The organism is Actinacidiphila paucisporea (assembly GCF_900142575.1).
GTDB lineage: Bacteria > Actinomycetota > Actinomycetes > Streptomycetales > Streptomycetaceae > Actinacidiphila > Actinacidiphila paucisporea.
The window spans coordinates 1-57,671 of sequence record NZ_FRBI01000025.1 but is presented as its reverse complement, the minus strand read 5'-3'; the positions used below and the strand labels follow the sequence as shown (position 1 = coordinate 57,671).

Here is a 57,671-nt window from a genome sequence, read left to right as displayed (position 1 = left end):
CGCCCGTCGACATGGGTGTAGGCCTCGGCGAAGGTGCGCACCCGACCGCCGAACAACGCGTGCAGCGGGGCCCCGAGGCGCTTGGCCTTGAGGTCCCACAGGGCGACGTCGACACCGCCGAGCGCATTGCCGGTGATCGAACCACCGCGCCAGTAGGCGCTGTTGAGCAGCAGCCGGTGGATGTCCTCGATGTCGTCGGGGTCCCGCCCGACCAGCAGCGGGGCGACGTAGTCGTCGAGGACCGAGCGGACGGCGAGCGTACGCTGGGGGTCGCTCGCGCAGCCGAGGCCGTAGAGTCCCGGGTCGTCGGTCTCGACGCGGACGATGAGGTGGGGACAGCCGTGCGGGGCTGTCAGGAACGTGCGGACGGCCGTGATGCGGAGGGTGGCACCGCGCTCCTCGACCCAGGGTGCGGGCGCGAGCGGCGCGAGACCGGCATCAGGCAAAGCCATGCGTGACTCCCACGTACAGATAGCAGTATGGCGTACTGACTCCTGAACGTAAGGAGGCCGGTCCGAGTTTGTCAACGCATATGACAAACCAGGACCGGCCGGGGGAACGGGACGTCAGGTCAGTGCTGTCCGAGGCGTTTGAGCAGGGTGCTCAGACTGTGGGCGGCCTCGGTGACGGCCTGCGCGACCTCCTCGACCCGGGCGTCGTCCATCCGGCTCTTGGGCGCCGAGCAGCTGATCGCGTCCATGCCCTGGCCACCGCCGAGCGCCACCGCCACGCAGCGGATGTCGACCGAGTTCTCCCCGTCGTCCACCGCCCAGCCGCGCAGCCGGGTCTCGGCGAGCTGGGCGAGGAAGGCGTCGGGGTCGGTCACCGTGCTCGGGGTCAGCCGCTCCAGCGGCCAGTCGAGCCGGCGCTGCACCTCGGCGGGGTCGAACTGCGAGAGCACCGCCTTGCCCAGTCCCGTGGCATGTGCCGGCAGCCGGCGGCCGACCGCCGAATACATCCGAAGGGCGTGCCGCGACTCGCGTTTGGCCAGGTAGACGACGTGCGTACCGTCCAGCCTGCCCAGGTGGACGGCCTCGCCCGTCTCCTCGGCGAGCGCGTCGAGCACGGGCCCCGCGAGGCTCGTGACGTCGTCGCCCTCCAGGTAGGCGGTACCCGTCAGCAGGGCCTTGAGCCCGATGCCGTACCGCGTGCCCGAAGGGTCCAGATCGACCCATCTGCGGGCCTCCATGGTCCGCAGGATCGCGTGCAGGCTGCTCTTGGGCACGGCCATGGCCGCGGCCATCTCCGCGAGCGAGAGCCGGGCGCCCTGTACGCCCAGCAGTTCGAGCACCTCCAGGACCCGAGCCGCGGACTTGACCTCTTCGGGCTTCCGCCCGCGCGCCGCTTCTGCCACCGATTCCACTGATCCTCCGCTCCCCGCGCCTCGCCCACACGGCCGCGCTGCGCCCATCTCACCTCAGCGCGCGTCTTGACGCTATACCAAACGCGACCCTAAGTTCAGTCACTCCAACGTCATTCGGTCTTCTGAACGACCGAAGCCTAGGTAGGGGCCCATGCGCACACCATTCGCACGTTTTACCCCGAAAACCAGATTTGCCGCCGCGGCCGTGGTGACGGTCCTGTCGCTGAGCCCGCTGGCTGCCTGCGGCGGAGGCTCCTCGGGCTCGGGGGACGCCAAGTCGCTGACGATGTGGACCTTCAAGCAGTCGCACGTCGCGGCGCTGAAGAACGCCGCGGCCGAGTTCAAGAAGCAGACCGGCATCACGGTCACCGTGCAGGCCTACGGCCCCGACGACGCGTACACCACCAAGGTCCAGGCGGCGGCGAAGACCCACGACCTGCCGGACGTGCTCGAAGTCCACTCCGACGGCGAGGACTTCGCACTGGGCGCCACCGGCATCGCCCGCGACATAGCGAAGGACGTCGGCGCCGACTGGAGCGGCCTGTACCAGAAGGGCGTCCAGGCCTCCGGCACGGTGACCCCCGCGCACTACAAGGAGTCCATCCCCTCCGACTCCAAGTCGCACGGCGTCAAGCAGGGCCAGCGCTTCAGCGTGCCGCTGACCTCGGGCACCTTCGGCATCGTGATGGGCAACAAGAAGGCGCTGGCGGCGGCGGGCGTCACCAAGCCCCCGGCGAGCTACGAGGAATTCCTCGCCGACCTCAAGGCGACCACCGCCAAGGACCCGAAGAACGGCGGCGTCAGCCTCGGCCTGAAGGTCAAGGCGACCGGGCTGACCTGGGGGCTCCAGCCGCTGGCCTTCGGCGAGCTGGGCAAGGAGAAGTACCAGGCGCTGTGGGGCCAGGACGCCTCCACCGACTTCGCCTCGCCCGACGGCCAGAAGGTGCTCGGCCTCTACTCGAAGATGCAGCCGTACTGGATGCCCGGCACCCAGACGCTGGACATCGACACCGCCGACCAGGCCTTCGCCCAGGGCAAGTCCGCCTGGGACATCGGCGGCACCTTCACGCTGGCCTTCCTCCAGCAGAACGGCATGAACCCCGACGACGTCATGGCCTTCGGCTTCCCCGGCCCGGCGGCCGGCGCGGTGCCCAAGCCGGCCCTCGCCCCGCTGGCGCTCACCGGCCTGGCCGTCTCCTCGACCAGCGCGCACCCGGAGAACGCCGAGAAGTGGATGAAGTTCCTGGCGCAGCCGGGCGTGGCCTCGAAGTTCGCCAAGGACGCCACCGAGGTGCCCTCCACCGAACTGGGCGCGGACGCCGCCTCGGTGATGGGCGCGACGCTGGCCGACATGACCAAGGCCTTCACCGGCACCCCGGAGAACACCTACGACCCGAGCGTCAACGACTTCCGCCCCGCGAGCTACGACCAGGACTCGATGGCGGAGATCCTGGCCGACCTCACCCCGCTGGGGCAGAAGGACGTGGCTGCCACCGGCAAGGCCCTGGCCAAGCTCGACAACTCCTTCTGGGCGACCTCCAAGTGACCACCGCACCCCGTCCCGCGCTGACGGAGACGGCCGCCGCCGGCCGGGGACCCGCTCCCCGGCCGGCGGGAACGGCCGACCCCGACGGCGGCCGGCGCGTCCTGCGCCGCCGCACCTACGAGGCAGTCTCCGGCTATCTCTTCGTCGCCCCCGCCGTGATCCTCTTCGCGGTCATGGGCCTGTACACGGTCGGCTACGGCTTCCTGCTGAGCTTCGCCCGGTGGAACGGCTTCGCGCCGCACTGGGACTGGGTGGGCCTGCGGAACTACAAGGACCTGCTCTGGCAGAACCCGGCCTACGCCCCCCGGCTGCACCACGCGGCGATCCACACCCTCTACGTGATGATCGCCGTCCCGCTGCTCACCGTGCTGGTGTCCTTCCCGCTCGCGGTCCTGCTCAACTCGGCCAGGCGGATGCAGGGCGTGCTGCGCTCGGTCTACTTCGTGCCGTACGTGACCAGCGGCATCGCGGTCTTCTTCGCCTGGCAGTACATCCTGCAGCCGGACGGCGCGGTCAACAGCGTGCTCGGCAGCCTCGGCATGGGCTCGCTGGCGCAGCCGCAGGGCTGGCTCGGCAATCCGAGCACCGCGCTGCCCACCATGATCGTGGTCACCGTGTGGGGTGCGGTGCCGGTGGCGATGCTGCTGTACCTCACGGGCCTGCAGGGCATCGACCGCAGCGTGCTGGAGGCCTCGCAGCTGGACGGCGCCGGCTGGTGGCGCACCAACGTCTCGGTGGTGTGGCCGCTGGTACGGCCGATCACCTCGATCGTGGTGCTGCTGAACCTGCGCGACTCGCTGCAGGGCTTCCAGACCTTCCTGGTCATGACCAACGGCGGCCCCGGCGACCACACCAACGTGCTGGGCCTCGAGGCCTACCGGCTGGCCTTCCTCAAGGACCTGGCGCCGACCCTCGGGCTCGCCAGCGCGCTCGGCTGGATCCTCTTCGCCGCCGCGCTGGTCATCGCGCTGATCAACCTGCGAGTCATGCGGAGCAAGACATGACAACGATTCCCCTCGCCTCGCGGCGCCCCCGCACCCCCGGCCCAACGGGCACCGGAGCGGTACGCGCCCGCCGGATCAGCGCCCGGGTGCTGGTCGGCGCCCTGCTCGCGCTCTACGGCGTGATCAGCGTCTACCCCTTCCTGTGGATGGTCTCGGCGGCCTTCAAGAACCAGATCGAGGTGGTGCGCGGCGGGCATCTGATCCCGCACCACCCGACCTTCGACACGCTGGCCACCACCTGGAACCAGCTGCACTTCTTCCGGTACTTCCTGAACAGCCTGGAGGTCAGCGCGCTGACCGTGGTGCTGACGCTGGTGGTCTACGCGGCCGCCGGCTACGCCTTCGCGGTGCTGGACTTCCCCGGCCGCGGAGCGCTGCAGAAGCTCTTCGTGGCGCTGCTCTTCGTCCCCGGTGTCACGGTCATGCTGCCGATCGTGCTGCTGGAGGACAAGATGGGCGTCCTGGGCACCCATATCGGCCTGGTGCTGCCCTTCGTCAACGGCGGGGCGCCGCTGTCGGTGCTGCTGATGACCGGTGCCTTCTCCTCCGTGCCGAAGGAGCTGCGGGAGTCGGCGCGGGTGGACGGCGCGAACGAATTCCACATCTTCACCCGCATCTACCTGCCGCTGACCCGGCCGGCGCTGATCACCGTGGCGCTGATCACCGCGATCCCCACCTGGAACGAGTACCTGCTGACCCGGGTGTCGCTGAACGACGAGAGCACGTACACGCTGCCGCTGGGCCTGCAGACCCTCGCGTCGGAGAACGTGCCGCACTACAACAACCTGATGGCCGGCGCGCTGATCGTGGTGGTGCCGGTGATCCTGCTCTTCCTGAGCCTCCAGCGCTACTTCGTCAACGGCCTGGTCGGGGCGGTGAAGGGCTGATGCGGATCCTGGTGACGGGAGCCGCCGGGCACATCGGCGGCCATGTCACGCACGAGCTGTCCGCGGCCGGACACGAGCTGGTGCTGACCGACCTGGTGACGGTCGAGGAACCGCGCGCGGTGCGGGTGCACACCGGCGACCTGCGGGACCGCGACCTGGTGCGCGCGGCGATGGACGGCGTCGAGGCGGTGGTGCACCTGGGGGCGATCCCGCACCCCAACGTGGACGACCCCAGCGCGATGTTCGCCGCCAACTGCCACACCGCGCACCGGGTCTTCGACGAGGCGGGCGCGGCGGGCGTACGCCGGGTGGTGGCCGCCTCCAGCATGGCGGCGGCCGGCCTGGCCTGGTCGCCGGTGCCGGTCTCGCCGGCGTACGTACCGCTGGACGAGGCGCATCCGAGCCTGGTCCGCGATCCCTACGGGCTGTCCAAGGTGGTGCTGGAGGAGATCGCGGCCGCCGCCCACCGGCGCTGGGGGCTCGACGCGGTGTGCATGCGCTTCCCCTTCACCGGCGCCGGCGACCGCCTCGACCACTTCCTCGCCGCCTGCGCCGCCGACCCGGCGGGACAGCGGCACGACCTGTGGGGCTGGCTCCACAGTCTCGACGCGGCGCGGGCGATCCGGCTGGCCGTCGAGCGCGACATCCGCGGCTGCCACATCGTCAACGTCACCGCCGCCGACACCACCTCGGCCGTACCGTCCGCCGACCTGATGGCCGCCCACCACCCCGGCGTGACCGTACCGGCGTCCGTCACCGGGCACGGCAGCCTGTTCGACACGACCGTCTGTACCGATCTGCTGGGGTTCGTCCCCCGGCGCACCTGGCGCACGAGCTAGGGCCTGTCGTGTGGATCTCCGTGGAGGAAGGAGCGGTGTTCGGTGCGTGCAGCTGCAAGGCGGAGGAGGGAGGCGACGCGGAGCCGCCGTCGACTGACGACAACGCGGCAGATGTGCGTGCCGGGCGCCGCGACGCCGCGGAGATCCACCCGACAGGCCCCAGCAGACCATCCAGCAGAAAGAGCACACCAGTGCATGACGACCGGCACATCGTCGAAGAGCGGATCACCAAATTCCTGGCGCAGGCGGTCAGGCCGGCCCTCTACTCGGCAACCGCGGACCTCGACCTCGCCGCCTGGCACGTCCCCGGCGAACCCGTCCCGGTGGCCGACGCCCTGGCGGCGGTCTACGAACCCGTGGCGCTCGGCGACACCTGGGGCGGCCCCTGGTCGACCAGCTGGCTCAAGGCCACCGCGAGCATCCCGCGGGAGTGGGCGGGGCGGCGCGTCGAGGCGGTCTTCGACCTGGGCTTCGACCCGGCCCTGGGTCCCGGCGGCCAGGCCGAGGGCTTCGTGCACGATGCCGCCGGCTCCCCGATCCAGGGCCTGCACCCGCACCACCGCAGCGTGCTGCTCGCCCGGTGCGCGGCCGGCGGCGAGCCGGTGGACCTGCTGGTGGAGCTGGCCGCCAACCCGATGATCGAGGGCGCCAAGTCGGTCGGCACCCACTTCGGGTCCAAGGAGACCGCGGGCACCGCCCACCTCTACCAGTTGCGGGAGGCGCACCTGGCGGTCCGCGAGGACGCGGTGTGGCACCTGCTGCACGACATGGAAGTGCTCGACGAGCTGATGCGGCAGCTGCCGGTCGGCGGTTCGCGCCGGCACGAGATCCTGCGGGCGCTGGCCCACGCGATCGACGCGGTCGACGTCAAGGACGTCGCCGGCACCGCGCAGGCCGCCCGCGACCGGCTCGCCGACGTCCTGTCCAGGCCCGCGTACGCCTCCGCGCACACCGTCACGGCGGTGGGCCACGCGCACATCGACTCGGCGTGGCTGTGGCCGATCCGGGAGACGGTGCGCAAGTGCGCCCGCACCTTCACCAACATGACGACGCTGGCCGAGGAGTATCCGGAGCTGGTCTTCGCCTGCTCCTCCGCGCAGCAGTACGCCTGGATCAAGGAGCGCCGCCCCGAGGTCTTCGAGCGGATCAAGAAGGCGGTGAGCGACGGCAACTGGGCGCCGGTCGGCGGCATGTGGGTGGAGGCCGACGGCAACCTGCCAGGCGGCGAGGCGCTCGCCCGGCAGCTGGTCTACGGACGGCGCTTCTTCGCCGAGGAGTTCGGTATCGCGCAGGAGGGGGTGTGGCTGCCGGACTCCTTCGGCTACACCGCGGCCTACCCGCAGCTGGCGAAGCTGGCCGGGGCGAGCTGGTTCCTCACCCAGAAGCTGTCGTGGAACGAGACCAACCGGCTGCCGCACCACACCTTCGACTGGGAGGGCATCGACGGCACCCGGATCTTCACCCACTTCCCGCCGGTCGACACCTACAACGCCGCCTTGACCGGCGCCGAACTGGCGCACGCCGAGAGCAACTTCGCCGACAAGGGCGCCGCCACCCGCTCACTGGCCCCGTTCGGCTTCGGCGACGGCGGCGGCGGGCCCACCCGGGAGATGCTGGAGAAGGCCCGCAGGCTGCGCAACCTGGAGGGCTCCACCCGCGTCGAGGTCGGCGACCCCGGGGACTTCTTCGCGGCGGCCCGCGCCGAATACGACCGGCTGCCGGTCTGGCGCGGCGAGCTGTACCTGGAGAACCACCGCGGCACGTACACCAGCCAGGCACGCACCAAGCGCGGCAACCGGCGGGCCGAGGCGCTGCTGCGGGAGGCCGAGCTGTGGTCGGTGGCCGCGGCCGTGCGCGGCGGGGCGCCCTACCCCTACGAGCGGCTGGAGTCGATCTGGCAGCGGGTGCTGCTGCACCAGTTCCACGACATCCTGCCCGGCTCGTCGATCGCCTGGGTCCACCAGGAGGCCGAGGCGGTGCACGCGCAGCTCCAGGCCGAGCTGGCCGAGGTGATCGGTACGGCGCTGGCCGGCGGCGAGGGCCTGGCCTTCTTCAACGCGGGGCCCTACGCCCGGCGCGAGGTGGCCGTGCTGCCGGCCGGGGCGGTCCGCGAGGGCGGGCAGCCGCTGCGCGACGGGCGGCAGGCCGTCCTGGTGGAGGCGCCGGCGCTCGGCAGCGGCCGGGCGGTGCCCGCCGGAGCGCTGCCGCCGGTCACCGCGGGCACCGAGGACGGCACGGCCGTGCTGGACAACGGGGTGCTGCGGGTGGTGATCGACGCGGACGGCCTGGTCCGCTCGGCCTACGACCTGCGGGCCCGCCGGGAGGCCATCGCGCCCGGCAGCGCCGGCAATCTGCTGCAACTGCACCCGGACGACCCGAACCTGTGGAGTGCCTGGAACATCGACGGCTACTACCGCGACACCGTCCGCGACCTCACCGACGCGGTGTCGGTGGAGCTCGCGGAGTCCGGGCCGCTGCTTGCCTCGGTGCGGGTGGAGCGGGCCTTCGGCGCCTCGCACCTGGTGCAGCACCTGGAACTGACCGCGGGCAGCGACCGGCTCACCGTCAGGACCGATATCGACTGGCAGGAGCGCGACACCCTGCTCAAGGCCGCGTGGCCGGTCAACGTGCACGCGGACACCGAGAGCGCGGAGATCCAGTTCGGGCACGTGCGCCGCCCCACGCACGAGAACACCAGCTGGGACGCGGCCCGTTTCGAGCTGTGGGCGCACCGCTGGGTGCACCTCGGCGAGCACGGCTGGGGCGCGGCGGTCGTCAACGACTCCACCTACGGCCACGACGTGTCCCGGCGGACCCGCGAGGACGGCGGCACCACGACCACCCTGCGGCTGTCGCTGCTGCGCTCCCCGCACAGCCCCGACCCGCAGGCCGACCGCGGCCGGCACCGGTTCTCGTACGCCCTGGTGGTCGGCGCCGGCATCGGCGACGCGATCGCGGCGGGCTACGCGGTCAACCTGCCGCTGCGGCCCGCGGGCGCGGCACCGGCCGGCGGCGCCCCGCTGATAGACGTCGACAACCCGGACATCACCGTGGAGACCGTCAAGCTCGCCGACGACCGGTCGGGCGACGTCGTGGTGCGGCTGTACGAGTCGCGCGGCGGCACGGCACGCGGCGCGCTGCGCGCCGGCTTCGCGGTGGCCGGCGCCGAGATCACCGATCTGCTGGAGGACCCGGTGCGGCGTCTCGACCCCGGAGCCGACGGCTCGCTGCCGCTCGACCTGCGCCCCTTCCAGATCCTCACGCTCCGACTGCGCCGGACCTGACAGCCCGCGCGGCCGGAACCGCCCGCCCCTGCCCTCGCGGGCGGGGGCGGTGCGGCCCGCACGCCTGCCCCCGTCCGGCGGGCGTCCCCTCTCGCACGACCCCTGACCCGCACGCCCCATCGTGACCATCGGAGGTTGTCCGTGCCACCCAGACGTCTACGTATCCGCGCGCTGCTGCGCGCGCCCGCAATCCTGCTGCTCGCCGCCGTGGCCCTGCTGCTGCCGGCCTCGCTGCCCGCGTCGGCCGCGGCGCCCACGCTCTACCCGCTGGGAGTCGGCGCCGACCTCGGCCCCCGGCCCTTCACGCTCGGCCTCACCGCGACCGCCGGTGACGACGCGTCGGGCCTGCGGACCGGCACGCAGGACGGCACGCCGTACTGGCGTACCGATGTCGCGGCCGGCACCGGCTACCTCGCCTTCGACCTCGACCAGGAGTACACCGACACGGTGACGGCGGACCGGCTGACCGTCGCCGTCACCTACCTGGACACCGGCAGCGGCACCCTGCGGCTGACCCGCGGCGCCGGCGACGTGCTGGGCAGCGCCGCGCTGGGCGACTCGGGCACCTTCAGGACCGAGGCGTTCACCATTCCCGCGGACTTCTCCGCGGGCCGGCAGCTGCGGCTGTCCGGCGTCCAGGGCGACGCACCTGCGGACGTCACGGTCTCCGCGGTCCGGGTGGCCGCGGGCCTGTCGGTCGACCTCGGCACCGCCGTCGCCTCGCACGGCATCTCCCCGCGGGCCGGCGACAACGACACCCACCTGGTCACCGGCGTGCAGGACGGCCGCGGCTACTGGGGCACCGACCAGAGCCACCCCGGCGCCGAGACCGGCTTCTTCTACATGAACGCCGACGACGGCACGCTCTACGACAACCGTGACCCGGTCGCCGTCACCGTCGACTACTTCGACCAGGGCAACGGCTCCATCCAGCTCGAATACGACTCCCCGGGCGACACCATCCCGCAGATGTTCAAGAAGTCGCCGCTGTTCACCTACGGCGACTCGGGGACCTGGAAGACCCACACCTTCCTGCTGGACGACGCGATCCTCACCAACCGCTCCAACGGCTCGGACTTCCGCATCACCACCGGCGGCGGCGCCGCGGAACTGAAGGCCGCCCGGGTCTCGGTGACCGCGCTGCCGGCCGTGCTCGACCCGACCACCGGCCTGAAGCAGCTGGTCGCGCAGGCCGACACCGCCTATGCCGCGGCCCGCGAGGGCACCCGGGACGGGCAGTACCCGGCGGGCGCCAAGGACACGCTCAAGGCCGCCGCCGACACGGCCCGCACGGTGGCGAACGGCACCGGCGTGACCGATGCCCAGGCGCGTACCGCCTTCACGGCGCTGGCCGCCGCGATCGGCGCCTTCCACGCCACCGTCGTGGACACCGACCTGGCGCATCTGGGCACCGCCACCGCCTCGTCCACCGCCCCCGGGTCCACCCCGGCCGCCGCGATCGACGGCGACGGCGGCACCGCCTGGGTCAGCGGCGACGCGGGCAAGGGCGAGACCCTCACCGTCGACCTGGGCGCGGTCACGCACCTGTCGCAGGTCAAGGCGGTCTGGGGCGGCGCCTTCGCCCCCGACTACACCGTGCGGCTCTCCACCGACGGCACGCACTTCACCGACGCAGGGCGCACCGGCGCCACCGGCCCCGGCGACGTCTTCGCCACCGCCTTCCCCGCGACGACCGCGCGCTACGTACGGCTGGACGTCCACGGCTACGCGGCCGGGGTGACCCGGGTCGAGCTGGCGCAGCTCAAGGTCTACGACCAGCGGGTCGTCACCGCGCACCCGAAGCTGGTCGCCACCCGCTACCCGGCCGCGAGCCCGGTCGTCGCGGACTTCGACGTCCGCGACCACGGCGCCGACGCCACCGGGCGCCAGGACGCGACCGCCGCCGTGCAGGCCACGCTCTACGACTGCCAGGACGCGGGCGGCGGCACGGTGTGGATGGCCGCGGGCACCTACCGGATCACCGGCACCGTGGAGGTCCCGGCCTTCTGCTCGCTGCGCGGCGACCGGCGGGACCCCGACCACGGCAAGGGCGACTACGGCACGGTGATCCGCGCGGACCTGCCGCCCGGCTCCGACGGCCCGGTGCTCTTCCGGGTCGGCGGCAGCGCCTCCGTCCAGGGCCTGACCACCTACTACCCGAACCAGAGCGCCGCCCACCCGGTGCCGTACAACTACACCTTCGAGATTCCGGGCTCGGCGTGGGCGAGCGACGAGAACTTCATGATGAGCACGGTCGAGCACGTCACCATGCTCAACTCGTACAAGGGTGTGGGGGTCTCCACCATGCCCGACGAGCGCGGCCGTCCCGCGGTGCAGGGCCAGGTCCACGAGTCGGCGACGCTCGACGACATCAAGGGCACGGCGCTGTCCGCGGGAGCCGTCGCCTACAACGGCTCCGACGTCGGCACCTGGAACGACATCACCTTCTCCAACTCCTACTGGGCGGACGCCCCTGCCGCCTACCGGCCGCCGCAGCGGGCGGACCTCGACCGCTGGACGCGGGGCAACGCCACCGGGCTCGTGCTCGGTGACCTGGAGTGGGACCAGTTCTCCCGGATCAGCCTGTCCGACTACCGCACCGGCATCCAGATCGTGAAGGGCCAGCGGGCCACCTTCACCGGCGCCTTCGTGCAGGCCCGGGTGCTGCGGACCGACGTCGCCCTCCAGGTGGACGACCTCGACTCCCGCTGGGGCATGACCTTCGCCGACAGCACCCTGCAGGGCAGCACCGCCTCGGTGCGCAACACCACCGCGGGCTACGTCAAGGTCACCGGCACCACCCTGACCGGCCCGGCCGCCGGCACCGTGATCACCCTGCCGGGCAGCCTGCCCGCCTACCACGCCCCGGCAGCCGACCCCCGGCCGAAGCGGAACGTGCTGTACGTCGCGAGCGGCGTGCCGCACGGCGTCGGCTACGAACCGGCCGCCGACGCGACAGCGGCCCTCCAGCGGGTGCTCGACCGGGCCGGCGCCCAGGGCGGCGGCCTGGTCTACCTGCCGGCCGGGTGGTACCGGGTCGGCGGCCACCTGCGCGTCCCGGCAGGGGTGGAACTGCGCGGCGCGGCCGCCTCGCCGAACCGCGACGAGAGCCAGAACAGCGGCGGCACCGTGCTGCTGTCCTACGCCGGGCGCGACAGCGCCGACGCGGCGACGGCCACCGCGACGGTCACCCTGGACGGCGCCGGCGCCGGAGTGCGCGGGCTGCGGGTCTTCCACCCGGAGAACAACCCGGCCGTCGGCTACGTCCCCTACCCCTACGACATCCGCGGCGCGGGCCGCGGCAGCTACGTCGTCGACGTCGGCCTGACCAACGCCTGGAACGGCGTCGACATGGCCTCGGACCGTGGCTTCGTGGTCCACAAGCTGACCGGCGTCTTCCTCAACCGGGGCGTCAACGTCGGCGCCGCGGACGGCGGCAGCATCGACGGCGTCCTCAGCAACGGCAACGGGGTCGCCAGGGTCGGCTACGGCGTCCCGAACTGGGGCCTCGGCAGCAACCTCTTCCCGCAGACCATCGACGGCTACACCCGCAAGAACACCGACCTGGTGCACGTCGACGGCGCCCGCGACCTGAACGTCGTGGACGTCTTCGGCTACGGCATGCACAACGGCCTGGTCGTCGACTCCGGCGACGTCCACGCCTTCAACCTGGGCACGGACAACCTCGGCGACGGCGGCTACACAGTCAAGGCCGGCGCGGGCGCCGAGGTCGCCGTGGTCAACGTGATGCGCTACAACGGCACGACGTCGACAGGACCGGCGAAGCTCTACGGCATCATGGTGATCAACATGGTGGACCGGTCCGTGACGGCCGCCGCGGACCCGGCGACCGGCGGCACGGTCCGTGTCACCGGCAATGCCACCGCACCGGGCCGCTACGAGAAGGGCGACACGGTGACCGCAACGGCCGTGCCCGCGGCCGGCTTCCGGCTGCTCGGCTGGACGCTGGACGGCACCGACCTCGGCAGCACCGCCGTCTCGGTCAGCGTCCCGGTGACTGGCGACCGCACGGTCGTCGCCAGATTCGGCCCGGCCTCGGCGGGCTGAGCCGAGCGCGGGCCCGGGAGACCACCGCGGTCGCCCGGGCCCGCGTCACAGCGGCGTCACCGGCAGCACGTCGGGCGACAGCGCCCCGGCGCCCGCGGTCGCGCTGGTCATCCGGCGCCGGTGGTGGCGGCGGCACAGCACCTCGTAGCCCACCTCGGCGGACCGGCCGTCCACATCCCCGATCACCACCTGCGCGCCCTCCACGACCATCACCCCGCCGACCGTCCTGGCGTTGTGGGTGGCCCGCGCCCCGCACCAGCACAGCGCCTCGACCTGCAACGCCTCGACGCGGTCGGCGAGTTCGATCAGCCGCTGCGAGCCGGGGAAGAGCCGGGTGCGGAAGTCGGTGGTGATGCCGAAGGCGTAGACGTCCAGGTCCAGGTCGTCCACCGCCCTGGCCAGCTGGTCGATCTGGTCAGGCGCCAGGAACTGCGCCTCGTCCACGACCGCGTAGTCCACCCGGCCGCCGCGGCTTATGTGCGCCACCAGGTGGGCGAAGAGGTCCATGCCGTCGGTGACCTCGACCGCGTCGGTGACCAGGCCGAGCCGCGACGACAGCTTGCCCTCGCCCGCACGGTCGTCCTTGGTGAAGATCACCGCCTGCAGTCCGCGGGAGGTGCGGTTGTGGACGATCTGCAGGGCGAGCGTGCTCTTGCCGCAGTCCATCGTTCCTGAGAAGAAGACCAGCTCGGGCATGGGTGGGACGGCGGCCTTTCGATCGGGGAGGAATCGGCGAGGAAGGGGACGTACGACGTTCAGGAGCGTACTTCGAGCAGCGGCACGAGCTGCTCCACGGGAGTCATCGAGCCGTGCAGGCCGGTCATCCTGGACTCCCCCGGCTCGGTGCGGGTGGCGGTGATCGCGATGTCGTCGCACGCGGCGGCGACCACGTCGCCGATCCTGCCGAGCACCCGCGGCTCGGGGTCGGGACCGAACCAGCCGGCCGCCACCGCCTCCGCCCGGGTCGCCACCCACATCCGCTCCCCCAGCACCTCGCTCCACACCGCGTGCACGTCGGCCGCGGCGCCCGGCACCGCGTAGACGTGCCGCGCCCGGCCCTCGCCGCCGAGCACCGCGACACCGGCCCGCAGCTCCCAGTCCTCGTCGAAGTCGATCCGCGAGTCCTCGTCGAAGGGGATGTCGATCATGCCGTGGTCGGCGGTCACGTACAGCACCGCCCGCGGCGGCAGCTGCTCGGCCAGTTGCTGCGCCAGCCGGTCCACCATCATCAGCTGCCCGCGCCAGGCGTCGGAGTCCACCCCGTGCCGGTGGCCCATCGCGTCCAGCTCGCTGTAGTAGGTGTAGACCAGCGTCCGGTCGGCCGCGCCCAGCCGGTCCGCGGCCAGGTCCATCCGCTCCTCGCCGGTCAGCCGCCCGTGGAAGACCCCACCGGACAGCGCCACCTTGGTCAGCGGGGTCTGCTGGAAGGTCGGCGAGGACACCTGGCAGGTCGCGATCCCGGCGGCCTCGGCCAGCTGGAAGACCGTCGGGTAGGGCTGCCAGGCCGACGGCGACGTCCAGGGCTGCCAGCGCAGCTGGTTCATCAGCTCGCCGGTCCCCGGATTGAGCGTGGTGTAGCCGGCCAGGCCGTGCGCGCCGGGCGGCAGCCCGGTGCCGATCGAGGCCAGCGAGGTCGCGGTCGTGGCCGGGAAGCCCGCGGTCAGCGGGCGGCCCGTGCCGCCCAGCGACGACGGCAGCAGCGAGTTCAGGTACGGCGCCTCCTCCGGGTGCCGCCCGATCAGCTCCCAGCCGAGGCCGTCCACCAGGAAGACGCACACCCGGTCGGCCGGCGCGAGGTCGAGACCAGTCGCGGGCATGCCGGGAATGCCGAAGGCCGCCACGGCCGCGGGGATCACGTCGCACAGCGCGGCCTTGCCGTAGCCGGGCGCGGGAGCCGTCAGGGGGTCGAGCGGCAGCGGGTCGGGGCCGCCGTGGAACGGATGGCCCATCAGTCGACGGCCGCGGTCGCCTCGGAGAGCGCCTGCGCGAAGGCCAACGTCTGCCGTACGGTGTCGGGCCCGTCGCCCGCCTCGCTCACCCGCAGCGACAGGTCGTCGGCGGTGGACGAGCCGGTGTAGCCGTGGTCGGCCTCGCAGTCCGGGTCACCGCACGCCGCCGGTTCCAGGTCGAGACGCGACACCGCGCCCCAGCCGATCGTCAGCACGACCTCGCGCGGCAGCGTGCCCGGGGTGTACGACTCGGGGTTGGCCACCACCCGGCTCACCACGACCGACGAGATCCGGCCGATCTTCACCGACTCCGTCGAGGTCGTCGCATACGGCGTCGGCGAGGTGTCGTCCGCGGCCTGCTCGTCGGTGTGGCTGACGATGAAGCGGCCCTCGGTGAGCACCAGCACGGTGACGTGCCGCCGCACCTCGTTCGCGTCGAACGTCGTCTCCTGGTGGACCAGATACGACGCGACCGGCTCCTGCCCGACCGCGGCCTCCACGGCCTCCGACACGAGCGTCGGGTAGTAGCCACTGCGCTCGATCGCCGTCCGCAGTCCCTGCGTCGTCGTCCCGGTCTTCGCCATGCGCCCATCCTAGACGCGTCCCCTCCCCTTACCGGCCTGCGCGGACCCGGGACCTTCCCCCGGCGGGGCGCGGCCGGGAGGGTCAGAAGGAGGAGAGGGCGCGCGGACCGAGGTCGGTGCGGACGGGCGGCGGGGCCAGCCGGACCGCGGCGCCGAGGACGGTGAGCCCGTGCGGCGCGACCACGACCGGGTCGAGCGAGACCGCCACCACCTCCGGGAGGTCGTCGGCGAGCAGCGAGACCCGCAGCAGCAGTTCCTCGAGCGCCGCGGTGTCGACCGGCTCGGCCCCGCGCCAGCCGAAGAGCAGCGGCGCGGCCCTGATGGAGCGGATCAGCTCCGCGACGTCCCGGTCGGTGGCCGGGACGAGGCGGTGGGCGATGTCGCCGAGCAGCTCGGACGGCGGCCCGGCGAGGCCGAAGGACAGGACGGCCCCGGCGGCGGGGTCCATGCCGGCGCGTACGACCGTGTCGACGCCGCGCGGCGCCATCGCCTGGACGACCGGCCGCAGCTCGGCGGGGCCGCCGAGCCGTGCGGTGAGCTCGTCGTAGGCCCGCCGCAGGTCGCCCTCGCCGGCGAGGTCGAGGCGGACCCCGCCGAGGTCGGCGCGGTGCCGCAGGTGCGGGGCGGTGGTCTTGAGCGCGACGGGATAGCCGAGCGACGCGGCCGCGGCGACGGCGGCGTCGGGGTCCGGTGCGGGCAGGGCGCGGCGGACGGTGATGCCGTAGCGCCCGAGCAGCGCCGCCGCGTCCTGGTCGGACAGGGTGAGCCCGTCGGGCGGCGCACCGTCGGGCAGCAGCCGCCGTACGTCGGCCGCGGCCGCCGCCTCCTGGATGTCGTCGAACTGCGGTACGCGCCCCGGCTCGGCCGCCCCGGCCCGCCAGGCGGCGTACCCGGCGGCTTCGGCGAGCGGGCGCACCGCCCGGTCGGGCGCGCGGTAGGCGGGGATGCGGGCACCTGCGCCGCCGGGCGCACCGAGCCGGTCGGCCAGCCCGTCCAGCGCGAGATGGACCACGACGACGGGCTTCCCGCCGTCCGCGGCCCGCCGCAGGGCGTCGCTCAGCGCCGGATCGTCACCGGCCTGCGGCCCGCCGTCGAGGCCGGGCCGGCCGCCGAGCCCCGGGCCCGCGCCCGCCCCGTCCGCCGGCTCCTCGGTGCCGACGCGAGGGATGGCGGTGACCACGACCGCGTCCGTGGCCGGGTCCGCCAGCGCGTGCGCCAGTGCGGTGGCGAAGTCGGCGGGGCTCGCGGCGGTGGTGAGGTCGAGGGGCGGGGCGGGGCGCAGGCCCGCGGTGAGGGCGGCGTCGTAGGTGAGCAGGCCGAGGGACTCGGAATTGCCGAGGATGGCGAGGCGGTCGCCGGCGGGGAGGGGCTGGAGGGCGAGGAAGAGGCCGGTGTCGAGGAGTTCGGTGACGGTGTCGACGCGGATCACGCCGGCCTGGCGGAAGAGCGCGTTGACGGTGCTGTCGGGGATGCGGGCGGACACGCTGTGGCCGGCGGGGACCGAGCCGCTGTGCAGCGCGCCCTTGACGACCACGACGGGCTTGGCCGCGGCGGTGCGGCGGGCGAGCCGGGTGAATTTGCGCGGGTTGCCGAAGGACTCCAGGTACATCAGCACCGCGTCGGTGTCCGGGTCGTCCTGCCAGAACTGGAGCAGGTCGTTGCCGGAGACGTCGGCCCGGTTGCCGGCCGACACGAAGGTCGAGGGTCCGGCGCCCCGCCGGTGCAGCCCGGAGAGCAGGGCGATGCCGATCGAGCCGGACTGGGTGAAGAGGCCGAGCCGGCCGCGCAGCGGCATCTCGGGCGACAGCGACGCGTTGAGCCGCACGCCGGGCGCGGTGTTGAGCACGCCGAAGGCGTTCGGCCCGATGACCCGCATCCCGTGGCGGCGGGCCTGCCGCACCAGCTCGCGCTGGCGCTCCCTGCCCTCGGGGCCGGTCTCGGAGTAGCCGGCCGCCACGACGACCAGGCCGCGTACGCCCGCCTCCCCGCAGTCGGCGACGGCCTGCGGCACCCGCTCGGCGGGCACCGCGATCACCGCCAGGTCGACGCTGTCGCCGCGGTCGGCGATCTCGCGGACCGAGCGGTGCCCGGGGACGCCGTCGAGGTCGGTGCCGCCGGGTGGGAAGGAGTGGTTGACGGCGTAGAGCCGGCCGGTGAAGCCGCCCGCGGCGATGTTGCGCAGCAGGGTGCGGCCCACCCCGCCGGGGCGGCGCCCGGTGCCGACGACGGCGACGGATTCCGGGCGCAGCAGCCGCTGCACCGAGCGGGCCTCGGCCCGGTGCTCCCTGGACCGCATGACCTGCACGGACTCGGTGGTGGGCTCCAGGTCCAGGTCGAGGTGGACGACGCCGTCGGCGAAGCTGCGCTGCTGGGTGTAGCCGGCGTCGGTGAAGACCTTGACCATCTTGCGGTTGGCGGGCAGGACCTCCGCGGTGAAGTGCAGGATGCCGCGCTCGCGGGCGACGGCCGCGATGTGTTCGAGCAGCGCGGAGGCGACCCCGCGGCCCTGGTGGGCGTCCTGGACCAGGAAGGCGACCTCGGCGCGGGTGCCGGTCCGGCCGGCGACCGACCGGCCGGCCCCGTCGGTGCGGTCGTAGCGGACGGTGGCGATGAACTCGCCGCCGACGGTGGCCGCCAGGCCGACCCGGTCGTCGTAGTCGTGGTGGGTGAAGCGGTGCACGTCCCGGTCGGACAGCCGGGGGTAGGGCGCGAAGAAGCGGTAGTACTTCGACTCGTCGGAGACCTGCTCGTAGAAGTCGACGAGCCGTCCCGCGTCGTCGGGACCGATCGGCCGGATGTGGGCGACGCCGCCGTCCCGCAGCACGACGTCGGCCTCCCAGTGGACGGGGTAGGGCCGGGTCGCGGGGTCGTGCGGGTCCTGCGGGTCGGTCATGTCCCCAGCGTATGCGGCGTGCCCGGCTAGCGGCGGGCAGGCGCAGGGGGCAGTCTTGGCGGTGCGCACCGGCGTGCCGGAGCAGCACTCCCGTCGTGCAAAAATGGTCTAGACAACTTGAAGGCCTGACACACATTGAGGGGCAACACCATGGTTGAGCGCCGCGTCAACGTCGGCTGGGCGGAAGGCCTGCACGCCCGCCCCGCATCCATCTTCGTCCGCGCGGCGACCGCCGCGGGAGTGCCGGTGACCATCGCCAAGCTGGACGGGAACCCGGTCAACGCCGCCTCCATGCTGGCGGTGCTGAGCCTGGGCGCGCAGGGCGGCGAGGAGATCGTGCTCGCCTCGGACGCCGAGGACGCCGAGCAGGCGGCCGCCGCCCTCGACCGGCTGGCGAAGCTGGTCGCGGAAGGCCTCGAAGAGCTTCCCGAGACCGTCTGACGGCCTTTTCGCGGGCCTCACCACAGGCCTCACCGCCGGTTTTGCCGCCGCGCGCACGCGAAATTCAAGCGGGTCCCGCAGTCCTCACGGAATGCCGGGGCCCGCTTTTCGCAATTGCCGGCGGCGATACCCGGTCGGCAATTCACGACTCTTGTATACGGTGCGATTGTTAATTGCGGCGGCGCCCTGCGTTTACGCGGTGTTTCAGGGTCCTCACCGCTGCGGCGTGCTCGACATGGACGGCGGCGAGCCTGCGGGCCCGCTCGGCGTCACCGCGGGCGACCGCGTCCACGATCGCGGCGTGCTCCTCCCACGCCTCCGCCGCCCGGGCCGAGCCGCCGTCGGCGTAGACCCAGGAGATCTTGTGCCGCAGCTGGATCAGCAGCGCGGCCAGAGTCGGGCTGCCCGACGCCTGCGCCAGCGTCTCGTGGAACCAGCCGCTCAGCGACGGCAGGTCCGACAACTGGCCCTGCACCGCCCGCTCCTGACCCAGCCGGACCAGCCCCCGCAGCACCTTCAGGTGCGCGTCGGTACGCCGCTGGGCGGCCCGCGCGGTGCCCAGCGGCTCCAGCAGCCCGCGGATGTCCAGCAGGTCGGCGGCCTCCTGCTCGGTGGGCTCCGCGACCGACGCGCCGGCGTGCTTGCGGGTGCGGACGAAGCCCTCGGACTCCAGGGTGCGCAGCGCCTCGCGCACCGGCACCCGGGACACCCCGTAGCGCTGTGCGAGCAGTTCCTCGGTCAGCCGGCTGCCCGGCAGGAAGTAACCGGCGACGATGTCGTCGCGGATGGCCGTACACACCACCTCGGCGGAGATACGCCTGGCCGTGCCTTCCGTCCCGTTCACGTCCGATTCCGCATCGCAGGACTCCGTTCTTTCCCCGTTATTCTGCAGTGACTCTATTCCAGCACGGAAGGAAAAGGGAATGCGGCCTCGGAATCGGCCCCGTACGCACGGAACCCCGGCGCCTGCGACGGCGCCGGGGTTCCGGATCGTGCGGTGCTGCCGGGCGGGGCTCAGCCGGTGACGCGCACCGGGCCGATCCCCAGCGCCCGGACCGGCTCGGCGATCACCGAGGCGTCGCCGACCAGGACCACCACCAGGCGGTCGAGCGGGAAGGCGCTCACCGCGGCCGCGGTGGCCTCCACGGTCCCGGTGGCCGCGAGGCGGGCGTACAACCGGGCCTGGAAGTCGTCGGGCAGCTCCTGCTCGACCTGGTCGGTGAGGGTGCCCGCCACCGCGGCGGCCGTCTCGTAGCGCAGCGGCGCCACCCCGACCAGGTTCTGCACCGCGACGTCGCGCTCCTCGTCGGTCAGGCCGCCCTCGGCGAGGGTGCGGATGACCTGCCGCAGGTCGGCGAGCGCCGCGCCGGTGACCTCGGTGGCCACCGAGCCGCTGATCGCCAGCAGCGCCGCGCCCGTACCGTCGGCGGAGCCCAGCAGCACCTGGCCGAAGGCCCGCACCCCGTAGGTGTAGCCCTTCTCCTCGCGCAGCACCCGGTCCAGCCGGGAGGTCAGGGTGCCCCCGAGGCAGTAGGTGCCGATCACCTGCGCGGCCCACACCGGGTCGTGCCGGTCGGCGCCGGTGCGGCCGATGAGCAGCTGGGTCTGCACCGCACCGGGGCGGTCCACGATGACCACCCGGGCGGTGTCGTCCGCGGTGATCGCCGGGCGGGGGCGCGGCTCTGCCTTGGAGCCGGTCCAGCGGCCCAGCGTGTCGTCCAGCAGCGCGGGCAGGTCGATGCCGGTCAGGTCGCCGACCACGACGGCGGTGGACGTGGCGGGCCGCACATGCGCGGTGTAGAAGGCGCGCACCGCGTCCGCGTCGATCCTGCGGACCGTCTCCTCGGTGCCCTGCCGCGGGCGGGAGCAGCGCAGCGTGGCGGGGAACAGCTCCTCGGACAGCGCCATCGCGGCCCGCCGCCCCGGGTTGGCCAGCTCGTGCGGGATCTCGTCCAGGCGGTTGGCGACCAGCCGCTTGATCTCGTCGTCGGGGAAGGCCGGCGCCCGCAGCGCCTCGGCCAGCAGCGCCAGCGCCCGGTCGAGACGGGAGGCGGGCACTTCGAGCGAGACCCGCACCCCGGGGTGGTCGGCGTGCGCGTCCAGGGTGGCGCCGCAGCGCTCCAGCTCGGCCGCGAACTCCTCCGCGGTGTGCTGGTCGGTGCCCTCCGACAGCGCCCTGGCCATGATGGTCGCGACACCGTCCAGGCCCTCGGGCTCGGCGTCCAGCGGCGCCGCGAGCAGCACCTCGACCGCGACGACCTGCTGTCCCGGGCGGTGGCTGGTCAGCAGCGTCACGCCGTTGGCGAGCGCGCCGCGCTCGGGGGCCGGGAAGGCCCACGGCTTGGGCTCGCCGCCCTGCGGCCGCGGGTGGAACGTCATGACGGCAGCGGTGTCGCTCACAGCTCGCCCTCTTCCTCGTCCTCGGTGTGGTCCTGGTCGTCCTGCTGGCCGCCGCCGGTGGGCTCGTAGACCAGCACGGCCCTGTTGTCGGGGCGCAGCCGGGCCGCGGCGACCTCCCTGACCTCCTCGGCGGTGATCGACAGCACCCGCTGCACCGCGGTCAGCGCCAGCTGCGGGTCGCCGAACAGCACGGCGAAGCGGCACAGTTCGTCCGCCCGCCCGTTGACGGTGGCGAGCCGGTCGAGCCACTCGCGCTCCAGCTGGGCCTGCGCCCGCTCCATCTCCTCGGGGGTGGGGCCCTCCGCCGCGAAGCGGGCCAGCTCCTCGTCCACCGCGGTCTCGATGGCACTCAGCTCGACCCCGCTGGACGCCTTGACGTCCAGCCAGCCCAGCGACGGCGCCCCGGCCAGCCGCAGCAGCCCGAAGCCCGCGGTCACCGCCGTACGGTCGCGGCGCACCAGCCGGTTGTGCAGCCGGGACGACTCGCCGCCGCCCAGCGCGGTGAGCGCCAGATCGGCGGCGTCGCCGGCGCGGGTGCCGTCCTCGGGCAGCCGGTAGGCCGCCATCAGGGCGCGCGAGGGCACGTCCTCCTCGATGACCTCGCGCAGCTGACCGCCCATCACGTCGGGCAGCGAGCCGTCGCGCGGGGCGGGCTTGCCGTCGTGCGCGGGGATGCTGCCGAAGTACTTCTCCACCCAGACCAGCGTCTGCTCGGGGTCGATGTCGCCGACGACGGCGAGCACCGCGTTCCCCGGCGCGTAATACGTGCGGAAGAAGGCCCTGGCGTCCTCCAGCGAGGCCGCGTCCAGGTCGGCCATCGAGCCGATCGGGGTGTGGTGGTAGGGGTGGCCGTCGGGGTAGGCCAGCGCGGTGAGCCGCTCGAAGGCGGTGCCGTAGGGCACGTTGTCGTAGCGCTGGCGGCGCTCGTTCTTCACCACGTCCCGCTGGTTGTCCAGGCTCTCCTGGTCCAGGGCGTCCAGCAGGCTGCCCATCCGGTCGGCCTCCAGCCACAGGGCCAGTTCCACCTGGTGGGCGGGCATCGTCTCGAAGTAGTTGGTGCGCTCGAAGCTGGTGGTGCCGTTGAGGGAGCCGCCCGCGCCCTGGACCAGTTCGAAGTGGCCGTTGCCCTTCACGCTCCCCGAGCCCTGGAACATCAGGTGCTCGAAGAGGTGGGCGAGACCGGTACGGCCCTTGACCTCGTGCCGCGAACCGACGTCGTACCACAGGCAGACGGCGGCGACCGGGGTGAGGTGGTCCTCGGAGAGCACCACCCGCAGGCCGTTCGCCAGGCGGTGCTCGGTGGCTGTCAGGCCGCTGGAGTGTGCCTCCGGCGTGGCCGTGTGACCCATGGGCAAGCTGTCCTTCCGGTCGCGTGCTCGTGACTGCGTAGAGTGCTGCCACTCTAGGCAAGCGAGTCGGCGGGCGGCGAAGTTCCCGGTCGCGGGCGCGCTCGTGCCGGGTCCGTGGTCGGCGTTGTCCGTGCCGCGGTCCACAATGGTCCGCGTCAGTTCACCGGTCCAGCCGATCGACCTTCCGGTCCAGACGAAGGAGCGCCGCCGAGATGGCCCGCCGCACGACGAAAGCCCCGCCGCCCGACGACGGTTTCGAGGAGCGCATCCTCGACATCGACGTGGTGGACGAGATGCAGGCCTCGTATCTTGAGTACGCCTACTCGGTGATCTACTCGCGCGCTCTGCCCGACGCCCGTGACGGCATGAAACCGGTGCACCGCCGCATCGTCTACCAGATGAACGAGATGGGCCTGCGCCCCGACCGGGGCTTCGTCAAGTGCGCCCGGGTCGTCGGCGAGGTGATGGGCAAGCTGCACCCGCACGGCGACGCGTCGATCTACGACGCCATGGTGCGGATGGCGCAGCCCTTCTCGCAGCGCCTCCCGCTGGTCGACGGGCACGGCAACTTCGGCTCGCTGGACGACATGCCTGCCGCGATGCGGTACACCGAGGCCCGGATGTCGGGTCCCGCCCAGCTGATGGTCGAGTCGATCGACGAGGACACCGTCGACTTCGCGCCCAACTACGACGGGCAGGAGCAGGAGCCCGCCGTCCTGCCGTCGGCGTACCCCAACCTGCTGGTCAACGGGGCGTCCGGGATCGCGGTCGGCATGGCCACCAACATGCCGCCGCACAACCTGGGCGAGGTCATCGCCGCCGCCCGGCACCTGATCCGCTACCCGAACGCGGACCTGGACGCCCTGATGCGGCACATCCCCGGCCCCGACCTGCCGACCGGCGGCCGCATCATCGGCCTGACCGGCATCAGGGACGCCTACGAGTCGGGCCGCGGCACCTTCAAGATCCGCGCGACCGTCTCCGTGGAGGACGTCACCGCGCGCCGCAAGGGCCTGGTCGTCACCGAACTGCCCTTCACCGTCGGCCCCGAGAAGGTCATCGCCAAGATCAAGGACATGGTCGGCGCGAAGAAGCTCCAGGGCATCGCCGACGTCAAGGACCTCACCGACCGCGAGCACGGCCTGCGGCTGGTCATCGAGATCAAGAACGGCTTCAACCCCGAGGCCGTGCTCGAGCAGCTCTACAAGCTGACGCCGATGGAGGACTCCTTCGGCATCAACAACGTGGCCCTGGTGGACGGCCAGCCGCTGACCCTGGGCCTGCGCGAGCTGCTCCAGGTCTACGTCGACCACCGCTTCGAGGTCGTGCGGCGGCGCAGCGAGTTCCGCCGCACCAAGCGCCGCGACCGGCTGCACCTGGTCGACGGCCTGCTGATCGCACTGGTCGACATCGACGAGGTCATCGCGATCATCCGGGCCAGCGACAACGCGGCGCAGGCCAAGCAGCGCCTGATGGAGCGCTTCGGCCTGTCCGAGATCCAGACGCAGTACATCCTGGACACCCCGCTGCGCCGGCTGACCCGCTTCGACCGCATCGAGCTGGAGTCCGAGCGCGACCGGCTCACCGCCGAGATCGCCGAGCTGACCCGGATCCTCGACTCCGACGCCGAGCTGCGCAAGCTGGTGTCGGGCGAACTGGCCGCGGTGGCCAAGCAGTACGGCACCGAGCGCCGCACGGTGCTGCTGGAGTCGGCGGGCGCGCCGGTCTCCGCGGTGCCGCTGGAGGTCGCTGACGACCCGTGCCGGGTGCTGCTGTCCTCGACCGGGCTGCTGGCCCGCACCTCCGGCGGCGAGCCCGACGACGGCGGGGGTCGGCGGGCCAAGCACGACGTGATCGTCTCCGCGGTGCCCTCCACGGCCCGCGCCGACATCGGCGCGGTCACCACCTTCGGGCGGCTGCTGCGGCTGACGGTGATCGACCTGCCGATGCTGCCGGACACCGCGGGGGCGCCCTCGCTGGCCGGCGGCGCGCCGCTGACGGAGTTCCTCTCGCTCCAGGAGGGCGAGCGGGTGCTGTGCCTGACCACGCTCGACGAGTCCTCGCCGGGCCTGGCGCTGGGCACCGAGCAGGGCGTGGTCAAGCGGGTGGTGCCCGACTACCCGCCGAACAAGGACGACCTGGAGGTCATCGGCCTCAGGGACGGCGACACGGTGGTCGGCGCGGTCGAGCTGCGCACCGGCGAGGAGGACCTGGTCTTCATCACCGACGACGCCCAGCTGCTGCGCTACCCGGCCTCGCAGGTGCGCCCGCAGGGCCGCCCGGCCGGCGGCATGGCGGGCGTCAAGCTCGCCGACGGGGCCAAGGTGATCTCCTTCACCGCGGTGGACCCGGCGGTCGACGCGGTGGTCTTCACCGTCGCCCGGGCCGACGACACGCTGGACGGGGCCGAGGGCACCGCGAAGCTGACACCGTTCGAGCAGTACCCGCGCAAGGGCCGGGCCACCGGCGGGGTGCGCTGCCAGCGCTTCCTGCGCGGCGAGACGGGTCTGCTGCTGGCCTGGGCGGGCGCCGCCCCGGCCCGCGCGGCGACCGCGACCGGCGCCCCGGCCGAACTCCCCCCGAAGGACCCGCGCCGCGACGGCTCGGGCGTCCCGCTGGCCAAGCCGGTGGCGGTGGTGGCCGGTCCGGTGTGATCCCGGGCGGTCGGCCGCCCGCCTCGGGCCCCGTCCGGGGCGGGCCGCGGCGGCGGCTAGGCTCGCCGGTGTGACTACGTGCACGACGGCGTCGGCGGAGCTGGGTGAGCCGGTGGGCGCCACCGCCGCCACCGCCAGGACGTGGCTGCTGATCGAGCAGCCGGGCCCGTGGGGGCGCAAGGCGCTGACCGGGAGCCGGCTCGACCCGGCGGTGGGGCGGGCGCTGGACCGGGCCGCAGACGGCACCGGTGTGCGGGTCGCACTGATCCGCAGGCCGGGGCGGCACGCCGACCTGCCCACGGCGGCCGGGCACCGCGTCTACCTGGCGCACACCGCGCCGGGCGACTCCTGGGTCCGTACCGACACGCTCGCGGACCCGGCGGAGCTGGCGGAGCTGGACTTCGCGGCGCTGGGCACGGGATCGCACGGCGGCTTCGGTACGGCCCGCGTGGGGCCGCCGCTGGCGCTGGTGTGCACCAACGGCAGGCGGGACCGCTGCTGCGCGGTGCGCGGGCGCCCGCTGGCCGCCGAACTGGCCGCGGGCGGCCACGCCGACGTCTGGGAGGTCACCCACCTGGGCGGCCACCGCTTCTCCCCCACCATGCTGGTGCTGCCCTACGGCTACGCCTACGGCCGGGTGGACGGCCGGCTCGCCAAGGACGTGCTGGAGGCGGCCCGCGGCGGCCGGGTCGTCCTGGAGGGCTGCCGCGGCCGGTCCGCCTGGGACCGCCCGGGCCAGGCCGCCGACCTGGCCGTACGCGCCCTGGCCGGTGTGGACGGGGAGGGCGCGCTGACGGTACGGCGTACGGTCGCCGGGCCGGGCGGCGACACCTGGTCGGTGCTGGTCGCCCACACCGACGCGCGGGCCTGGGAGGTGGCCGTGACGCGGAGCGCCGCGCGGCCGCCGCGCCCGGAGAGCTGCGACGGCCCGCTCGGCACCCCGGCCTGCCTGGCGGCGACCGGTATCACCGCGGTCACCTGACGTTCTTGACGAACTCCGTGGTGTAGGTCTGGCCCAGGTCCACGGTGGCGTTCCGCAGGTTCGGGTTGAAGGCCTTGAGTACCCGCTCCACGGTCGCCGGGCCGTCGGCCGGCATCACACCGTCGGCGGTGAACATCGGCAGCGTCGCCTTGATCGACGCGGCGTAGAGCTGGGCGCCGCCCTGCGCGTAGTCCGCCGGCATCTTCGCGGCGATCTCCTCGGGGGTGTGGGTGGACATCCAGTTCAGGGTCTTCACGAAGGCGTTGGCCAGCTTCTGGACGGTGTCCTTGTGGCCGTTCACCCAGGCGGTGTTCATGTACAGGCTGGAGGACGGGTAGAGCCCGCCGAGCGCCTGCCGCGAGCCGTCGGGCGTGCGCATGTCGTAGAGCACCTTGCCCGCGCCCTTGTCCAGGATCTGCGCGACGGTCGGGTCGGTGGTCATACCGGCCTGGATGGAGCCGTGCTGGAGCGCGGCGATGAAGGTCGCGCCCGCCCCGACCGCGACCGGGGTGATGTCGCTGACCTTGAGGCCGCCCTGCACCGCGAGGTATTTGGTGAGGAAGTCGGTGGAGGAGCCCAGGCCCGTGATGCCGAGGTGCTTGCCCTTGAAGTCCTTGGCCGAGGCGATGTCGCCGGCCGCCTTGGTGGAGACCACCTCGACCTCGCCGGGGGCCTGCGAGAACTGCACGACGGACTCCACGTGCTTGCCCTTGGTCTGCAGGTCGAGGGTGTGGTCGTAGAAGCCGACCGCGCCCTGCACCTGTCCGGCGACCAGGGCGGTGGTGGCGTCCACGCCGGCCGGCTCGCTCAGCAGCGTCACGTCCAGGCCCTCGGCCTTGAAGTAGCCGAGCCGCTGGGACAGCATCGCCGGCATGTAGATGACCTTGTCCAGGCCGCCGACCATGATCTTGACCTTGGTGGCCTTGCCTGCGGGCGCGCCGGAGCCCGCCGTCGTCCCGGACCCCGCGGCGTCGTCGGAGCCGGCGGAGCCGCCCGAGGAGGCCGCGTCGTTGGCGCAGGCGGTGAGGGTGGTCAGGGCAAGGGCCCCGGCGAGCGCCAGTGCCGGGATGCGGATGTTCTTACGCATGGTCACGTCCTTGTGAGCGGAAAAGGGCAAGGGGTACGAGCAGGGGATACGGGCAGGGGGTGCGGGACGGCGGCGGCACGCGGCTCAGCGCTCGGCGCCGGGCTGTACCGGCTTCCAGCGAAAGAGCCGCTTCTCCACGAGCGTCAGGAGTCCCTCGGCGGCCAGCGCCACGACGGCGAGGATCACCATGGCCGCGTACACACCGGCGGAGTTGAGGGTGCCCTGCGAGTTGGCGACGAGCAGGCCGATGCCCTGGGTCGCGCCGATGTACTCGCCGACGATCGCGCCGATCAGCGAGAAGCCGAAGCTGACGTGCAGGCTGGTGAAAATCCACGCGGTCGCCGAGGGGATGACCACCTGGAAGGTGACCTGCCGGTTGCTCGCGCCCAGGATGCGGGCGTTGGCGACCAGGTTGCGGTCCACCTCGCGGGCGCCCTGGAAGGCGTTGAAGAAGACCGGGAAGAAGACCAGCACGACCGCGGAGGCGATCTTGGAGGCCGGCCCGAGGCCGAACCAGATCAGGAAGATCGGCGCGAGCACGATCCGCGGCATCGCGTTGAGCACCTTCACGTAGGGCCCGAAGACGTCGGCGAGGAAGCGCACCCGGCCCAGGGCGATGCCCAGCAGCACGCCGGCCGTGACCCCGATCAGCCAGCCGTACAGCGCCTCGTAGAGGGTGGCCCAGACCTGCGCGCCGAGCGAGCCCTGGGCGGTGCCGTGCGTCGTCCAGGTCCAGATCTGGTCCCCGATTCTGCTGGGCATGGAGAAGTTGAACGGGTCGATGACCCCGGTGCGGGCGAACCACTCCCACAGCCCGAGCACCGCGGCGAGCACCAGCAGCCGGCAGCCCTGGACCAGCAGGGTGCGGTTGCGTACGGCGCGGGCACGGGCCGCCGTGCGGTCGGTGGGCTTGGCCGGCTGCTGTGGCAGGGTGGCGGACTCAGGCAGCATTCCCGGTGCCCCTTTCGCGGGTGATGCGGACCTCTTCGCCGAGCGAGGACCAGATCTCCCGGTAGATCTCGATGAAGCGGGGTTCGAGCCGGACCTCCTCGACCTTGCGCGGGCGGGGCAGGTCGATGGTGAAGACCTGCTTGACGGTGGCCGGGCCCGCGGTCATTACCACGACCTTGTCGGCGAGCGCGATGGACTCCTCCAGGTCGTGCGTGACGAAGACCACCGAGGAGCCGGTGCCCGCCCACAGGTCGAGCAGCTGGTCCGACATCAGCGCCCTGGTCTGCACGTCGAGCGCGGAGAACGGCTCGTCCATGAGCAGGATCGACGGGTCGTTGACGAAGGTGGCGGCGAGCGCGACGCGCTTGCGCTGGCCGCCGGAGAGCTGGTGCGGGTAGCGGTCCTCGAACGCCGACAGGCCCACCCGGGCCAGCCAGTCCCTGGCCCGCTCGCGCGCCTCGGCCTTCGCCGCGCCGCGGAAGCGCGGGCCGGCCATGACGTTGGACAGCACGGTCCGCCAGGGGAAGACGGCGTCCTGCTGGAAGACGAAGCCGACGTCGGTGCCGATGCCGCGCACCGGCTCGCCGCCGACCAGCACCTCGCCCTCAGTGGGCTCCTCAAGGCCGCTGACCAGGGTCAGCGTGGTGGATTTGCCGCAGCCGGTGGGGCCGACGACCGCGACGAACTCGCCGCGGCCCACGGTCAGGTCCAGTTCCCTTACGGCGGTGTGCAGGGCGCCGGACGGGGTCCTGAACGCTTTGCCCGCCCCCCGCAGCTCGATGGCGGGGCTCGTGTCGTGGGTCATGGCGGTGGACGCTACGAGCGCCCGCCGGACGCCGACAGCCTTGTGAGCGCAAGCCCTGCTTGTGCCCACAAGCAGGGCTTCTGCTCGTTTTGCGCACCGCTGGACAACGAATGCGAAACGGAGTCTGCCCTTCCGGGCGTGCAGCGTTTACCTTGCGTTGACGACACGGACGTCGGCGGATGCCGGCAGTACGGGGGATGCGGAGCCGGAGGAGCTGATGATGCGGATCGGATGGCCGCGCCGTGTCTCGGCGCAGGTGCTGCTGATACAGGTGCTGATCACCGGCGGGGTGACCGCGCTGGCCATCGGGCTCTTCCTGGCGCCGCTCAGCCGCCAGCTCGACGAGCAGTCGATGCACCGGGCGCTGGCCATCGCGCAGACGGTGGCCGCGGAACCCCAGGTCGCGCAGGCGCTGCTGACCACCCCGCCGACGCCGGACGGCCCGGTGCAGGCCGAGGCGGAGCGCATCAGGACCGCCACCGACGCCAGGTACATCGTGGTGATGGACACCCATGGCACCCGCTGGTCGCACACCGACACCGCACGGATCGGCGAGCACGTCTCGACCGACCCCAGCGTTGCGCTCGGCGGCCGCGACGTCATGCAGATCGAGAGCGGCACGCTGGGGCGCAGCGCGCGGGGCAAGGTGCCGCTGCGGGACGCGCACGGGCGGATCGTCGGGGCGGTATCGGTCGGTTTCGCCTACACCGGGGTGCGGGCCCGGCTGCTGGCCGTGGTGCCGCTGCTGCGGTACGCCGGCGCGGCACTCGCCGTGGGCGTGCTCGCGGCGCTGTGGGCCGCGCGGCGGTTGCAGCGGGCCACCCACGGGCTCGCCTTCGCCGACATCTCGGCGCTGCTCGACGAGCGGGAGGCGATGCTGCACGGCATCCGCGAGGGCGTGGTGGCACTCGACCCGCACGGCAGGATCCGGCTGGTCAACGACGAGGCGCAGCGGCTGCTCGGGCTGGACGGGCAGGCGGCGGGCCGCCCGCTGGACGAGGCGCTGCCGCCGGGGCGGACCACCGACGTGCTGGCGGGGCGGGCCGAGGGCAAGGACCTGCTGACCGTCAGCGGCGGGCGGGTGCTGGTCGCCAACCGGATGCCGACCGAGGGCGGCGGCGCGGTGGTCACCCTGCGGGACCGCACCGAACTGGAGCTGCTGGGCCGCGAGCTGGACTCCACCCACGGGCTGCTCGACGCGCTGCGGGCCCAGGACCACGAGCACGCCAACCGGCTGCACACCCTGCTGGGGCTGCTCGAACTCGGCCTGCACGAGGCCGCGGTGGACTACGTGGCCGAGGTCGCCGACACGCACCGGGCGTCGGCGGAGGAGGTCTCCGACCGGGTGCACGACCCGCTGGTGGCGGCGCTGCTGGTGGGGAAGGCCGCGATCGCGGCGGAGCGCGGGGTGACGTTGCGGATCGCGCCGGGCACGCTGCTGCCCGACCGGGTGGTGGACCCGCGCGACCTGGTGACGGTGCTGGGCAATCTGGTCGACAACGCACTGGACGCGGCCGTCTCGGAGGTCGAGGTGGAGCTGCGCCCCGAGCGGGCCACGGTGCTGCTGCGGGTGGGCGACGACGGTCCCGGCGTGCCGCCGGAGTTGCGCGGCCGGATCTTCGACGAGGGCTGGACCACGAAGGAGTCGCCGGCGCACCGCGGCCGGGGCCTCGGCCTCGCCCTGGTGCGCCGGCTCGCGGAACGCTACGGCGGCACCGCCCGCGTCACCGCCCGGGCGGGCGGCGGCGCCGTCTTCACCGTCGTCCTGCCCGAGGCGCTCGCGGACGAGGACCTGGCCGACCGCGGCGCCGCCGCCCCCGCTCTCACCGGAGGTGCCCGATGATCGATGTGCTGGTCGTGGACGACGACTTCCGGGTCGCCGAGATCAACTCCGCCTACGTCGGCAAGGTCCCCGGCTTCCGGGTGGCGGCCCGGGCGCACACCGCGGCGCAGGCACTCGCCACCCTGGAGCGCCACCGGATCGACCTGGTGCTGCTCGACCACTACCTGCCGGACGAGACCGGGCTGACGCTGGTCCGCCGGATGCGGCAGCTGGGCCACCACGCCGACGTGATCATGGTGACGGCCGCCAGGGACGTGGCGACCGTGCAGGCCGCGATGCGCTTCGGCGTGCTGCAGTATCTGGTCAAGCCGTTCGGCTTCGCGGGCCTGCGGGCCAAGCTCGACGCGTACGCCGCACTGCGCCGCACCCTGGACGGCGTCGTCGGGGGCGGCGGCGGTGAGGCCGGGCAGGAGCAGGTCGACCGGATATTCGGCGCGCTGCGCACCGCGTCGGCGGCGCCCGCCGCCCTGCCCAAGGGCCAATCGGCGCCCACCGCCGACCTGATCCGCCGGGTGCTCAGGGCGGCGCCGCACCCGCTGTCCGCCCACGAGGTGGCCGAACGCGCCGGACTGAGCCGGTCCACCGCCCAGCGCTACCTCAAGCACCTGGAGCAGGCCGGCCGGCTGCGCCTCACCCTGAAGTACGGCGACACCGGCCGCCCCGAGCACCGCTACGCCTGGGCCCGGACCGACTGACCGGCCGGCTCAGCCCCGGTTCTAGACCGCCCCCGCCCCGGTGAGGGACCGGACCTCCGTCTCGGCGTACCGGCCCGGGTCGGCGGGCTCGGGCGAGAGCACCGTGCCGAGCCATCCCGCCAGGAAGCCCAGCGGGATCGAGATCAGGCCCGGATTCTGCAGCGGGAAGACGTGGAAGTCGACCCCGGGGAAGAGCGCGTCCGGCCGGCCCGACACCACCGGCGACAGCACGACGAGCAGCAGCGCGGGCACCAGCCCGCCGTAGACCGCCCACACCGAGCCCCGGGTGGTGAAACGCCGCCAGAACAGCGAGTACAGCAGCGCCGGCAGGTTCGCGGACGCCGCCACCGCGAAGGCCAGGCCGACAAGGAAGGCGATGTTCTGGTCCTGCGCCAGCAGGCTCAGCGCGATGGCCACCGCACCGATGCCCACCGCCGCGAAGCGCGCCACCCGCACCTCGTCCTCCTCCATCGCGGCCTCGGCCGGATCGCGCCGCCCGTGCCTGGCCGCGGGCCGGCGCAGCGCGGTGTAGAGGTCGTGGGCCACCGAGGCGGACGACGCCAGGGTGATACCGGCCACCACCGCGAGGATGGTCGCGAAGGCCACCGCGCCGACCACCGCGAAGAGCACCGTCCCCCACGTCGACCCCGACCCGCCGCCGAGCGCCTCGGCCAGCAGCGGCACCGCGGTGTTGCCCGCCGCGTTCGACTCCCGCACGGTGCCCGACCCGACGACCGCCGCGGCGCCGAAGCCGAGCACGATCGTCATCAGGTAGAAGGACCCGATCAGCCCGATCGCCCACACCACCGACCGCCGCGCCGACCGGGCGGTCGGCACCGTGTAGAAGCGCGACAGGATGTGCGGCAGCCCCGCCGTGCCCAGGACCAGCGCGAGGCCGAGGCTGATGAAGTCCAGCCGCGACGTCCAGCTCCCGCCGTACTTCAGCCCCGGCGCCAGGAACGCCTCCCCGTGCCCGCTGCCGGTGGCCGCCGAGTGCAGCAGGTCGTCGACATTGCCGTGGAAGCGCACCAGCACCATCACGGTGAGCATCACCGTGCCGCCGATCAGCAGCACCGTCTTCACGATCTGGATCCAGGTGGTGGCCCGCATCCCGCCGAAGGACACGTAGAAGACCATCAGCGCCCCGACGCCGATCACCGCCCACGTCCTGGCCGCCGCCCCCTCGCCGCCGATCAGCAGCCCGACCAGGCTGCCCGCGCCGACCATCTGCGCCACCAGGTAGAGCACCGACACCACCACCGACGAGGTGCCCGCCGCGACCCGCACCGGCCGCTGCCGCATCCTCGCCGACAGTACGTCGGCCAGGGTGTAGCGCCCGCAGTTGCGGACCAGCTCCGCCACCAGCATGAGCACCACCAGCCACGCCACCAGGAATCCCACCGAGTAGAGCAGCCCGTCGTAGCCGAACAGCGCGATCAGCCCCGAGATGCCGAGGAAGGACGCCGCCGACATGTAGTCGCCGGCGATCGCGAAGCCGTTCTCCATCGGGGAGAACATCCGCCCGCCGGTGAAGAACTCCTCCGACGAGCTGCGCCGCCGCCCCGCCCACGCGGTGATCGCCAGCGTCACCGACACGAACACCGTGAACAGCACCACCGCCAGGCCCTGGTGCTCCCCCGCCGAATCGGCCAGATACAGGCCGGCCGCCATCCGCCCGCCGCTCACCGCACCCGCTCCTGTCCGGTCCTGGTCGCCAGCGTCCACCGCAGATCCAGCGCCGCCCGGTCCCTGCGCAGCCTCGCGTGTCTGACATACGCCCAGGTCAGCAGGAACGTCGTGGCGAACTGCGCCAGCCCGGCGACCATCGCCACGTTCACCTCCCCCGCGACCTGGCGTCCCATCAGCCCCGGTGCGGTGGTGGCCAGCACGAGGTAGAGCAGATACCAGGCCACGAAGGCCGCCGCGACAGGGAACACGAACCCGCGATAGCGGTCCCGCACCTCCTGGAAGGCCGCGCTGTGCTGCACCTCCACGAAGACCCCCTCCCGGTCCCCCGCCTCAGCCGGCGGCACCGCGACCGGTGGCGCGGCGGGCACCCCCTGGTCGGGCACCCAGAGCCCTGCTCCTTCGGCGTCCCGCCACGGGTCGTCCACCCGCAGCCCCAGAGGGTCGCCACCGTCGTGCTTGTCCACCGAACTCTCCTCGTTCCACAGCCGGATGGGCCGTGTGCCCAATCATGGACAGAGCGGGAAGATCCTGGTCCAACAACCCGAAACGTTCACCCCATCAGGTGATGCCCTCCCGGCAGGCGTATCCGGCCGCCCGGGCACGGTCGCGCACCCGGTCTTCGCGAGGAGATCGTCGATGTACGTCGTCACCGCGGCCGTGCTCGCCCGCGGCCGCCCGCTCACCGCTCCGTACCCGGTGACGCCCGTTCACCCGCCCCGCACGGCGCCCCGCCGTAGGCTGCGCGGGTGGAGGCGTACGCGTATCTGGCTCTGCTGCGGGCGGGGCGGGCCCCGGAAGCCGACGCGGACCTGCTGCTGCGCACGCTCGCCCTCCTGGAGCGCGCGCGGCCGGGTGAGGAGCCGGCGCGGACGCACCGGGTCGCCCTTCTCGCGGAGCTGGCCCGGGTGGCCCTGAACGCCTTCCAACGGCGGGGCGGCGCCGACATGCTGCGGGTGTCCGTCGCGGCCGGGCGGGCGGCGCTCGCCTGCGGACCCACCGGGCCGCTGCGATTCGCCACGTCGAACAACCTCGCCCTCGCCCTCAAGGCCGTCGCGGAGGGCACCGGTGACGCCGGTGACCTCGAAGGCGCCGTCGAGGCCGCGCGGGAGGCCGCTCGCACGGTGCCCCTCGATGATCCCGACCGGTGCGCGGTGCTGCTCAACCACGCCGTCCTGGTGCACCGCCGCGGCCTGGGCAGCGGGAGCGGCGCCGATCTGGAGGACGCGGTACGGCTCGGCCGCGCGGCACTCGCGGCGGCGCCGCAGAACAGCCCGCACCTGGCGACGATACGGTCGAGCCTGGCCGCCTTCGAGCGGAACCTGGCCTCCCGCGCGGCCGCGAGCGGGGCCGATCACGACCGCCTCCTCGGCGAACTGCGCCAGGCCCTGCGGGAGATGCCGCGGGAGCACCCGGACCGGGCCCTGACCCAGTGGCGGCTGGCCGCCGCGCTGGGTGACCTGCACCGCACAGGCGGCGACACCGCGGCGCTGCGCGAGGCGGTCGGCATCCTGCGTACGGCGCTGCCGCTGCTGCCGGACGACCATCCCGACCGGGCAAGGATCGCGGGCGAGTTGGCCGTACTCCTGGTCGAGCACCACCGGGCGGGAGCGGACGACGCGGCACTCGACGAGGCCGTCACCCTGACGCAGGCGGCGGCCACCGCACTCGACGGCCATCCCGCGCTCTTCGGCGCCGCGGCGAACCTGGGCGCGGCCCTGCACGAGCGGTACCGCAGGCACGGGCGCCGCCCCGATCTCACGGCGGCCGGGCGATGGTGCTCCACGGCCGTGCGCCTGGCGAGGGAGGGTGATCCGGGCCGGGCGCCCGCGCTGGTCAACCTGGCCGCCGTACAGGTCAGCGAGTCGGTGCTCGGCGCGGATCCCGAGCTGCTGGGCACGGCCGTGGTCCAGCTGCGGGCCGCCGTCGCGTCGGCGGCCACCGACGCGGTCCGCGCCGACGCCCGAGCCGGGCTCGCCCTCGCCCTGCAGCGCGTCTTCCTGGCGAGCGGACGCTCGCGCGACCTGGCGGCGGCGCTGGTCGCCGCCCGCCGGGCGGTCCGGTCGGCGGCGCCGGGCAGCCCCCGCCGCGCCCGCTTCCTCGGCATCCTGTGCTCGCTGCTGCGCACCCGCTACGAGACGGCGGGGCGCGAGGCGGACCTGGCCCGGGCGGTGGAACTGGCCGACGAGGCGCTCGCCGCCTCGCGGCCCGGCAGCCGGGAGGCGGCACGGCACGCGTCACTGCTCGGCCTGGCGCTGATGCGCCGCTTCGACCGGAACGGCGCCGAGGAGGACCTCACCGCGGCGGTGGCCCTCGCGCGCGAGGCCGCCCGGTCGACCCCGGAAGGCGCCACCGACAGGCCCGGGCTGCTGCACAACCTCGCCAACGCGCTGCGGGTCCGTTTCGAGAGCGACCGTGAACTGGCCGACCTCGACCAGGCGGTGACGCTGGCCCGCGCGGTCGCGGGACCGACCGGGGACGTGCGGCGGCCCAGGCGGCTGGCCAATCTCGGCGCCCTGCTGGTCCGCAGGTTCGAGGCGACCGGCGACCGGCGCGACATCGACGAGGCGATCGAGGTCAACCGGCAGGCGGTGGAGGCCTCGACCGGCACCCCGCTGACCCTGCCCGGCTACCTCTCCGATCTGGCGCTGAGCTACTTCCGTCGCTACGAACTGCTCGAAGAGCCGGGCGATCTGGCCGCCGCCGTCGACACCGGGCGCGTGTGCCTGTCGGCGGCGGCAGCGGCCGGGGCGACGGCGGCCGACCTGGCGGGCTTCCGGTCGAACACGGTCGCCCCGCTGCTCGCCCTGCACGCCTCGCAGGGCCGCGACGAGGATCTGGCGGAGGCCCTGCGGCTGGGGCAGGCGGCAGTCGACGGGGTGCCGGCAGGCCACCCGGGCCGCGCCCCTTTCCTGCTGAATCTGGCCCGCGCCCTGGACCGGGCGGCGGCCGGCCTGCCGCACGGACCGATGGCCGAACGCGCGGTGCGGGCGTACGCCCAGTGCGCGGCCGCCGAGACCGCGACCCCGCTGTGGCGGGCCGCGGCCGCCCAGTCGCAGGCCGCCTGCGAAGTGCGCCGGGACCGCTGGCAGGCCGCGGACGCCGCGCTGTCCGGCGCGGTCGGGCTGCTGCCGCGGGTCGCCCACCGGGCACTCGCCCGCGTCAGCGGCCAGGCGCAGCTGCGCCGGCTGGCGGGCCTCGGCTCGGACGCCGCTGCCGTCGCGGTGGAGTTGGGCGATCCGCCGCGGGCGCTCGCGCTGCTGGAGCAGGCCCGCGGTGTGCTCCTCGGCCAGGGCCTGGACTACCGCACCGAGCCCGGTGCGTACCCGGCGGCGGTGGCCGACGAGTTGGACCGGTTGCGCAGGGTCCTGAGCATCGACGTGCCGCCGGCCGGATCCTCCGGCGACGAACCCGGTGCGGGCCTCCCCCTCGCCGACCCGCTGGCCCCCCGCCGGGACGCGGCCCGTGCCTGGGAGGCGCTGACCGGCGGCCGCCCGCGGGTCGCCGCGGCGGTTCCGGTCGCCGACGGCGCCGGGGTGCTGGTCGCCGTCAACGTCTCCCGGCACCGGTGCGACGCGCTGATGGCCCGCGGCACGGACGTACGCGCGCTGCCGCTGCCGGACCTCGACTTCGCCAAGGCGGCGGGCTGGGCGACCGCGGTGCTCGACGCGGTGCGGGACGACGACTGGACCACGGCCGGGCGGCTGCGCACCGTACTGGCGGAGTTGTGGGAGGACGTCACCGAGCCGGTGCTGCGCGCTCTCGGCCTGACCGGGCCGCCGCCTCCCGGGCAGCCGTGGCCGCGGATCACCTGGATGCCCACCGGCCCGCTGGCCCTGCTGCCGCTGCACGCCGCGGGCCACCACGACGGACCGGCTGACGCCGGCAGCTCCGTGATGGACCGCGCGGTCTCGTCGTACACACCCACCGCGCGGATCCTCCGGTACGCGGACGGCCGCCCCGCCGCCGGCGGTGGCCGCCTGCTCGCCGTGGGGGTGACGCAGGCGCCCGGCGCCCGCCGCCTGGAGCACGCGGTGCCCGAGGCCCATGCGGTCCACCGGCTGCTGGGCAGGCCCGGCAGCCCCTGCGCGGACCGCGACGCGACCCGGGCGGCGGTGCTCGCGGCGCTCCCGGGAAGCGACTGGGCCCACTTCGCCTGCCACTCGGTGACCGACCCGGCCGACCCCTCCGCCGGGGCGCTGCTGCTGCACGACGGACCCCTGCGGATACGCGACCTGGCCGACGGCGACCTGACGGGCGCGCACCTGGCCTACCTGTCCTCGTGCAGCAGTGCCTTCGGCGGCGCCGGACTGCCCGACGAGTCCCTGCACATCGCGGCGGCCTTCCAGCTCATCGGATTCCGGCACGTCATCGGGACGCTGTGGCCGGTGGGCGACCAGTGGTCGCTGGAGGTCGCGGAGCGGCTCTACCCGCTGCTCGCCGACGACCGCCGCACTCCCGCCGACGCCCTGCACCGCGCGGTGCGCGAGCTGCGTCGGCGCTATCCGGCGAATCCCCGGCTGTGGGCGTCGCACCTGCACTTCGGCAGATGAGGGCCGGGCCGGACGGCCGGGTGCGGGACGGACCGCGTGCGTGCGCGGGCGCCGCACGATCCCGCACATTGCCGTACGCCCCCTCGCCTTGCCGGTGGTCGGAACGGCTGGCCAGCATCGGAACAGCTCCATCGCGACGCGCCCCGGGACGCGGGCGCGACGCCGAGCCTGACCAGTCTTCAGGGGGAGACGATGACCACGCACCACGTAACCGACCAGCCGCCCGCCACCAAACCCGCCACCGCCCCCGCCACCCTCCAGGACCCGGCGCCGGCGGACTCCGTCCTCCTGCTCGACCCCGACGAGAGGTCGGCGCTCGCCGCGGCGACGCAGGCCCTCACGGCCGACCCCCGCACCGAGCCGCTGCGCTTCTGCCGGCAGGCGCGGCATGCCGCCGCCGCCGTACCGCCCCGCGTCAGGGACCGCCTGGCGGCCTTCTCCTGGGGCACGGTGGACAACGGGCACCTGCTGATCGCCGGGCTGCCCCTGCCGCCGCACATACCGCCGACCCCGCCGGACAACCGGAACTGCGTCGCCGGGACCACCGTGACCAGCCGGGCGCAGGCGCTGCTGAACGAGTGCGTGGGCCACACCCTGGCCTACGAGGCCGAGGGGCACGGCTGGCTCTTCCAGGACATGGTGCCCAGCCGGGCGCTGGCGACGTCCCAGACCAGCCAGAGCTCGGCCGCGGAACTCGAACTCCACACCGAGCAGGCGTTCAGCCCGCTGCTCCCCGACTGGATCAGCCTGGCCTGCCTGCGCGGTCAGCCCGACGCGCTGACCTACCTGCTGCCGGCGCGCGAATTGTGCGCGGCGCTGACCGCGGACGAGCGCCGGGCGCTGCGCGAGCAGCGGTGGACGACGACCGTGGACGCGTCGTTCCTGACCGACGGGCACGCCTTCGCGCTGGGCACGCGGCGCGGACCGCTGGCCATCCTGCACGGGGCCGAGGACGACCCCTTCGTCGTCTTCGACCACGACCTGATGCGGGGGACGTCGGCACTCGCCGAGTTGCTGCGCGAACGCATCCAGGAGATCTACCAGGCCCGCAGGATCGGCCTGTCCCTGCGCCCCGGCCACATGCTGCTGGTGGACAACCGGCGTGCCATGCACGGCCGTTCGGTCTTCACCCCGCGCTACGACGGAACGGACCGCTTCGTCAGCCGCAGCTTCGTCACCGCCGATCCGGCGCGCACCCGGCACGCCCGGCCTGGCAACGGGCGCACCGTGTCGGCGGCCTTCTCCTGACCCTCCGCTCCGCGTGGCGGCCGCCCGCGGATCCCGCCACCGGCCGCCACGCCACCCCCACCCGCACTCCCCCGAGGACACCGTGTTCCCCATGTACAGCTCCACCCGCGTCGTCTTCCCCGACCGCTGCTCCGAGGCGACCGCCCGCATCCTGGACGTCCGGCGGCTGCCGCCGTCCGCACCTGCTCCCTCGGACACGGACGGGCCGTCCGGCGTGCCGGCCGGCGCCTGGTGGGTGATCGCCGACCTGACGCCCTTTCACCCGGTCGACCACACCTGGCCCGACCAGCCGGGCGACAGCGGCCACCTGGAAGTCGGCGGTGTCCGCCTGCCGGTGGCGGACTGCCTGACCGCGGCCCGCTCGGTCGACGGCGGACCGGTCCACGTGGGCCGGGACATCCCGGTGCGCCGGGGCGGGGAGGGGCACCACTGGTACGCCGCGCACGTGCTGGACGCGGAGCTGGACGACGGGGAGGCCCGCGATCTGATCGGGGAGCGGGCCGAGTTGCGGGTGGACGTACCCCGGCGGCAGGCACTCAGCGCGGCCCACAGTGCCTGCCACCTGGTCGGTCTGGGTCTCAACGCGGCGCTGCGCGACCTGTGGCGCAAGCCGGTCGCCGTCGACGGCCTGGGCCGGCCGGACTTCGACGGCATGGCGATCGCCTCGTCACGGCTCACCGAGAGCGGCAGCACCGACGTCCACCGGCTCGGCTCTTCGCTGCGCCGGCGCGGCTTCGTCGCGACCGACCTCGGCGAACGGCTCGCGGACGTACAGGCGGAGGTCTCCGCCACCGTGTCCGGCTGGCTCGCCGCCGACGCGCCCATCGCGGTCGGCACGAACGGCGACCGCCTGGAGGACCGCCGCACCTGGGAGTGCACGCTGCCCGAAGGCACCCACCGCACGTGGTGCGGCGGCACCCACCCGGAGCGGACGGGCGACGTCGAGGTGACCGCCGTAGCCCTGGCCCTGGCCGAGGACGCCAAGACCCTGACGGTCACGACGCGGACGTCCGTGCGGGGCGGAAAACCGTGGCAATAGCCGACCCGGCGTGGGCCCGCGCCCGCGTGTGCTGCCCGGCGTGGCAGCGGCTGTACGAATCGGCCTTCGCCGAGCTGGAGGACACGCTGTCCCACACCAGGGTGCGGCTGCTCGCCGCCCAGCACGGACACCGCCTCGACGCGGCGCTGGCCGTGATGGCGCAGTGGCGGGCGCTGCTGGAACGGCGGCTGCGCGACGGCCGGGAGCCGGACCGGCCGGCCGCGGAGCCGCTGCCGGCCGCCGGAGGATGTGCGGCCGCGATCACGGCGGCCACCGTTTGCCTCGCGCCCGAGGTGCCCGCCGACCACTGGTACTGGACGTCCCCGAACGCCGAGTCCGTACTGGTCGACGCCGGGGCGGGTGTCGTGGCGTACGAGCGTGGCGTACGGGCCCAGGTGCGGCGCCGCCCCGGGGAGGCGGCCGACTGGTGGCGGTGCGCCGCGGCCACCCACCACCCGTCCGCTGCCTTCGAGATGGCCGCCCGGTCCCGCGCCCGCAACGACGTGACGCAGACGCGCCGCTGGTGGGACCGGACGGCGGCGACCGGCAGCGGGGCCCCGTTCGGGGTGCCTGCCGCCCTGCTGCCACCGGCATGACGACGACCGGTGCCTGCCGGCCTGCTGCCGCCGGCATGACGACGACCGGTGCCTGCCGGCCTGCTGCCACCGGCACGACGGCGACCGCGGACCTCCGCTGAGGGGGCGCCGGCGCTTCCACCCGGCGCGGGGCCGGCGCGTGTGCGGCAGTCGCCGGTGCCCGCGACGAATCCGCCCGCTCGGGACGCAGCCGAGTCCGCGGTCCCGCCCGGCCAGGGACGGCGGCGGAGTCCGCGACGAATCCCCCCGCCCGCGGACGGCAGCCGAGTCCGCCGTCCCGCGGACAGCGGCAGTGCCCGCGACCAATCCACCCTGCCCGGACGGCATTGGACCCTGCGACGAATCCCCCCCCGCCCGGGGACAGCAGCCGAGTCCGCCGTCCCGCCCGGCCCGGGACGGCGGCGGAGCCGCGGCCAATCCACCCCGCCGGGACGGCACCGGAGTCTGCGGCGAATCCACCCGCCCTGGGACGGCGGCGGGCTACGCTGATGAAATCTTACGAATGCGCCGACTTCGCCCCTGTGGACCCTCATGACACCCATGCCCGCCCTCCGGCGGCGCCTCCCGGCCACGGGGCCCGCGTCGCGGGGTTCGCTGTGACAGTGCCCGGCGCCCGGGGCGGCCCACCGCCGCCCGATCCCCGCAGGATCGCCACCCGGCGCGAGTTCGGCCGCGAGCTGACCTTGCTGCGGCTCGGCGCGCGGCTGAGCGTGCGGAGTCTGGCGAAGGCCGCCGGCATGCCGGCGAGCACCCTGAACGGCTACCTGTCGGGGACGAATCTGCCCGGCCTGGCTCCCGAGGACCAGCTCCGCCGCATTCTGCGAGCCGCGGGCGTCACCCGCGCCGGCGAGGTGCAGGCGTGGGAAGAGGCGTACTGGCGGGTGAAGGGCACGGTCGGCGAACCGCCCGCCGGGCAGGCCCCGCGGCCCGGCGAGCCCGGCGCCGTCCTCTCCGCGGCCGGCGCCGCGCGGCTCACCGTGTCGACCAGGCCCCCTGTCGGGCGGCTGGACCACGAGCCGGCCCTGCGCGGCCGGGACGCGCTCGTCCACCGGCTGGGGGCGGCGGCCGCGGGCCCGCGCCTTCCCGGGGAGCCGGGGGTGCACGTCCTGCACGGCCTCGGCGGGTGCGGCAAGAGCACGGTGGCGCTGAGCGTGGCCCGGCAGGTCGGCGGGCAGGGCGTACGCACCTGGTGGGTGGCCGCGGACTCACCGTCCGCGGTCACCGCGGGCATGCTGGCGCTGGCACTCGAACTGGGCGCGTCCGCGGACGAGTTACGACTCGGCAGCCTTCCCGACGTCCTGGCGGGACGGCTGCGGGGCGTCGACGGGCGCTGGCTGCTGGTCCTGGACAATGCCGACGACCCGCCGGATTCCCTCGCCCTGCCCGGCCAGCGCGTCACGGACGGCGCAGGCTGGCTCACCGCCCCGCCGCAGAGCGGCACGGTCGTCGTCACCACCCGCGACGGCACCCCGGCGACCTGGGGCGCGCAACCGCCCGCGTGGCTGTCACTGCACCGGATGGGCGGCCTCGACCAGGAGCAGGGCGCGCTGGTCCTGCGCGAACTGGCCGGGCCCGGGGCCGGGTCCGGCGAGGAGGCCGAGTCGCTGTCCGCCCGGCTCGGCGGCCTGCCGCTGGCACTGGCGTCGGCCGGCCGCTACCTGGCCGAGGCGCGGGAGATACCCGCGGGGCTCGCCGCCGCCGACCTGCCGCGCGGCTTCGCCGCCTACCAGGAGGCGTTGGACCGTGAGGCGGGTGGGGAGCTGCTGACGGCGGTCCCGCCCGGAACCCCCGCCACCAGGCGCCGCCATGTCACCGTGGCCAGGACCTGGGAGCTGTCCCTCGACCTGCTCGACGGCCGCGGGCTGGCCCTGGCCCGGCCGCTGCTCCGGCTGCTGGCGTGCCTCGGCCCGTCGCCCGTGCCGTACGGGCTGCTGCTGCGCGCCGACCTGCTCGCCGGCTCACCGCCCTTCTCCCGGCTGCCCGCCGGCGGGGCGTGGGACGCGCTGCGCGGCCTGGACGGGCTCGGGCTGATCACCCTGTCGCGCGACGCGGACCCGCCGGTCCTCACGCTGCACACGCTGGTGCGGGACACGACCCGGCAGTCCGCCGCCTTCCGCGCGCAGCTCGACGACTACCTGGCCCCTGCCATGGCCCTGCTCCGCGCGGCCACCGCGACCGCGGACCCGAAAGCCCCGGCCGACTGGGACCTGTGGGGCCTGCTCGCCGACCATTGCGCCGCGCCGCTCGACCTGCTGGGCAAGCACGGCGCCGCCGGAGCCGGCGAGGGCTTCGCCGAGGCGCTGGGGCTGGCCCGCCGGGCGGCGGGGTTCCTGCGGGCGGCCGGCCACCTGGCGCGGGCCGAGGAGGCGTATCTGCGTGCCCTGGAAGCGGCGCGGGACCGTACGGCCGGCGACGACCCGCTGGTCCTCGGGCTGCGCCATGACCTGGCACGGGTGCGCTACGACCGGGGCCGGCCGGCCGACGCGGAGCGCGACTTCCGGCAGGTCCTGGCCGAGCGCCGGCGGCGGCTGGGCCCCGAGCACCCCGACACCCTCGTGTCGCAGCACTACCTGGCCCGTACGCTGCGCGAGAGCGGGCGACTCGACGAGGCGGGCGAGCTGTTCGCCGCCACGCTGCTGGCCAGGGTCCGCCTGCTGGGCGAGCTGCACCCCGACACGCTGACCAGCCGCAACGGGGTCGCGGACCAGTTGCGGGTGGCCGGCGACCTGCCGGCGGCGCGGGCCGCCTACGAGCAGGTGCTCGCCCTGCGCGGCAAGGTGCTGGGCGACCTGCACCCGGCGACGCTGGTCACCCGGCACCACCTGGCGGACCTCCTGCACGCGATGGACGAACTCCCCCGGGCCGAAGCCGAGTTGCGGCACCTGGCACGGGTCAACGACGAGGTGCGCGGCGAGCGGCACCCGCGGACCCTGGCCGTACGCCACTCGCTCGTCGCGGTGCTGCACGACCTGGGCACGCTGGACGAGGCCGAGAAGCTGGCCCGCGCGCTGCTGGCCGCCCGCCGCGAGCTGCTCGGGGCGACCCACCCCGCGACACTCCTGACCCGGCACCGCCTCGGGCTCGTCCTGCTCGACCGAGGCGCGGTCGACGAGGCGCGCGAGGAGCTGACCGCGGTCCTGGACGACCGACTGCGCCTGCTCGGGCCCGCCCACCCGGACACGGTGCTGTCGCAGGACACCGCGGAGGCGGTACGCCGCCGCGGCCCGACCGACGACGAGGAGCAGGGGAGCGCACATGGCTGACGGCTTCATCGAGGACGAGCTGCGGAACGGCCTGGAGCCGGCCGCAGCCGACGCCCTCGCGCAGTGGGCCGCCGTGCACGAGCGGCGCTACGGTTTCGACCGCTGGCTGGTCAACGGCCGCAGCCGCGCCCAGGTGGCCCTGGTGCGGGAGACCGACGAGCACCGCAGGAGGAGCCGCCGGCTGCTGATGAAGGTCGCGTCGGCGGGCGAGGAGACCTTCGACGCGATCGAGTACACCCGCCACCGCAACGCGATCAAGGACGCCGAGGCCTTCGCCGCCCGGCACCTGTCGGTGCCGGTGCACGAGCCGATACGCGTCGACGACACCACCTGGATCACCTTCCAGACGATCGCCGGCGAGACCTTCGACGACATGCAGGTGCTGACGACGCTGCTGCGCAGGATGCTGGACCGGGCCCCGGCCGCGCCCGGCTGGCCCGCGTATCCTCCGCAGGCCGTCGTGGACTCGTGTGTGGAGGTCGTCCGCGCGGTGCTCGCCGACTGGGCGCAGGACGTGTATCTGCCGCTGGACGAGAAGCCCCTCACCGTGGCGGAATTCCTCGGGCTCCACCTGCGCGGCCAGTTCGAGCCGGGCGGCCGGCTGTACGCCGCGGCGCAGGTCCACCAGGGCGAGGAGATCGTCCTGGAAGGGGAGCGCGGCCCGCTGCCGAATCCCTTCGCCGCGGCGCAGGGCGGCTACTTCGGCGACACCGCCTCCATCGGGCCGCTGCGCGGCAGGTGCCACGGCGACCTGCACACCGACAACGCGCTGGTGCGCGCCGGGTCGGTGCTGGCCGCCGGCGAGTTCTACCTCATCGACAACGCGCTCTACAGCGCCCACGGCCCGCTGACCCGCGACCCGGTCCACCTGGTGCTCTACGTCGCGGCCCGGACGCTGGACACGGTCTCCGACGCGCAGAAGGACGCGCTGATCGACCTGCTGCTCGATCCGCGCTCCGGTCCCGCCCTGCTGGTGCCGGGCTGGCTCGCGGCCCTCGTCACCGGCGTGGACCGGGCGGCCTCAGCCTGGATCGAGCCGTCGGGCCTGGCGAGGGAGTGGCGGGAGCAGACGCTGCTGTCCCTGGCCGCCTGCTCGCTGATGTTCATCGGGCGGACCTCGGTGCGGGAGGCGGACAAGGCCTGGTATCTGCGGCTGGCGGCGCGGGCGCTGAAGGAGTTCGCCGACCGGAACCCCGCCTCCCGCCGCACCGGCCCACCCGCCGCGGGCGGTCGCGCTCCCCGTACCGCGTGGATCGCCTGGCTGTGCCGCGACCTGCCCGAGGCGGCACGGGCGGCGGCCGCGCAGGAGGGCGGGGACCTGGCCGAGGAGCTGGAGGAACTGCGCGGCGCCGCGCTCAGCGGCCTGGACCGCACCGGGCAGTACCGGGAGTTCGTGCGGACCCTGGGCGGCCCCGACCCGGACAGCCGCTACGGCACGCGCGGCACCGAAGGGCAGCCCGAACCGGGCGAGGTCTTCGTCTGCCCGCTGGAGGTGTGCGGCCGCAGCGAGCGGCGCGAACCGGGCGGCGCGCTGCCGGCCTGCCACCTTCCACGCGCCGGCGCCAAGCCGCTGCGCCGCACGCTGCGCTGACGCCATGTGGGCATACGGCGAACACCCGCGCGCCTGGCGGGACCTCGGCACTCCCGAGGCCCTGCTGTGGACGGCCGGGGCGCTCTACGCGATCGGCGTCCGCCGCCACGGCGGCTGGCAGCACCTGCCGCACGAGCCCGCGGCCTGGATCAGGGCGGCGGTGCTGACCGCCGGCGCCGCCACGGCCGCGGTCCTGGCCCGGCGCATCCTCTCCCGCTACGTCGCCGACCTCTTCCTCGGCCGGCGCCACCAGGCCCTGCTCCGCCCGTGGTTCCACCGCCGCCTGCGCCGCTGGGAGGAGGCCGACCGCCTCGCGGTCGCCCACGCCCACGACGCCGCCGGCCCGCGCCACGCGGCGGCACGCAACCGCGTCGCCCTGGCCCGACCGCGCTCGGCGACCTGGATGGGCGACCGGCTGCAGGCCGTGGAGTCCCGCGTACGGGCCGAGTACGGCCTCGACCTGCCGTCCGCCTGGCCGCGCCTGTGGCTGCTGCTCCCCGCCCCCGACCGCGACGACCTGCGAGCCGCCGACCGCGCCTGGCTCGACGCCACCGACTCGGCGTCGTGGGCGCTGCTCTCCCTCGTCCCCGCCCTGGCCTGGTATCCGTTGACCGCCCTGTCGCTGCTGACCTGGCTGGGCGCGCTGCTCCGTGCCCGCGCCGCCGTCGAGGCCGCCGCCGACCTGGTGGAGGCCGCGGTGGACCTCCACGGCCAGGCCCTGGCCCGCCGGCTGGGGGCCGCCCCCGCGGAGGAGGTGCAGGTGACCCCGGCCATCGGCCGCGAGGTCAACTCCCGCCTCCGCAAGGGCGGCTGACCGCGAGCGGAAGTCGCCTACCGCGCCGGAGTCACCACCATCGCCGACCCGCCGCCGCGGCGTACCGGCTCCGCCGCGGCCAGCCAGCGGCCGTCGGGGAGGTGCTGGATACCGGTGGCGGCGCCGATCTCCGGGTTCTGGGTGAAGTGGTGGCCGATGCCCTCCAGGCCGGACCTCAGCGGGCTGTTCCACAGGGCGGGTTCGAGTTCGGTGTTCGCCGCGTTGCGCTGGCTGGCGCGGGGCGCGGCGATCGCGTCGAGCAGGGGCAGGCCGCGGTCGACGTGCTCGGTGAGGACCTGGAGCACGGTGGTGATGATGGTCGCGCCGCCGGGCGAGCCGATCGCGAAGTCCGGCAGGCCGTCCTTGAGCACGATGGTCGGGGAGATCGACGAGCGCGGGCGCTTGCCGGGTCCGGGCAGGTTGGGGTCGTGGACGGCCGGGTTGGCGGGCACGAAGGAGAAGTCGGTCAGCTCGTTGTTGAGCAGGAAGCCGCGGCCCGGCACGGTGATCGCGCTGCCGCCGGTCTGCTCGATGGTCAGCGTGTAGGCGACGACGTCGCCCCACTTGTCGGCCACCGTCAGGTGCGTGGTGTTCTCGCCCTCGTACGTGGTCGGCGCGGCGGTTCCCGTACCGCCGCACGCGGCCGGGTGCGCCGGGTCGCCCGGGGCGAGCGGGCTGGTCAGCACCGCGTCGTCCTTGATCAGGCAGGCCCGCGAGTCGGCGAACGGCTGCGAGGTCAGCCCCGCGGTCGGCACCTGCTCGAACGCGGGGTCGCCGACCCAGCGGCCGCGGTCGGCGAACGCGATCCGGCTCGCCTCGATGTAGTGGTGCAGGTATTGCACCTGCGAGGCGTTCTTGAGGTCGGTGTGCTGCAGGATGTTCAGCGCCTCGGCCACGGTGGTGCCGCCCGACGAGGACGGCGAAGGACCGTAGACGTCCAGTCCGCGGTATTCGGTGTGGGTCGGTGCCTGCCTCTTCGCGCTGTACGACGCCAGGTCCGCGGCGGTGAGGTCGCCGGTGCGCACCACGCGGGTGGCGGCGGGGTCCACCGGGGGATTGCGTACGGTGCGGACGATGTCCGCGCCGATGTCGCCGTGGTAGATCGCGCCGACCCCCTTGGCGCCCAGCTCCTGGTAGGTGCGGGCGAGCTGGGGATTGCGCAGCGTGGAGCCGACGGCCGGTGGCTGCCCGCCGGGCAGGAACAGCGCGGCGGTGGCCGGGAAGTCCTTGAAGCGGGCCTGGTTGGCCGCGGTCTGGGAGTTGAAGGTCGCGTCCACGGTGAAGCCGTCGCGGGCGATCTTCTCGGCGGGCCGCAGCACCTCGCCCAGCCGCCGCGAGCCCCAGGAGTCGAGTGCCGTCTGCCAGGTCGCGGCGGTGCCGGGCACGCCGACGCTGCGGCCGCTGGTGACCGCGTCGGCGAAGGCCAGCGGCTGGCCGTTCTCGACGAAGAGCTGGTCGGTGGCACTGTGCGGCGCGGTCTCCCGGCCGTCGATGGTGAACACCTTGTGCTGCCGGGCGTCGTAGTAGACGAAGTAGCCGCCGCCCCCGATGCCCGAGGAGTACGGCTCGGTGACGCCGAGCGCCGCGGCGGTGGCCACGGCGGCGTCCACCGCGTTCCCGCCGCGCCGCAGCACGTCGAGGCCGGCCGCGGAGGCGTCGGCGTCCACGCTGGCGACGGCACCGCCGTACCCGACGGCGAGCGGGGCCTTGGCGGGTGGTGCCCCCGGGTCGTGGTGCGCCGGCGCGGCGGCGGTGAGGGCGCCGGCCACCACCGCGGCGGCGAGCACGGACCCCGCCCGCGCGGCCCGGCGTCGCGGGTCGCGCCCGGATGGATGCGCTTGCGAGTACGTGCGACGGTTGCGTCCCATGACGGAGCCTCCACTCAACGAACGTTCCGGCAGACTAACTTCACCTCTGCCGTCCCGTCAGGAGCACGCCGGACAGTCGGGCCGTCCGCCGCGCGGGTTCGGCCGCGCGGGAACCGCGCCCCCGGCCCGCCACGTGGCAGGTGACGGGCCGGGGACGCGGGACGTCAGCGGCCCTGGAGGGACTTGGCGTTGTCGCCGAAGCTCCAGCCCTTCGAGCCGTCCCAGTTGACCGACCACGTCATGAGCCCCTTCAGCGCACCGCCGAAGGCGTTCCACGACTGGCCGACCAGGCCGGGCGCCATGTAGCCGCCGCCCGCGCCGGGTTGGGCCGGCAGGCCGGGCACCTGCTTGTCGTAGGGCACCTTGATGGTGGTGCCCTGGACGACCAGGCCGTTGTTCAGGCAGGTGGTCTGCGCGGTGAAGCCCGCCACCGTGCCGGCTTCGTACGAGTCGCCGGAGCAGCCGTACATGCTGCCGTTGTAGTACTGCATGTTCAGCCACCACAGGCGGCCGTTGTCCGCGTACTTCTTCACGATCGGCAGGTAGGCCCCCCAGATCGACCCGTAGACGACGCTTCCGCCGGTGACGTACGCCGTCTCGGGTGCCATCGTGAGGCCGAAGCCCGCGGGCATCTGCGCCAGCACGCCGTCGATGACGCGCTCCAGGTTGGCCTGGGACGTCGACAGCGTGCCGATGCTGCCGCTACCGACCAGGCCGCTCTCGATGTCGATGTCGATCCCGTCGAAGTTGTACTTCTTCAGGATCGGGACGATGGTCGACACGAAGCGGTCGGCGACGGTGCTGGAACTCAGGTCGACGCTGGCGGTCGCGCCGCCGATGGACATCAGGATCGTGGCGCCGGCCGCCTTGGCCTGGCACATCTCGGCAGGAGTGGCGACCTTGACGCCGGTGTCCATGCCGTCCTGCCACTCGACGGTGCCGTCGGGGAGGATCACCGGGAAGGCGGCGTTGATGACGTTGTAGCCGTGCTGGGCGATGCGGCTGTCGGTGATGGGGGTCCAGCCGAGGCCGGGGTGGACGCCGTTCGCGGCGCCGTCCCAGTTCTCCCAGTAGCCCTGCAGGACCTTCCCCGACGGCCGGGGCTTGGTGGCGCAGGTCTGCCCCGGTGGGGCGGTGGTCGGCGGGGCGGTGGTCGGCGGGGTGGTGGTCGGCGGGGTGGTGGTCGGCGTCACGGTGGGCGAGGTGGGCGGGGTCGTCGGCGGGGTCGTCGGCGGAGTGGTGGTGGGTGTGGTCGGCGGCGTGGTGGTGGTGCCGCCGGGGCCCGCGAGGGACACGTCGTCCGCGTAGTACGTGGGCTGTCCGTACCAGCCGTGCAGGTAGACGGTCACCGAGGTGGTGTTCGCGCCGGTGGTGAAGTTGAGGCTGAGCTGGGTGTACGACGAGGCGCCCGGCGTCCAGGTGGAAGGGTCGCCGGCGGCGCCGGTGCCGGTGGCGCCCAGGTAGACGTAGCTGCCCTGGACGTAGGCGCTCAGCGTGTAAGGCGAGTTGGGCTTCACGCTGATCGTCTGGGTGCACTGGGCGTCGTCCTGGCCGGCCGGCGTGGCCTTCAGGGCGGAACTCCCGGAGTGCACCGGGCTGCTGACGGCCGCGCCGGAGCCGCCGGAGCAGGACCAGTTGGACAGCCCGCTCTCGAAACCGGGGTTGGCCACCAGGTTGGTGGTGGCGGCCCCGGCCGCGCCGGAGCCGACCAGGGCGAGGCCGGCGCCGACGACCGCGGCGGCGCACACCCCCGCGAGGGTGCGCTGCAGGACGGTCGACCGGTGCTCGGCACGGCTCGTACGACTCACGTGCGATGCACGTTCCACGGCTGCCTCCTGGGGCAGTGAATTCGGAAGTGGCGCGCTCCCGCGTGCGTCGCCGCCTGGGCGGCCGGGATCCGGACGAGGGCGGCCGGCACCGGCCGGACGCCGAGTACGTCGGCCTCCGACGGGCATGCCGCTGCCTTCGCGCCGCGTGCCATGGGCATGAGCGGGTGCGGTGGGCTTGACGCCCGGCTCTGGGTGGAGTGGAGACATGCGCGCTGTGACCGTCGGGATCGTAGGAGCGGCGGCAGGGCGCGTCAATAGGTCTGGACCAAAGGCGGGTGAGGCGCGCGGAGCGCACCCCGGCTCTCTCCCCGGTTCTCCGGTGCGTTCCGCCGCCTCCGGATAAAATCGGCCGTCGGGGACCAGGGCCTTGCCGGCGGCCCGGGGGCTTGGGGGGATCACGTGAATCAGTCACATCGCGGCGTCCGGATTCGGGCGGTCGCGGTAGTCGCCGCGGGCCTGCTCGCGGCAGGGTGCTCGAGCGGCGGCGGCCACGGTGACGACCGCACCGCGGGGACGGAGTCCCCCACGGCGACCGGCACCGGCCTGGCGGCGTCGGCCACGCCCACCCCCACGGCGCACACGACCGCGCCGCCCCCGTACCCGACCGGCGCGGCCGGCTGCCACCAGAACAAGGGGTGGAACGCCGACCAGGCCGCGGAATGGGTGCGGTTCGGGCAGATCGGCTCGCAGACGTGGTCCGACCCGACGTGGGGCCACGTGCGCTTCGACAAGGCCTCCCCCGGCTTCGACGGGCCGCTGTGCCAACCGGTGGCCGTGCAGGTCCAGTACTGGAAGATCACCTACCACGCCACCGGAGACGACCCCCTGAGCGCGGGGGACGCCAAGTACTCCTTCACCCTCGCCCCCCTCCAGCGGACGCAGGTACGCGTGGACGGCCGGGCGGTGAAGGACGTCTACCCGCCGAAGAGCATCGGAAGCGGCCGGCCCGGGGCGTGCGTCGGCTACCTGGCAGCGATCTACACCGGCGCCGGACCGCTGACCGCGAAGGAGCTCCCGACCAAGATCCTGACCGGCGGCCTGGTGGGCCAGTCGGTGACCTTCCCCGACAAGCGGGTCGCCGACTCCCGCCTCCAGGAGCCGTCCGCCCCCCAGACCTGCGACCGCTCCGGACACCCCTACCCCACCTCGCGCGGCATCCCCACCGGCCCGTCCGGCATACCCGACCTCCCGGGCCTCCTGGCGCCGACCACCCTCCCGCCACTCCCCCTGGCTCCCCGCTAGTGCGTGGCCGGAACCCCAGCTGCTGCGGCAAGCCACCCTTCCCGCCCCGCACTTGACGTCCCCCGCGCGCCGGTCCCGCCGAGGGACCTGTGACCCCTGCGACCCCAGTGACCATCGACTTCCAGGCTGACGTTCGGTCAGTATGGGGCGTTCGAGGAGATCGCAGACGGGCGGAGGCTGAGGACCATGGGTCACAGGCGCAGAGCGCGGCGGAGACTGGCGGCATGCGCGGTGGGCGCGACGCTGGTCGTCATGGGGGGCGTGACCGCCCCGGCGGAGGCTGCCGGCGTGGGCGAGGCAGGCGCGGGCGCGGCAGGCGCGGGGCCGGTTGCCGCGGGCGAGCAGCGGGACTTCGCCTACGCCGCGCACGAGTCCGGGGTGCCGGAGCCGGTGCTGCTGGCAGTCGCCTACCAGGAGTCCGGGTGGGAGGTCCACCAGGGTCACAACACGAGCGGCGGATACGGCCCGATGAGCCTGACGGACGTGACGCCGTCGATGCTCGTGGACGGTGCGGCCGGCGCGGCGGGCCGCCCGGACCTGGCGTCGCCGGCGTCCGACCCGTCGCTGCACACGCTGCCCGCCGCGGCCGCGCTGGCCGGCCTGCCGGCCCAGCGGGTACGGACCGACCGGCGGTCCAACATCCGCGCCGCCGCCGCGCTTCTGGCCTCGTACGAGCGGGACCTGCGGGGCGACACTCCGCAGGGCCCTGCCGTGTGGTATTCCGCGGTCGCGCGGTACAGCGGCTCCTCGGACCGGGCGGCCGCCACCGCCTTCGCGGACCGCGTGTTCGCGACGATGAAGGCGGGGGCCGAGCGCACCACGGCCGACGGCCAGGAGGTGCGACTCGCGCCCGCACCCGCGCTGCTCGCGGACACCACCGGTCTCTCGTCCCTGCACCTGGAGCGGACCTCGGACGCGGGCACCGACTGCCCGCCGGACCTCGACTGCCGGTCGGCGCCCGCGGCCACGACCAATTACCAGGTCGCGACCCGTCCGTCCGACGGGATGACGATCGACTACATCGTCATCCACGACACCGAGTCGTCGTACGACTCCGCCGTCGCCACCTTCCAGAACCCCGCGAGCAGGGTCGCGGCCAACTACGTGATGCGCGCCTCCGACGGCGCGGTGACCCAGTCGGTGGCCGGCAAGGACCTGGCCTTCCACGCGGGCAACTACTGGTTCAACATGCACTCGATCGGCATCGAGCACGAGGGCTTCGCGGCCCACGGGGCCACCTGGTACACCCAGGTGCAGTACGAGAACACGGCCGCCCTGGTGACGTACCTGGCCGCGAAGTACCACGTCGCGCTGGACCGCGAGCACATCATCGGCCACGACAACGTCCCCGGCCCGGTCGACGCGTCGGTCGCCGGCATGCACTGGGACCCGGGACCCTACTGGGACTGGAACCGCTTCATGGAGATGGTGGGCGCGCCGGTGGCCGAAGGCCCGCACGGAGTGGGACCGGTCGGCAGCGCGGTGACGATCGCACCGCGCTTCGCCTCCAACGACCAGACGGTGACGGTGTGCCCGGCGGACGATCCGACCGGTGCGACGCCCGCGTGCGCGGACCGGTCGGAGCCGTCGAACTTCCTTTACGTGCGCAGCGCGCCGAGCGCGAGCGCACCGCTCGCGACCGACCCTTACGTGCACGCGGACGGCTCCCCCGGCACCGACGAGATCAACGACTGGAGCGCCACCGTGTCGGCGGGCCAGCAGTTCGTCGTGGCCGGCCGGCAGGGCGAGTGGACGGCCATCTGGTACGGCGGGCAGAAGGTCTGGTTCGACAACCCGCACGGCATGAACACCGTCCGGGCCCGGCACGTGCGGATCCTCACGACGGCCGGCGCCGCCGACGCCCCGCTCTTCGGCGAGGCCTACCCCGACGCGTCCGAGTACCCCGCGGGCCTCGGGGTGGACACGGCCCCGGCGTTCACCCGGTACACCTTCCCGGCGGGCCAGAAGTACGTCGCGACAGCCCAGCCGGTCCACCGTGACGACTTCTACCCGGCGAACGGCACGACGCGCCTCACCGAGACCCACATCCAGGGCGCCGGCACGGTGTACACGATCCAGTACAACCACCGCCTGGCCCTGGTCAACGCGGTGGACGTCCACTGCACCTGACGTGCGCCCCTCTGGCCCCCGACCGCGTAGCCGACCGCGGCGGGGGCCCTACGAGGTGTGCCTCGGACGCCGACTATCCGAAGGTCCACTTCTGGTTGCTGCCGCCGTTGCACGACCAGAGGTCCACCAGAGCTCCGTTGGCGGTGGAAGCTCCGACCACGTCCAGGCACAGGCCGGACTGGACGCTGGTGATCGTGCCGTTGGGGTTGACGTTCCACTGCTGGTTGGCCTGGCCATTGCACGACCAGACGATCGCCTTGGTGCCGTTGGCGGTGCCCTTGGCGTTGGCGTCCAGGCAGAGGGTGCTGCCTCCGACCGCGACCGTCAGCTCGTTCGACGAGTTGTGCGTCCAGGTCTGGTTGGCCTGGCCATTGCAGCTGTAGATCTGCAGCTGGGTGCCCGGCGTCGTGGTCGAGTTCGGGTCGTCCAGGCACTTGGCCGCGCCCACGGCGTGCAGCGCGCCCGTGGTGGCGGGGGTGGAGCCGCCGCCGTCCAGGCCCATGAAGTGAACGGCGTAGGCGGCCATCTGCGTGCCCTGGATCGGCAACTGGTGCCCGGCACCGACGATGCTGTACGTCTCGACCTGCGTGCTGCCGGAGGCGTTGTTGTATCGGGCCCTGTTCCAGTTGGTGACCGGGGTGTCACTCGACGACGGGGTCTGACCCACCCCGAGTACGTTCGTCCACTGCTTGGTCTCTTCACCGAGGTTGTTGTAGTTCAAGGTGGTGTCGGCGGTGCCGTGCCACAACTGCACGCGGGGACGCGGCCCGTTGTACCCGGGGTCGGCGTTGTTGCGCACCAGGTCGCCCCACTGCTGCGGGGTCATGGAGACCTGTCCCCCGGCGCAGGGCCCGTTCCAGCCGCGCACGGTGCCCGTGTAGAAGCAGTGGTAGGGCACGCCCATGAACGCCGCGCCCGCCTTGAAGACGTCCGGGTAGTCCGCGAGCATGACGTTGGTCATCATCCCGCCCGACGACTCGCCGGTGACGTACACGGCGTCGGGGTTCCCGCCGTAGTGCTGCTCGGTGTACGTGATCATCGACATCAGCCCGACCGGGTCACTGCCGCCGTTGCGCCGCAGCGCCTGGTCGGACGAGACGTCCCAGCAACTGCCGCCCGGGTTGGACGAGGGGTAGATGACGATGAACCCGTCCTGGTCCGCCAGCGATCCGAAGTCGGTGCTGGAGTACAGGTAGGGCCCGGATCCCTGGCAGCCGTGCAGCGCCAGCAGGATCGGCGGGTTGGCCTTGACGTTGTTCGGCACGTACACGTACATCTGCAGATTGGTCGGGTTGGTGCCGAAGTTCGTGACCTGGGTCAACGAGGCCGCTGCAGCCCGGGGCGCGGCGGGCAGACCCACCCCGATCGCAGCGACGACCGCCAGGAGCAGTCCCAGCAAACGGGACTGCAAGGACCAGATTCGCGCCATGGGATCTCTTCCTCCGCGGGTTGTTGGTCGGCTCGGGTGTGCGGGTGTTCCCGGGTTCCTCGCATCGGCTTCCGCGTCGCCGTGCACGGCAGGTGAAGGACGTCGATGAGGTCATCGCGGAACAGCTCTGCCACCGGGATGTGACGTACTGATCGGCTCCGGACGCGTTCCGCCAGGATTCACCGGTCGAGCCGCCGGTCCTGGCCGCCAATCGCCCGTGGACGTCCGGGGACAGAGCACGGTGCGGGTCCTTGGACCATCAGGAGCCGTCGAACCGTTGCCGGGGCCACCATCAGCGGGCCGCCGCACCGAGCCGCACCGGGCTCTCCGCCGGCGACTCGCCGGGAGCCGTCCCCCACTCGAACGTCGACTCGGAAGGACCCTCCACGGGCGCCACCACGCCCCCTGAGCAGGACGGATGACGAATCGGCACCCGCAGCGGTGGCAAGTCGCTCAGAAGCGGGCCGGTCGCCCGCGCGGGATCCCCGCGCTACCCGGCGGAAGAGGCTGATGATGGAGCCGGCGCAGGGCTGGTCCTCGGGTCACGGGAACACTCCTGAAGGAGAAGAACGCGGTCGCTCGAAAGTGAGCGCTAACATTCAGCGTGGGGGGTCAGGCGTGTACAGCGGGGCACCCGGGCAGCGTGCCCGTGGGGGTGCCGAAATGAGACTGACACATCCCGCTGCGATACCTCAAGGGGCGTGCGGCAAGACCTGCTCCGGTGCGGGTCCGGGGCCTCCGGAACCGGTGACCGCGAGGCCGGGATGTCCGGCACCCGGCTCGGCCCGGGCCTCCACGGGGCTCGTCGTCGGCTCCAAAACGGCGCTGGGTCCGCCGAAGTCGCCCCCGCCGCGGGGCCCGCAGCCGGCGCAAGGTGACTCAACGACAGATCCGCGAGACGCTGGACGCCTGAACGCCGCATCCCCGGCAAGGACAGGTGCCACCCAACGCGACGCATGACGCGGCCTTCGCCAGCCCCCGGCCGCGCCGCGAGGCATCCGCCGAGCAGGAGGCCACACCCGGTCTCGCTCGCTGACCACCCGTGCACTGCTGGAGATGGACGCCGCCACGCGCCCGTCCCGGCGGTGCTGGCGAGAGGCTCAGGCGGCGGATCGCCTCTTCGGATCGGTGGGAATGCCCGCGTGCTCGTCGAAGAGCTGCTCAAGAGCCTCGTGTCCCTGATCGCGGCGGTACGCCATCTCCGCCACGGTGACCGGCACGAGCCGGAGGATGCGGGCCTGGCCGTCCGGCAACGGACAGTGCTCCAGGCCGGGACCGTGGAGACAGGGGAGACCGACCAGCAGGTGGTCGCACTCGGACCCGGGCAGCCACGGCTCCCCGATGGGCAGGCTGTGCCCAAGATCCAGGTGGTGACCGGCATGGTAGTGGGCCGGTCATGGCCAGAAGCTCGGCGAATCACTCGTCACGAACAGCCGCCGCGAGGACGAACTCCACGCCGTGGCCGTCTCTTTCAGCCACGGACCAGCACCCCGCGGTGACGTACGCCCAACTGGCTGCTCGCGAACCCGGGCTGACGGTGAGAACCCTCAGCCGGCCTCGCCCGAATCGTCCGGCCGCCTTGTCCCTGCTGCCACACAGTCGCACGCATGGACAAACCCCCGGATGGACAGGGGGTCTGCCGCACCTGCATCGCCCCACTCCCGCATCGGGGAGTGGGCGAGCTGCGGAGCCCGCCGAGAGCCGGCCACCCGCGATGATCAGGGGCGACCGTTGTGTCCGAACTGCGCCGGCACGGAGAAAGGAGCCGATGAGAAGCTGGCTTCATGATTGACAAAGCCGGCGGGGTTCAAGGTCAGACGGTTCACGAGGGAAAGTACGCACGTGTCGAGCGGGAGCGGCGGTTCCTCCTGGCTGAAGCGCCGGCCCCGTCAGCGGCGACGGTCACGCGGATGATCACGGACCGGTACCTGGTGGGCACACGTCTGCGTCTGCGCCGCGCCGAGCGGTCGGACGGCGGCTGCGAGCTCAAACTCACCCAGAAGGTGCCGGTCGCTCTGCCGGGCGCGGTCCAGGGACTGATCACGAATACGTACTTGTCGTCGGCCGAGTACGACCTACTCGCCTCCCTGCCGGCCGCAGTGCTGTCCAAGGCGCGTTTCAGCTTGCCCCCCTTTGGCGTTGACGTCTTCGAAGGCCCCCTGAAGGGCCTGGTCCTGGCGGAGGCCGAGTTCACCACCGACGGGGAGGCACAGTCCTTCGTGCCCCCTCCAGAGTGCGTGGCAGAGGTGACCGACGATGCACGCTTCACAGGAGGCCGCCTTGTCGAGACCTCCCGCCCAGACCTGCTCCAGTGGCTGGCCGAGTACGGGCTCCATCCGACGACTTCCTAGCAGCCGAAGCCACTCGGGCCCAGGCATTCGGACAGTTCCAACACCCGACGTCCCCCTTAGTCGCTGTTGTCGTTCCGAACTTGAGGGCGGCGTTTTGCCTGGTCAGGCATAGGGACGGTGACTCGGTGGGAGTTGTGGTCTGTCGGGTTGTCGCTCGCCGGGGAGGCTTGGATGCCGTCAGTTGTCGGACTGCTGGAACAGCACGAGCTCGCTGCTCGCCGTCGTGTCGACGGGTTGCGGGAGGAAGCTGATCGGATCCAGGCCGAGCTGGCTGCGGCTGAGCTGGAATGGCAGGAGTGGACGGTTGCCCGCAGGCGGGTCGGCGCTGTCCTGGCCCCCGGCGCCGGCACCACCGGGACGGAGGTCACCTCGATCCCGGTGGACGCGGATGCGCCGTCGCCGCCCGGG

At 73.6% G+C, this 57,671-nt stretch carries 39 protein-coding genes and 1 pseudogene (1 of these 40 running past the window's edge); 22 read left to right on the top strand and 18 right to left on the bottom strand.

Features of this window, described 5'->3' with window-relative positions; translation table 11 throughout:
• Both BUE44_RS28350 and BUE44_RS28345 read right to left on the bottom strand, forming a co-directional pair.
• Positions 1-452 carry the 5' portion of an enolase C-terminal domain-like protein gene (locus BUE44_RS28350; RefSeq protein ID WP_073501863.1) on the bottom strand. 835 nt of this gene lie to the left of the window's left edge, so only the first 452 of its 1,287 coding nucleotides appear in the window; its start codon is at positions 450-452; its stop codon lies beyond the left edge, outside the window.
• Between the two features lie 119 nt (positions 453-571).
• Positions 572-1,354: an IclR family transcriptional regulator gene (locus BUE44_RS28345; RefSeq protein WP_073501908.1), complete on the bottom strand. Its 783-nt coding sequence runs from the start codon at positions 1,352-1,354 to the stop codon at positions 572-574.
• Between the two features lie 214 nt (positions 1,355-1,568).
• On the opposite strand from BUE44_RS28345, the gene BUE44_RS28340 reads away from it, so the two are divergent.
• The 6 genes from BUE44_RS28340 to BUE44_RS28315 all read left to right on the top strand — a co-directional run bounded on the left by BUE44_RS28340 (position 1,569) and on the right by BUE44_RS28315 (position 12,991).
• Positions 1,569-2,909 carry an ABC transporter substrate-binding protein gene (locus BUE44_RS28340; RefSeq protein ID WP_159450310.1) on the top strand — a complete coding sequence of 447 codons (1,341 nt, stop codon included), beginning with the start codon at positions 1,569-1,571 and terminating at the stop codon, positions 2,907-2,909.
• Positions 2,906-3,913 (top strand): carbohydrate ABC transporter permease, encoded by a 1,008-nt coding sequence (locus BUE44_RS28335; protein WP_235002542.1) that lies wholly within the window; start codon positions 2,906-2,908, stop codon positions 3,911-3,913. The genes BUE44_RS28340 and BUE44_RS28335 overlap by 4 nt, the downstream gene beginning before the upstream one ends.
• Positions 3,910-4,800 carry a carbohydrate ABC transporter permease gene (locus tag BUE44_RS28330; protein ID WP_079190157.1) on the top strand — a complete coding sequence of 297 codons (891 nt, stop codon included), beginning with the start codon at positions 3,910-3,912 and terminating at the stop codon, positions 4,798-4,800. The genes BUE44_RS28335 and BUE44_RS28330 overlap by 4 nt, the downstream gene beginning before the upstream one ends.
• Positions 4,800-5,639, top strand: coding sequence for an NAD-dependent epimerase/dehydratase family protein (locus tag BUE44_RS28325; RefSeq protein WP_073501862.1), 840 nt, complete (start codon positions 4,800-4,802; stop codon positions 5,637-5,639). Before BUE44_RS28330 ends, BUE44_RS28325 begins: the two co-directional genes overlap by 1 nt.
• Before the next feature lie 191 nt (positions 5,640-5,830).
• Positions 5,831-8,923: an alpha-mannosidase gene (locus tag BUE44_RS28320; protein WP_073501861.1), complete on the top strand. Its 3,093-nt coding sequence runs from the start codon at positions 5,831-5,833 to the stop codon at positions 8,921-8,923.
• Between the two features lie 141 nt (positions 8,924-9,064).
• Complete coding sequence (locus BUE44_RS28315; protein WP_073501860.1) at positions 9,065-12,991, top strand: discoidin domain-containing protein; 3,927 nt, start codon at positions 9,065-9,067, stop codon at positions 12,989-12,991.
• A gap of 45 nt (positions 12,992-13,036) precedes the next feature.
• On the opposite strand, the gene BUE44_RS28310 is transcribed toward BUE44_RS28315, so the two are convergent.
• The 4 genes from BUE44_RS28310 to BUE44_RS28295 form a co-directional block, all read right to left on the bottom strand.
• Positions 13,037-13,687, bottom strand: a complete 651-nt coding sequence (locus BUE44_RS28310) for a thymidine kinase (RefSeq protein ID WP_073501859.1) — start codon at positions 13,685-13,687, stop codon at positions 13,037-13,039.
• A gap of 59 nt (positions 13,688-13,746) precedes the next feature.
• Positions 13,747-14,940 (bottom strand): alkaline phosphatase family protein, encoded by a 1,194-nt coding sequence (locus BUE44_RS28305; protein ID WP_073501858.1) that lies wholly within the window; start codon positions 14,938-14,940, stop codon positions 13,747-13,749.
• The gene (locus BUE44_RS28300; protein ID WP_073501857.1) at positions 14,940-15,524 is read right to left on the bottom strand and encodes a DUF5998 family protein; all 585 of its coding nucleotides are present in this window, start codon (positions 15,522-15,524) and stop codon (positions 14,940-14,942) included. Before BUE44_RS28300 ends, BUE44_RS28305 begins: the two co-directional genes overlap by 1 nt.
• An 82-nt stretch (positions 15,525-15,606) precedes the next feature.
• Positions 15,607-18,417, bottom strand: a complete 2,811-nt coding sequence (locus BUE44_RS28295; protein ID WP_073501856.1) for a bifunctional acetate--CoA ligase family protein/GNAT family N-acetyltransferase — start codon at positions 18,415-18,417, stop codon at positions 15,607-15,609.
• A gap of 150 nt (positions 18,418-18,567) precedes the next feature.
• Here BUE44_RS28295 and BUE44_RS28290 point away from each other — a divergent pair, with 150 nt between their 5' ends.
• A complete protein-coding gene (locus BUE44_RS28290) occupies positions 18,568-18,858 on the top strand; it encodes an HPr family phosphocarrier protein (protein WP_073501855.1) in 291 nt (96 codons plus the stop codon).
• 169 nt (positions 18,859-19,027) lie between these two features.
• Here BUE44_RS28290 and BUE44_RS28285 read toward each other — a convergent pair whose 3' ends face one another.
• The 3 genes from BUE44_RS28285 to BUE44_RS28275 form a co-directional block, all read right to left on the bottom strand.
• Positions 19,028-19,702: a GntR family transcriptional regulator gene (locus tag BUE44_RS28285; protein ID WP_073501854.1), complete on the bottom strand. Its 675-nt coding sequence runs from the start codon at positions 19,700-19,702 to the stop codon at positions 19,028-19,030.
• A 170-nt stretch (positions 19,703-19,872) separates the two neighbouring features.
• On the bottom strand, positions 19,873-21,237 hold the full coding sequence (locus BUE44_RS28280; protein WP_073501904.1) for a M16 family metallopeptidase: 1,365 nt from the start codon (positions 21,235-21,237) through the stop codon (positions 19,873-19,875).
• 17 nt (positions 21,238-21,254) lie between these two features.
• Positions 21,255-22,607 carry a M16 family metallopeptidase gene (locus BUE44_RS28275; protein WP_073501853.1) on the bottom strand — a complete coding sequence of 451 codons (1,353 nt, stop codon included), beginning with the start codon at positions 22,605-22,607 and terminating at the stop codon, positions 21,255-21,257.
• A gap of 212 nt (positions 22,608-22,819) precedes the next feature.
• Between BUE44_RS28275 and BUE44_RS28270 the strand changes: the two genes are divergently transcribed.
• Together BUE44_RS28270 and BUE44_RS28265 are read left to right on the top strand one after the other, a co-directional pair.
• Entirely contained in the window at positions 22,820-25,261 is a 2,442-nt protein-coding gene (locus tag BUE44_RS28270; protein WP_073501852.1) for a DNA gyrase/topoisomerase IV subunit A, read from the top strand.
• 70 nt (positions 25,262-25,331) lie between these two features.
• Positions 25,332-26,243 (top strand): sucrase ferredoxin, encoded by a 912-nt coding sequence (locus BUE44_RS28265; protein WP_073501851.1) that lies wholly within the window; start codon positions 25,332-25,334, stop codon positions 26,241-26,243.
• Here the strand turns inward: BUE44_RS28265 and BUE44_RS28260 are convergent.
• From BUE44_RS28260 to BUE44_RS28250, 3 genes are all read right to left on the bottom strand, one after another.
• Complete coding sequence (locus tag BUE44_RS28260) at positions 26,236-27,330, bottom strand: ABC transporter substrate-binding protein (RefSeq protein ID WP_073501850.1); 1,095 nt, start codon at positions 27,328-27,330, stop codon at positions 26,236-26,238. The two genes, BUE44_RS28265 and BUE44_RS28260, sit on opposite strands and share 8 nt — an antisense overlap.
• 84 nt (positions 27,331-27,414) lie before the next feature.
• Positions 27,415-28,281 carry an ABC transporter permease gene (locus tag BUE44_RS28255; protein ID WP_073501849.1) on the bottom strand — a complete coding sequence of 289 codons (867 nt, stop codon included), beginning with the start codon at positions 28,279-28,281 and terminating at the stop codon, positions 27,415-27,417.
• The gene (locus BUE44_RS28250) at positions 28,271-29,086 is read right to left on the bottom strand and encodes an ABC transporter ATP-binding protein (protein WP_073501848.1); all 816 of its coding nucleotides are present in this window, start codon (positions 29,084-29,086) and stop codon (positions 28,271-28,273) included. Before BUE44_RS28250 ends, BUE44_RS28255 begins: the two co-directional genes overlap by 11 nt.
• A 220-nt stretch (positions 29,087-29,306) precedes the next feature.
• On the opposite strand from BUE44_RS28250, the gene BUE44_RS28245 reads away from it, so the two are divergent.
• Both BUE44_RS28245 and BUE44_RS28240 read left to right on the top strand, forming a co-directional pair.
• On the top strand, positions 29,307-30,929 hold the full coding sequence (locus BUE44_RS28245) for a sensor histidine kinase (protein WP_073501903.1): 1,623 nt from the start codon (positions 29,307-29,309) through the stop codon (positions 30,927-30,929).
• Complete coding sequence (locus BUE44_RS28240; RefSeq protein ID WP_073501847.1) at positions 30,926-31,624, top strand: response regulator; 699 nt, start codon at positions 30,926-30,928, stop codon at positions 31,622-31,624. Before BUE44_RS28245 ends, BUE44_RS28240 begins: the two co-directional genes overlap by 4 nt.
• 21 nt (positions 31,625-31,645) lie before the next feature.
• On the opposite strand, the gene BUE44_RS28235 is transcribed toward BUE44_RS28240, so the two are convergent.
• Together BUE44_RS28235 and BUE44_RS28230 are read right to left on the bottom strand one after the other, a co-directional pair.
• Positions 31,646-33,295: a solute symporter family protein gene (locus tag BUE44_RS28235; protein WP_073501902.1), complete on the bottom strand. Its 1,650-nt coding sequence runs from the start codon at positions 33,293-33,295 to the stop codon at positions 31,646-31,648.
• Positions 33,296-33,306: 11 nt separating this feature from the next.
• The gene (locus tag BUE44_RS28230; RefSeq protein WP_079190156.1) at positions 33,307-33,777 is read right to left on the bottom strand and encodes a DUF485 domain-containing protein; all 471 of its coding nucleotides are present in this window, start codon (positions 33,775-33,777) and stop codon (positions 33,307-33,309) included.
• A 282-nt stretch (positions 33,778-34,059) separates the two neighbouring features.
• On the opposite strand from BUE44_RS28230, the gene BUE44_RS39395 reads away from it, so the two are divergent.
• From BUE44_RS39395 to BUE44_RS28195, 7 genes are all read left to right on the top strand, one after another.
• Positions 34,060-37,863: a CHAT domain-containing protein gene (locus tag BUE44_RS39395; protein WP_073501845.1), complete on the top strand. Its 3,804-nt coding sequence runs from the start codon at positions 34,060-34,062 to the stop codon at positions 37,861-37,863.
• Between the two features lie 192 nt (positions 37,864-38,055).
• Entirely contained in the window at positions 38,056-39,111 is a 1,056-nt protein-coding gene (locus BUE44_RS28220; RefSeq protein WP_073501844.1) for a TauD/TfdA family dioxygenase, read from the top strand.
• Between the two features lie 91 nt (positions 39,112-39,202).
• Positions 39,203-40,150 carry a hypothetical protein gene (locus BUE44_RS28215; protein ID WP_073501843.1) on the top strand — a complete coding sequence of 316 codons (948 nt, stop codon included), beginning with the start codon at positions 39,203-39,205 and terminating at the stop codon, positions 40,148-40,150.
• Positions 40,141-40,746 (top strand): hypothetical protein, encoded by a 606-nt coding sequence (locus BUE44_RS28210; protein ID WP_073501842.1) that lies wholly within the window; start codon positions 40,141-40,143, stop codon positions 40,744-40,746. The genes BUE44_RS28215 and BUE44_RS28210 overlap by 10 nt, the downstream gene beginning before the upstream one ends.
• A 596-nt stretch (positions 40,747-41,342) precedes the next feature.
• Entirely contained in the window at positions 41,343-44,009 is a 2,667-nt protein-coding gene (locus tag BUE44_RS28205; RefSeq protein ID WP_107415858.1) for a tetratricopeptide repeat protein, read from the top strand.
• Positions 44,002-45,600 carry a hypothetical protein gene (locus BUE44_RS28200; protein ID WP_073501840.1) on the top strand — a complete coding sequence of 533 codons (1,599 nt, stop codon included), beginning with the start codon at positions 44,002-44,004 and terminating at the stop codon, positions 45,598-45,600. Before BUE44_RS28205 ends, BUE44_RS28200 begins: the two co-directional genes overlap by 8 nt.
• 4 nt (positions 45,601-45,604) lie before the next feature.
• On the top strand, positions 45,605-46,414 hold the full coding sequence (locus tag BUE44_RS28195; protein ID WP_073501839.1) for a hypothetical protein: 810 nt from the start codon (positions 45,605-45,607) through the stop codon (positions 46,412-46,414).
• 17 nt (positions 46,415-46,431) lie between these two features.
• On the opposite strand, the gene ggt is transcribed toward BUE44_RS28195, so the two are convergent.
• Both ggt and BUE44_RS39865 read right to left on the bottom strand, forming a co-directional pair.
• The gene (gene ggt, locus BUE44_RS28190; protein ID WP_079190155.1) at positions 46,432-48,282 is read right to left on the bottom strand and encodes a gamma-glutamyltransferase; all 1,851 of its coding nucleotides are present in this window, start codon (positions 48,280-48,282) and stop codon (positions 46,432-46,434) included.
• Between the two features lie 164 nt (positions 48,283-48,446).
• Positions 48,447-50,030 carry a carbohydrate binding domain-containing protein gene (locus tag BUE44_RS39865; protein WP_200804554.1) on the bottom strand — a complete coding sequence of 528 codons (1,584 nt, stop codon included), beginning with the start codon at positions 50,028-50,030 and terminating at the stop codon, positions 48,447-48,449.
• A 480-nt stretch (positions 50,031-50,510) separates the two neighbouring features.
• On the opposite strand from BUE44_RS39865, the gene BUE44_RS28180 reads away from it, so the two are divergent.
• Positions 50,511-51,353 (top strand): hypothetical protein, encoded by an 843-nt coding sequence (locus BUE44_RS28180; protein WP_073501837.1) that lies wholly within the window; start codon positions 50,511-50,513, stop codon positions 51,351-51,353.
• 252 nt (positions 51,354-51,605) lie between these two features.
• Positions 51,606-53,483, top strand: a complete 1,878-nt coding sequence (locus BUE44_RS28175) for an N-acetylmuramoyl-L-alanine amidase (RefSeq protein ID WP_107415865.1) — start codon at positions 51,606-51,608, stop codon at positions 53,481-53,483.
• A gap of 73 nt (positions 53,484-53,556) precedes the next feature.
• Here the strand turns inward: BUE44_RS28175 and BUE44_RS28170 are convergent, their stop codons facing one another.
• Positions 53,557-54,912 carry an extracellular catalytic domain type 1 short-chain-length polyhydroxyalkanoate depolymerase gene (locus BUE44_RS28170; protein WP_073501835.1) on the bottom strand — a complete coding sequence of 452 codons (1,356 nt, stop codon included), beginning with the start codon at positions 54,910-54,912 and terminating at the stop codon, positions 53,557-53,559.
• A 1,100-nt stretch (positions 54,913-56,012) separates the two neighbouring features.
• The gene (locus BUE44_RS38860; protein ID WP_235002547.1) at positions 56,013-56,240 is read right to left on the bottom strand and encodes a suppressor of fused domain protein; all 228 of its coding nucleotides are present in this window, start codon (positions 56,238-56,240) and stop codon (positions 56,013-56,015) included.
• 456 nt (positions 56,241-56,696) lie between these two features.
• On the opposite strand from BUE44_RS38860, the gene BUE44_RS28160 reads away from it, so the two are divergent.
• Together BUE44_RS28160 and BUE44_RS37190 are read left to right on the top strand one after the other, a co-directional pair.
• A complete protein-coding gene (locus BUE44_RS28160; RefSeq protein WP_073501834.1) occupies positions 56,697-57,263 on the top strand; it encodes a CYTH domain-containing protein in 567 nt (188 codons plus the stop codon).
• A 171-nt stretch (positions 57,264-57,434) separates the two neighbouring features.
• Positions 57,435-57,671: pseudogene (locus BUE44_RS37190) on the top strand (hypothetical protein); the annotation flags it as partial.

What these genes read in the sequence shown, in the direction of transcription:
- ggt (WP_079190155.1), bottom strand. Translation starts at nt 48,282, where the DNA reads ATGGGACGCAACCGTCGCACGTACTCGCAAGCGCATCCATCCGGGCGC.
- BUE44_RS28200 (WP_073501840.1), top strand. Translation starts at nt 44,002, where the DNA reads ATGGCTGACGGCTTCATCGAGGACGAGCTGCGGAACGGCCTGGAGCCG.
- BUE44_RS28310 (WP_073501859.1), bottom strand. Translation starts at nt 13,687, where the DNA reads ATGCCCGAGCTGGTCTTCTTCTCAGGAACGATGGACTGCGGCAAGAGC.
- BUE44_RS28300 (WP_073501857.1), bottom strand. Translation starts at nt 15,524, where the DNA reads ATGGCGAAGACCGGGACGACGACGCAGGGACTGCGGACGGCGATCGAG.
- BUE44_RS28255 (WP_073501849.1), bottom strand. Translation starts at nt 28,281, where the DNA reads ATGCTGCCTGAGTCCGCCACCCTGCCACAGCAGCCGGCCAAGCCCACC.
- BUE44_RS28330 (WP_079190157.1), top strand. Translation starts at nt 3,910, where the DNA reads ATGACAACGATTCCCCTCGCCTCGCGGCGCCCCCGCACCCCCGGCCCA.
- BUE44_RS28215 (WP_073501843.1), top strand. Translation starts at nt 39,203, where the DNA reads ATGTACAGCTCCACCCGCGTCGTCTTCCCCGACCGCTGCTCCGAGGCG.
- BUE44_RS28275 (WP_073501853.1), bottom strand. Translation starts at nt 22,607, where the DNA reads ATGGGTCACACGGCCACGCCGGAGGCACACTCCAGCGGCCTGACAGCC.
- BUE44_RS28305 (WP_073501858.1), bottom strand. Translation starts at nt 14,940, where the DNA reads ATGGGCCATCCGTTCCACGGCGGCCCCGACCCGCTGCCGCTCGACCCC.
- BUE44_RS28240 (WP_073501847.1), top strand. Translation starts at nt 30,926, where the DNA reads ATGATCGATGTGCTGGTCGTGGACGACGACTTCCGGGTCGCCGAGATC.
- BUE44_RS28170 (WP_073501835.1), bottom strand. Translation starts at nt 54,912, where the DNA reads ATGGCGCGAATCTGGTCCTTGCAGTCCCGTTTGCTGGGACTGCTCCTG.
- BUE44_RS28325 (WP_073501862.1), top strand. Translation starts at nt 4,800, where the DNA reads ATGCGGATCCTGGTGACGGGAGCCGCCGGGCACATCGGCGGCCATGTC.
- BUE44_RS28295 (WP_073501856.1), bottom strand. Translation starts at nt 18,417, where the DNA reads ATGACCGACCCGCAGGACCCGCACGACCCCGCGACCCGGCCCTACCCC.
- BUE44_RS28235 (WP_073501902.1), bottom strand. Translation starts at nt 33,295, where the DNA reads ATGGCGGCCGGCCTGTATCTGGCCGATTCGGCGGGGGAGCACCAGGGC.
- BUE44_RS28220 (WP_073501844.1), top strand. Translation starts at nt 38,056, where the DNA reads ATGACCACGCACCACGTAACCGACCAGCCGCCCGCCACCAAACCCGCC.
- BUE44_RS28280 (WP_073501904.1), bottom strand. Translation starts at nt 21,237, where the DNA reads ATGACGTTCCACCCGCGGCCGCAGGGCGGCGAGCCCAAGCCGTGGGCC.
- BUE44_RS28195 (WP_073501839.1), top strand. Translation starts at nt 45,605, where the DNA reads ATGTGGGCATACGGCGAACACCCGCGCGCCTGGCGGGACCTCGGCACT.
- BUE44_RS28290 (WP_073501855.1), top strand. Translation starts at nt 18,568, where the DNA reads ATGGTTGAGCGCCGCGTCAACGTCGGCTGGGCGGAAGGCCTGCACGCC.
- BUE44_RS28160 (WP_073501834.1), top strand. Translation starts at nt 56,697, where the DNA reads ATGATTGACAAAGCCGGCGGGGTTCAAGGTCAGACGGTTCACGAGGGA.
- BUE44_RS28260 (WP_073501850.1), bottom strand. Translation starts at nt 27,330, where the DNA reads ATGCGTAAGAACATCCGCATCCCGGCACTGGCGCTCGCCGGGGCCCTT.
- BUE44_RS28245 (WP_073501903.1), top strand. Translation starts at nt 29,307, where the DNA reads ATGCGGATCGGATGGCCGCGCCGTGTCTCGGCGCAGGTGCTGCTGATA.
- BUE44_RS28270 (WP_073501852.1), top strand. Translation starts at nt 22,820, where the DNA reads ATGGCCCGCCGCACGACGAAAGCCCCGCCGCCCGACGACGGTTTCGAG.
- BUE44_RS28250 (WP_073501848.1), bottom strand. Translation starts at nt 29,086, where the DNA reads ATGACCCACGACACGAGCCCCGCCATCGAGCTGCGGGGGGCGGGCAAA.
- BUE44_RS28175 (WP_107415865.1), top strand. Translation starts at nt 51,606, where the DNA reads ATGGGGGGCGTGACCGCCCCGGCGGAGGCTGCCGGCGTGGGCGAGGCA.